Annotated in this window: 47 protein-coding genes and 1 pseudogene (2 of these 48 only partly in view); 22 read left to right on the forward strand and 26 right to left on the reverse strand. The window is 60.8% G+C overall.

Annotated elements, in window-relative coordinates; translation table 11 throughout:
* From SB822_RS20845 to SB822_RS20870, 6 genes and pseudogenes are all read right to left on the reverse strand, one after another.
* Nucleotides 1-622, reverse strand: partial view of a transglutaminase domain-containing protein gene (locus SB822_RS20845; protein WP_410855521.1) — the 5' portion only. It extends 494 nt beyond the left edge of the window; only the first 622 of its 1,116 coding nucleotides appear in the window; its start codon is at nucleotides 620-622; the stop codon falls past the left edge of the window.
* A 454-nt stretch (nucleotides 623-1,076) separates the two neighbouring features.
* Nucleotides 1,077-1,541: a cupin domain-containing protein gene (locus SB822_RS20850; protein ID WP_318225993.1), complete on the reverse strand. Its 465-nt coding sequence runs from the start codon at nucleotides 1,539-1,541 to the stop codon at nucleotides 1,077-1,079.
* Between the two features lie 170 nt (nucleotides 1,542-1,711).
* Nucleotides 1,712-3,367 (reverse strand): annotated as a pseudogene (locus SB822_RS20855) (methyl-accepting chemotaxis protein); the annotation flags it as partial.
* Between the two features lie 708 nt (nucleotides 3,368-4,075).
* On the reverse strand, nucleotides 4,076-4,768 hold the full coding sequence (locus SB822_RS20860; protein ID WP_410855522.1) for a phosphatase PAP2 family protein: 693 nt from the start codon (nucleotides 4,766-4,768) through the stop codon (nucleotides 4,076-4,078).
* A gap of 129 nt (nucleotides 4,769-4,897) precedes the next feature.
* The gene (locus SB822_RS20865; RefSeq protein WP_410855523.1) at nucleotides 4,898-5,161 is read right to left on the reverse strand and encodes a hypothetical protein; all 264 of its coding nucleotides are present in this window, start codon (nucleotides 5,159-5,161) and stop codon (nucleotides 4,898-4,900) included.
* 86 nt (nucleotides 5,162-5,247) lie between these two features.
* Nucleotides 5,248-5,742: a hypothetical protein gene (locus tag SB822_RS20870; protein ID WP_007740620.1), complete on the reverse strand. Its 495-nt coding sequence runs from the start codon at nucleotides 5,740-5,742 to the stop codon at nucleotides 5,248-5,250.
* A 236-nt stretch (nucleotides 5,743-5,978) separates the two neighbouring features.
* On the opposite strand from SB822_RS20870, the gene SB822_RS20875 reads away from it, so the two are divergent.
* Nucleotides 5,979-6,860 (forward strand): class I SAM-dependent methyltransferase, encoded by an 882-nt coding sequence (locus SB822_RS20875; protein WP_410855524.1) that lies wholly within the window; start codon nucleotides 5,979-5,981, stop codon nucleotides 6,858-6,860.
* 33 nt (nucleotides 6,861-6,893) lie between these two features.
* Here the strand turns inward: SB822_RS20875 and SB822_RS20880 are convergent, their stop codons facing one another.
* From SB822_RS20880 to SB822_RS20925, 10 genes are all read right to left on the reverse strand, one after another.
* Nucleotides 6,894-7,427, reverse strand: coding sequence for an NUDIX hydrolase (locus SB822_RS20880; protein ID WP_410855525.1), 534 nt, complete (start codon nucleotides 7,425-7,427; stop codon nucleotides 6,894-6,896).
* 291 nt (nucleotides 7,428-7,718) lie between these two features.
* On the reverse strand, nucleotides 7,719-11,297 hold the full coding sequence (locus SB822_RS20885) for an ImcF-related family protein (protein WP_410855526.1): 3,579 nt from the start codon (nucleotides 11,295-11,297) through the stop codon (nucleotides 7,719-7,721).
* Complete coding sequence (locus SB822_RS20890) at nucleotides 11,294-12,460, reverse strand: hypothetical protein (protein ID WP_410855527.1); 1,167 nt, start codon at nucleotides 12,458-12,460, stop codon at nucleotides 11,294-11,296. Before SB822_RS20890 ends, SB822_RS20885 begins: the two co-directional genes overlap by 4 nt.
* A 160-nt stretch (nucleotides 12,461-12,620) precedes the next feature.
* Nucleotides 12,621-13,022, reverse strand: coding sequence for a hypothetical protein (locus tag SB822_RS20895; RefSeq protein WP_152038161.1), 402 nt, complete (start codon nucleotides 13,020-13,022; stop codon nucleotides 12,621-12,623).
* Between the two features lie 151 nt (nucleotides 13,023-13,173).
* Nucleotides 13,174-13,668, reverse strand: a complete 495-nt coding sequence (locus SB822_RS20900) for a hypothetical protein (RefSeq protein WP_152038160.1) — start codon at nucleotides 13,666-13,668, stop codon at nucleotides 13,174-13,176.
* Nucleotides 13,669-13,863: 195 nt separating this feature from the next.
* Nucleotides 13,864-14,436 (reverse strand): hypothetical protein, encoded by a 573-nt coding sequence (locus SB822_RS20905; protein ID WP_410855528.1) that lies wholly within the window; start codon nucleotides 14,434-14,436, stop codon nucleotides 13,864-13,866.
* Between the two features lie 93 nt (nucleotides 14,437-14,529).
* Nucleotides 14,530-15,066 carry a hypothetical protein gene (locus SB822_RS20910; protein ID WP_410855529.1) on the reverse strand — a complete coding sequence of 179 codons (537 nt, stop codon included), beginning with the start codon at nucleotides 15,064-15,066 and terminating at the stop codon, nucleotides 14,530-14,532.
* Nucleotides 15,067-15,270: 204 nt separating this feature from the next.
* The gene (locus tag SB822_RS20915; RefSeq protein WP_410855530.1) at nucleotides 15,271-15,639 is read right to left on the reverse strand and encodes a lysozyme inhibitor LprI family protein; all 369 of its coding nucleotides are present in this window, start codon (nucleotides 15,637-15,639) and stop codon (nucleotides 15,271-15,273) included.
* A 109-nt stretch (nucleotides 15,640-15,748) separates the two neighbouring features.
* Nucleotides 15,749-18,646: a muramidase gene (locus tag SB822_RS20920; protein WP_410855531.1), complete on the reverse strand. Its 2,898-nt coding sequence runs from the start codon at nucleotides 18,644-18,646 to the stop codon at nucleotides 15,749-15,751.
* 21 nt (nucleotides 18,647-18,667) lie between these two features.
* Entirely contained in the window at nucleotides 18,668-20,989 is a 2,322-nt protein-coding gene (locus tag SB822_RS20925; protein ID WP_410855556.1) for a type VI secretion system Vgr family protein, read from the reverse strand.
* A 256-nt stretch (nucleotides 20,990-21,245) separates the two neighbouring features.
* Here SB822_RS20925 and SB822_RS20930 point away from each other — a divergent pair, with 256 nt between their 5' ends.
* Entirely contained in the window at nucleotides 21,246-21,524 is a 279-nt protein-coding gene (locus SB822_RS20930; RefSeq protein ID WP_410855532.1) for a PAAR domain-containing protein, read from the forward strand.
* Nucleotides 21,525-21,535: 11 nt separating this feature from the next.
* On the opposite strand, the gene SB822_RS20935 is transcribed toward SB822_RS20930, so the two are convergent.
* Both SB822_RS20935 and SB822_RS20940 read right to left on the reverse strand, forming a co-directional pair.
* A complete protein-coding gene (locus SB822_RS20935; protein WP_410855533.1) occupies nucleotides 21,536-23,095 on the reverse strand; it encodes a M81 family metallopeptidase in 1,560 nt (519 codons plus the stop codon).
* Between the two features lie 28 nt (nucleotides 23,096-23,123).
* Complete coding sequence (locus SB822_RS20940; protein ID WP_007733130.1) at nucleotides 23,124-24,452, reverse strand: MFS transporter; 1,329 nt, start codon at nucleotides 24,450-24,452, stop codon at nucleotides 23,124-23,126.
* A gap of 147 nt (nucleotides 24,453-24,599) precedes the next feature.
* On the opposite strand from SB822_RS20940, the gene SB822_RS20945 reads away from it, so the two are divergent.
* Complete coding sequence (locus SB822_RS20945) at nucleotides 24,600-25,532, forward strand: LysR family transcriptional regulator (protein ID WP_410855534.1); 933 nt, start codon at nucleotides 24,600-24,602, stop codon at nucleotides 25,530-25,532.
* A 165-nt stretch (nucleotides 25,533-25,697) separates the two neighbouring features.
* Nucleotides 25,698-27,431: a methyl-accepting chemotaxis protein gene (locus SB822_RS20950; RefSeq protein WP_410855535.1), complete on the forward strand. Its 1,734-nt coding sequence runs from the start codon at nucleotides 25,698-25,700 to the stop codon at nucleotides 27,429-27,431.
* 44 nt (nucleotides 27,432-27,475) lie between these two features.
* Here SB822_RS20950 and SB822_RS20955 read toward each other — a convergent pair whose 3' ends face one another.
* On the reverse strand, nucleotides 27,476-28,852 hold the full coding sequence (locus SB822_RS20955; RefSeq protein ID WP_410855536.1) for a chloride channel protein: 1,377 nt from the start codon (nucleotides 28,850-28,852) through the stop codon (nucleotides 27,476-27,478).
* Between the two features lie 122 nt (nucleotides 28,853-28,974).
* Between SB822_RS20955 and SB822_RS20960 the strand changes: the two genes are divergently transcribed.
* The 3 genes from SB822_RS20960 to SB822_RS20970 all read left to right on the forward strand — a co-directional run bounded on the left by SB822_RS20960 (nucleotide 28,975) and on the right by SB822_RS20970 (nucleotide 32,885).
* Nucleotides 28,975-29,160, forward strand: a complete 186-nt coding sequence (locus tag SB822_RS20960) for a hypothetical protein (RefSeq protein WP_152038159.1) — start codon at nucleotides 28,975-28,977, stop codon at nucleotides 29,158-29,160.
* 305 nt (nucleotides 29,161-29,465) lie between these two features.
* On the forward strand, nucleotides 29,466-31,295 hold the full coding sequence (locus SB822_RS20965; RefSeq protein ID WP_079503253.1) for a phospholipase C: 1,830 nt from the start codon (nucleotides 29,466-29,468) through the stop codon (nucleotides 31,293-31,295).
* A gap of 147 nt (nucleotides 31,296-31,442) precedes the next feature.
* Nucleotides 31,443-32,885 (forward strand): cytochrome-c peroxidase, encoded by a 1,443-nt coding sequence (locus SB822_RS20970; RefSeq protein WP_039901686.1) that lies wholly within the window; start codon nucleotides 31,443-31,445, stop codon nucleotides 32,883-32,885.
* 85 nt (nucleotides 32,886-32,970) lie between these two features.
* Here the strand turns inward: SB822_RS20970 and SB822_RS20975 are convergent, their stop codons facing one another.
* The 3 genes from SB822_RS20975 to SB822_RS20985 all read right to left on the reverse strand — a co-directional run bounded on the left by SB822_RS20975 (nucleotide 32,971) and on the right by SB822_RS20985 (nucleotide 35,781).
* The gene (locus SB822_RS20975) at nucleotides 32,971-33,429 is read right to left on the reverse strand and encodes a DUF3455 domain-containing protein (protein WP_407671919.1); all 459 of its coding nucleotides are present in this window, start codon (nucleotides 33,427-33,429) and stop codon (nucleotides 32,971-32,973) included.
* Between the two features lie 217 nt (nucleotides 33,430-33,646).
* On the reverse strand, nucleotides 33,647-35,053 hold the full coding sequence (locus tag SB822_RS20980) for an ATP-binding protein (RefSeq protein WP_051058253.1): 1,407 nt from the start codon (nucleotides 35,051-35,053) through the stop codon (nucleotides 33,647-33,649).
* Between the two features lie 11 nt (nucleotides 35,054-35,064).
* A complete protein-coding gene (locus SB822_RS20985; protein WP_007589367.1) occupies nucleotides 35,065-35,781 on the reverse strand; it encodes a response regulator in 717 nt (238 codons plus the stop codon).
* Between the two features lie 170 nt (nucleotides 35,782-35,951).
* Here SB822_RS20985 and SB822_RS20990 point away from each other — a divergent pair, with 170 nt between their 5' ends.
* The 4 genes from SB822_RS20990 to SB822_RS21005 all read left to right on the forward strand — a co-directional run bounded on the left by SB822_RS20990 (nucleotide 35,952) and on the right by SB822_RS21005 (nucleotide 40,396).
* Entirely contained in the window at nucleotides 35,952-37,211 is a 1,260-nt protein-coding gene (locus tag SB822_RS20990; protein ID WP_114223042.1) for an ABC transporter substrate-binding protein, read from the forward strand.
* Between the two features lie 11 nt (nucleotides 37,212-37,222).
* On the forward strand, nucleotides 37,223-38,314 hold the full coding sequence (locus SB822_RS20995; protein ID WP_410855537.1) for a FecCD family ABC transporter permease: 1,092 nt from the start codon (nucleotides 37,223-37,225) through the stop codon (nucleotides 38,312-38,314).
* A complete protein-coding gene (locus SB822_RS21000; RefSeq protein WP_410855538.1) occupies nucleotides 38,311-39,123 on the forward strand; it encodes an ABC transporter ATP-binding protein in 813 nt (270 codons plus the stop codon). Before SB822_RS20995 ends, SB822_RS21000 begins: the two co-directional genes overlap by 4 nt.
* Before the next feature lie 133 nt (nucleotides 39,124-39,256).
* Nucleotides 39,257-40,396: a porin gene (locus tag SB822_RS21005; protein ID WP_410855539.1), complete on the forward strand. Its 1,140-nt coding sequence runs from the start codon at nucleotides 39,257-39,259 to the stop codon at nucleotides 40,394-40,396.
* Between the two features lie 50 nt (nucleotides 40,397-40,446).
* Here the strand turns inward: SB822_RS21005 and SB822_RS21010 are convergent, their stop codons facing one another.
* Complete coding sequence (locus SB822_RS21010) at nucleotides 40,447-41,667, reverse strand: porin (RefSeq protein WP_410855557.1); 1,221 nt, start codon at nucleotides 41,665-41,667, stop codon at nucleotides 40,447-40,449.
* Nucleotides 41,668-42,022: 355 nt separating this feature from the next.
* Between SB822_RS21010 and SB822_RS21015 the strand changes: the two genes are divergently transcribed.
* From SB822_RS21015 to SB822_RS21035, 5 genes are all read left to right on the forward strand, one after another.
* Entirely contained in the window at nucleotides 42,023-43,375 is a 1,353-nt protein-coding gene (locus SB822_RS21015; RefSeq protein ID WP_039901689.1) for an MFS transporter, read from the forward strand.
* A 34-nt stretch (nucleotides 43,376-43,409) separates the two neighbouring features.
* Nucleotides 43,410-44,621: an acyl-CoA dehydrogenase family protein gene (locus SB822_RS21020; protein WP_410855540.1), complete on the forward strand. Its 1,212-nt coding sequence runs from the start codon at nucleotides 43,410-43,412 to the stop codon at nucleotides 44,619-44,621.
* Between the two features lie 32 nt (nucleotides 44,622-44,653).
* Nucleotides 44,654-45,190 (forward strand): 4-hydroxyphenylacetate 3-monooxygenase, reductase component, encoded by a 537-nt coding sequence (hpaC, locus tag SB822_RS21025; protein WP_042315162.1) that lies wholly within the window; start codon nucleotides 44,654-44,656, stop codon nucleotides 45,188-45,190.
* Between the two features lie 2 nt (nucleotides 45,191-45,192).
* Entirely contained in the window at nucleotides 45,193-45,882 is a 690-nt protein-coding gene (locus tag SB822_RS21030) for an EthD family reductase (RefSeq protein ID WP_242683988.1), read from the forward strand.
* A 94-nt stretch (nucleotides 45,883-45,976) separates the two neighbouring features.
* Complete coding sequence (locus tag SB822_RS21035; RefSeq protein WP_179142836.1) at nucleotides 45,977-46,900, forward strand: LysR family transcriptional regulator; 924 nt, start codon at nucleotides 45,977-45,979, stop codon at nucleotides 46,898-46,900.
* Here the strand turns inward: SB822_RS21035 and SB822_RS21040 are convergent.
* Nucleotides 46,885-47,070, reverse strand: a complete 186-nt coding sequence (locus tag SB822_RS21040) for a hypothetical protein (RefSeq protein WP_007733088.1) — start codon at nucleotides 47,068-47,070, stop codon at nucleotides 46,885-46,887. The genes SB822_RS21035 and SB822_RS21040 overlap by 16 nt on opposite strands.
* A 34-nt stretch (nucleotides 47,071-47,104) precedes the next feature.
* Nucleotides 47,105-48,289 carry a glycosyltransferase family 4 protein gene (locus SB822_RS21045; RefSeq protein WP_007589386.1) on the reverse strand — a complete coding sequence of 395 codons (1,185 nt, stop codon included), beginning with the start codon at nucleotides 48,287-48,289 and terminating at the stop codon, nucleotides 47,105-47,107.
* Between the two features lie 452 nt (nucleotides 48,290-48,741).
* Here SB822_RS21045 and SB822_RS21050 point away from each other — a divergent pair, with 452 nt between their 5' ends.
* The 5 genes from SB822_RS21050 (at nucleotide 48,742) to SB822_RS21070 (ending at nucleotide 54,769) form a co-directional block, all read left to right on the forward strand.
* Nucleotides 48,742-51,126 (forward strand): PIG-L family deacetylase, encoded by a 2,385-nt coding sequence (locus SB822_RS21050; RefSeq protein ID WP_410855541.1) that lies wholly within the window; start codon nucleotides 48,742-48,744, stop codon nucleotides 51,124-51,126.
* 251 nt (nucleotides 51,127-51,377) lie between these two features.
* Nucleotides 51,378-52,499 (forward strand): glycosyltransferase family 4 protein, encoded by a 1,122-nt coding sequence (locus SB822_RS21055; RefSeq protein ID WP_007589388.1) that lies wholly within the window; start codon nucleotides 51,378-51,380, stop codon nucleotides 52,497-52,499.
* Between the two features lie 63 nt (nucleotides 52,500-52,562).
* Nucleotides 52,563-52,811, forward strand: a complete 249-nt coding sequence (locus SB822_RS21060; RefSeq protein ID WP_007589389.1) for a hypothetical protein — start codon at nucleotides 52,563-52,565, stop codon at nucleotides 52,809-52,811.
* Nucleotides 52,812-53,018: 207 nt separating this feature from the next.
* Complete coding sequence (locus SB822_RS21065) at nucleotides 53,019-54,071, forward strand: helix-turn-helix domain-containing protein (protein WP_410855542.1); 1,053 nt, start codon at nucleotides 53,019-53,021, stop codon at nucleotides 54,069-54,071.
* Between the two features lie 119 nt (nucleotides 54,072-54,190).
* Nucleotides 54,191-54,769, forward strand: a complete 579-nt coding sequence (locus tag SB822_RS21070; RefSeq protein WP_007733076.1) for a DUF4337 domain-containing protein — start codon at nucleotides 54,191-54,193, stop codon at nucleotides 54,767-54,769.
* An 8-nt stretch (nucleotides 54,770-54,777) separates the two neighbouring features.
* Here the strand turns inward: SB822_RS21070 and prpR are convergent, their stop codons facing one another.
* Nucleotides 54,778-56,727, reverse strand: a complete 1,950-nt coding sequence (gene prpR / locus SB822_RS21075) for a propionate catabolism operon regulatory protein PrpR (RefSeq protein ID WP_079503264.1) — start codon at nucleotides 56,725-56,727, stop codon at nucleotides 54,778-54,780.
* 149 nt (nucleotides 56,728-56,876) lie between these two features.
* Between prpR and prpB the strand changes: the two genes are divergently transcribed.
* Nucleotides 56,877-57,671, forward strand: the 5' portion of a protein-coding gene (gene prpB / locus SB822_RS21080; protein WP_179142835.1) for a methylisocitrate lyase. 147 nt of this gene lie beyond the right edge of the window; 795 of the gene's 942 nt are visible here — the first part of the coding sequence; it begins with the start codon at nucleotides 56,877-56,879; its stop codon lies beyond the right edge, outside the window.

The following is a 57,671-nucleotide window of genomic DNA, read 5'->3' on the forward strand; positions in this document are numbered from 1 at the left end:
TGTTGTAGCGCGGCGCGAGCGACACGAGACGCAGCCGCGCGATGTCGAAACCCGCGTCGCGCAGCAGCAGATATTTGGCGACGGCGAAATCCTTGCACACGCCGCTTTCGGCAAAGAACCGTGCCGGCGCGTAGTAGCTGCCGTCGGTTCCGTCGCGGTAGCGGACCTCATTGACGAGCGCGTCGGCGAGCAGCACGGCTGACGCATCGCCGGCCTTCGCGCGCTCTGCCCGCACCTGCGCAACGAGACGGCCCCAGCCGGCGGGTGCGCGCGTCAGGTGGCTGCGCAGCGCTTCGCGCAGGCGCTGCACGCGGCCAATCGCATCCGACGATGGTTCGAGCTGCTTGTCGGCAAGCGGCAGGAGGAACATCAGGTCGCCGACTTGCGCGAGTTCGGGGCGGATCTTGCGGTTGGCTTCCCACCACGTCCCGGCGCGCAGGCGCTCGATACCCGCTTTCAGTGCGTGAGGCGTGGCCGAATCGCTGGGGCCCGCGTCGCGCGTGCCGGATACAAAGCGTTGCGTTGCGGCCGGCAGGTTCGTGGCGCCCGCGACGGCGGGCAAAAGCACCGCGGCCGCTAACGAGCACTGGATAAAGCAGAGGAGCAGTCGAGCGAGCGGCATGTGAAACTCCCGGAAGCCACACCGGGCGCCGATGCGCCCGGTGTTTCGAAGCCTCCCGATGCCGTCTACGCTATTCGACGCAAGGCAACGCTGGCTTGAAACCAACATTGCATGCAACGTGCCAATTCGTCGTATCGCTCTACGCCATTGATTAAACAAGGAATTGTCTTTGCGAGGCTGGGTGCTGCAAATGCCTCATGACGCCCACCGCCCAACAGGCACGCGATATCCGTTGGCGCTACCCGCACACTTTGACGTCGGAGGCCGTGTCCCCCTTCCATCGCTCCTTCGGCCCGCAGGTCAGTTAACGAAGACGCGGGTTTCCTGGCGCCACGTAGCCGCCTGATATGCGCCCGTTCTCGAATGACGGCAATGGCCGATCATTTGCCGTTCAAGGTCCAGCATCCGCTCGCACAGCCATAACCATCAGATAGCGTCGGATATCGACGACACGTCAGGGAACCATCTGCATATCGCCCGGAGCTTGCGGCGGCAGCTTGATAGAAAGGACCTTGAATTCGCCGCTGGTCGGCTCGGCCCCCGCATGTACCGTCCCCTTCGGGATAATGATCAGGTCGCCAGGGTGAATCTGACGCTGTTCGTTACCCAGCCAGAAAGTGCCGCTTCCCGAAATCACGTACTGGATTTCGTCGGAACCTCGATGCGTATGCTTGGGTACGTTACCGCTCTGCACTGCGATGGTCCCGCTCGGCGTGACTACCAGTCCCTTCGAACGCAAGGTACCCATGTTCGGAATCTGTGCGCCAAGATCGGCATCGGTCATGGCCGCCAGGTCGACGATCTGCGCCGTTAGCGGCGCGTTTGACGGCTGGGCTCGCGCCGGCGTGCCAAGATGGGATGCAAACATGCCGGCAACGAAGGCGGCGGGCAACGCCGCAAGATAGAGGTATTGACGCATGTTCTCGTCCTTTTAGATTAAGGGGGGACCATCGGCGTACAGTGCTCTGACGTGCTTTGTCTTTGTTGGATTGTCGCGCTATCGGGCAGGCGGTTCAAAACCAGGGCAACACCGTAGTACGCCACCGCGTTGCCGCAAACGGAGCCTACCTCTCGGGCGCTGTGGCTTTGCGGGCCGTCGGCCGTGCGGATGGCGTGCGTGGGCGCCGGGCGACTGGCTGCGGGGGCCCTTGCGCTCGTTACAGGCGAATCGGCACCGGCATCCAGACGAAAGAACGCAATCGCCTGATTAAGCTGCCGCCCCTGGTCTTCGAGTGATCGGGAGGCCGCCGCCGCTTCCTCTACCAGCGCGGCATTCTGCTGCGTGACTTCGTCCATCTGCGTGATGGCCTGATTGACCTGTTCGATACCCCGGCTTTGTTCGGTCGACGCAGCGGCGATTTCCCCCATGATGTCGGTCACCCGGGCGACGGCCTGTGTGACCTGCGACATCGTCTTTCCCGCCTCGTTCGCGAGCACCGAACCGTCCTGGATTTTCTGCACGGAAGCGTTGATCAGATCCTTGATTTCTTTCGCCGCGCTGGACGAGCGCTGCGCGAGGCTGCGCACTTCGCTTGCGACCACCGCGAACCCGCGGCCCTGTTCACCCGCCCGCGCCGCTTCCACGGCCGCGTTCAGCGCCAGGATATTGGTCTGGAAGGCAATCCCTTCGATGATCCCGGTGATATCCGCGATCTTGGTGGAGCTCGCGCTGATCTCGCCCATCGTGCCGGCGACCTGTCCGACCACCTCATTGCCCTTGAGCGCCACTTCGGATGCATTGGCGGAGAGCGAGCTCGCCTGCTGCGCGTTCTCAGCGTTCTGCCTCACCGTCGAGGTCAGCTCTTCCATGCTCGAGGCGGTTTCCTGCAGTGACGCAGCCTGCTGTTCGGTCCGTGACGAAAGATCGACGTTGCCCGAAGCGATCTGGCTGGAGCCAGTCGCGATACTGTCTGCCGCGGTGCGGACCTGAGCGATCAGACTGACGAGACTTGCCTGCATGTCACCCATCGAGGCGAGCACGCTCCCGGAATGCGCGCTCTTCGCCCCCGCGACCGGGCTCAGATCGCCCGCCGCGATGCGTTGCGTGACCGCACCCAGTTCGGCTGGCTCGGCACCAAGGGCGCGCAGCAAGCCCCGCGTGATGACGAGGCCCGCCACGATCGCCATCGCGACGGCGGCGAGGCAAATCACCGTCAGCAGGTTCCGCTGCGTCGCATAACGATCCTCCGACTCGCGAACCAGATCATCGGCACGACTACGCGTGTACTCCGCGTAGTCGTTCGATGCCTTGACCAGCGCGGCGAGCAGCGGCCGGCAGTCGTCGTTGATCTTCTTGACCGCTTCGTCGCGCCTGTTCGCAACGGCGAGGCCAACGATCGCGTTGGCAACGGGTGTATACGCGGCCTCGATCCGGTTGATTTCGCCCACGAGGCTGCGGGCTTTTTCAGTCGCATCGGACGCGGACGCAACCATCTCGTTGAGCTTCGCGAGGTTCGACTGCACCTCTATCTGGGCCTGCGCTTCGGCGGCCTTTTCCACCTCGAAATCGCCCGGCGTGGTGACCAGCGCCATGTTGCGCGCTGCAATCGCGCGCCGGTCAACCGCGGTTCGAACCTGCGCAGCCATATTGGCGCGGGCGTTGACGCCCGACAGAAAACTTGCGAACCGGTCGTTGGCGTCGTTCAGCGATTTCAGCGATATGCCCGACACGATCAAGACGACGGCGGCAAGAACGCCGAAAGCCCCCGTGAGCTTTGCCTTTACCGACAGAGTGTTGAGATTCATATTTGGACCTTAGTTGTCGCCTGTTGTGCGCGAGCAGGGGTTCGAGCCATTGGGTGTCGTGGAAGACGCGGCCCGGATAGCGCAGGACAACAAACTTCGCGCCTATGCATCTCGCATTACGGCGCGGTTGGGCGTTACTGTAGGGTGAGAAACCCTGCGGCGGGCGACGCAAAGGTTTGCGTGTAATTTAATTTTTATAGGGCCAAGCCGGCATTACTCACTAGATGACTCGTGGCGCTGGAGCACTGTGGAGATTGCCCGCGGCCAGAATCTACAATTGCGGCGAACGTTGGCTGGATCCGGCTCGGGCAGATCGACCGGCGTGGCGACGTCTCTCTGCGTACGCTGCTCGCTCAGGATGCCCGAAGAACGTTCAAGTCGGCGGTGCGTGCCGACCCCGCGCACACGCCGGCAACGACGGATATCTCCGAGCAAAACCGAGATCTGGCGCTGCGCTTACCGGCCACACGCCGCAGCAGTTCGATGGGGCCCGTGCGGCCGCCAATTCACCAGTTACTGCGCGAGTACTATCGGCCATGAGGCGCCGTTCATCTAGACCGTCACATGGACATTCATGCGACTGCTCCGCTTTCTGAGCGGCCGTTTCGATTACAACGACGCGTGTCGCGTCGACGAACCTGGCTTCGATAAAATCACTCGCTCGGGCGGCGCCACCACCGTCACGCTTTCAGCACCGCAACGCGTGGTTCATAGCGTTTTGAGCACACCGCTCGCCAGCTTGCGCAGTTCGTCGAACTGCGTAACGAGTTCGAGGCACAGAATAAAGGCCAGCATCGCTGAAGGCCCCGGGCAGCGTTCGATCCATCGCAGCGCCGGAGTCGCGTAGCGCACGCGGATCGCATCTCGCGTCATGACATAGGTAATTCCGATCCCCACAGCAGCGCCCACCAGCAAATCGGTTGGGTAGTGAAAGCCGAGATAGGCGCGCGGAACGCAAATGAATAGCACGGTATAGAGAATCGCCAGCGCACCGACTCCGCGCCACACGAGGAAGATGCCGGTGGCGACCGCCATCCATAGCATCGCGTGATCGCTTGGGAAGGAACTCCAACTTGTCAGCAGTGCTTCCTTGATATCGCTACCTGCAAACTGCAGATGCAGTTCGGCGCTATAGATGGGGCGCACTCGGAACGGCAACCAATGGGTGAGCAGCCTTCCGACGAAGAGCGCCACGAGGCCACTGAGAAGCGTCGCGAGAACCATTTCTCGCCGCCATTCGCGGCGCTCGTCCTGCTGAAACCACATCCACCACAGGACGGGAATCAGTACGAGGCCTTTGAAGGTGTAAAGGTCGGCGATGGATTCTATGGATCGGGTCGCGAAATGACTGAAGTGTATGTTGGACAGATATGTCTCGATAGACGAATCAAAGCTATTCATTAATTGTCAGAAACTACTTCAGTTATTCACATCGACGTTAGCATAGCCCACTGGATGTGCCGCATCTTTGGTGCTTACTTTCACTGACAACTTTTACTGCGCAATTTCATCGCCAACTTCATTGACGGCTTACGGGGCGAGTATCTTCTTCAGGCTGGGTATGCCGACGAACACCGCGCCGGCCACGTCCATCGGAAAATCTCGGGTGGCTATGGCGACACCCGCTCGATACTCGTCGATCAGTGCGTCGATAGCCGCAGCTGAAATGCCGTCCACTGTCGCTGGGTGACGCAATCGAGCTTCGGCCGAGAATCCTCCGACGACCTCATCCCTCGAATGTCCGCTGCACTCCGAGACGCGCCGCACAGTTTGCAGGATGATGACTGTCTGCATCGGGTCGCCGCCTTCTGCCGTTCGTCGTGCAGTGACTTCTGCCGTAGGAACGGCCGCAGTACGCCCACACGAGAAGGCTGCTTTTGTTACTGTGCGGGCGGCTGCCCCGAGGAAAGTATCGTCCTCAGCTTTGTGCCGCCGATGGATTCGCAATTGGAAGGCTTCGGATCAGTCCATTGCACCGCGACGCCACGGACGACGGGCCGGACCATACGCCAAGGCCAGAAGCCGAAGCGCTGTGATCCGTTGTACTCGACAATTGCGTCTGCTCCTCGTAGTTGGGCGTACTCCGCCATCTTCGGGAGAATGTCCTGAACGCTACCGTACGAGCCCTTGCCGATCTTGATGTTCTTGATGACCTTGTATTTCTGACTGGCGGGCGGGAGGCGCGCGAAGAAACAGAATTCACCGAGGTCGCTGTGAAGATCGCTCGTCGAGGCTTCGTGGCTTTTGGAGATGTCCACTTCAGCGTCGGGCGCGGCATCCGATGCCGGTTCCGCTGAATGGGCGGTATTCGCGGCGAGGCCGATAACGAACAATGATGCGATCAACGGAACTACGAATTGCCGTGCAGGGTTCATGAGTGGTCTCAACGATTCGCGCCGGGTTAGCGTTTTATTGTGGAGACGGGATAGTAAGCGACTGTAAGCCTGCCGACCACTATGAAGTGTTGTGCGTTCGCATCGGTTGCGCGAGGTGGCTTGCTTGTGATTAAGCTGGCAGGCGCACACCGCCGCGCGAGCGGCGAAAATGACCGGGAAGCAGATAGCTCAAGAACCGCGTATCGTATCCCGCATCTCAAACCTGAATCGATTCCATGTACGCTACTCGCCATGACCGCGCACGCGCAGTCACGATTGCCGCCACCTTTCTTATGCTCACACTGACAGGCTGCGCGTCCTCGTCGCTGGATTCGCAAAACTCATCGCGTGATTCGCAATCGCAAGGTTCCGGCGCCACGTCGCTCGATGCCGCCATCAGTGGATCGCAGCGTAGCAGTCAGGCGCGTGCGCGCGACGTCTACCGTCATCCGAAAGAAACGCTGCAGTTCTTTGACCTCGGTCCAACGCAGGCGGTGTTGGAGATCGCCCCGGGAGGAGGATGGTATTCAGACATACTTGCGCCCTACTTGCGCAACGCGGGGCAGCTTTACGAGGCGCAATATCTCAGCACATCCGCCGATCTCGCTGCAGAAGACAGCGCGACCGATGCTGCTTATCGGCGCAAGCTCGCCAACGCTCCATTGGTTTACGGGAACGTCGTCGTCGGCACATTGCACGCAGGCCAGTTCAACGGCTTCGACGCGAATGAGAGATTCGACCGTGTGCTCACGTTTAGAAACATCCACAACTGGATCAAGGACGGGCAATTCGATGCGAACCTGCGCGCGTTCAACGGCGCATTGAAGCATGGCGGCGAACTTGGCGTTGAGGAGCACCGCGCACGGCCAGGAACGACTGTGCAACAAATGATCGATTCCGGTTACGTGACTGAAGCGTTCGTCATCGAGCATGCACAAGCAGCCGGCTTCGTTCTGGTTGCGCGCAGCGAAATCAACGCGAATCCGAGAGATACAAAGGACTATCCGCACGGCGTGTGGTCGCTGCCGCCCAGTTATCAAGGCGGTGACGTCGACAAGTCCCGCTTTGCTGCAATCGGGGAATCGGATCGCATGACGCTCAAGTTCGTCAAGCCTTAGCGATCGTAGGCGTCATGACAGCGGGAGAAAGGGCTACGCAAGATCGCGACAAGCGCTCACGCAACTCTTCCCCTTTCGGGCACTTTCTGCGGGTGCGTTATCGCGGCTGACGACGTGCGCGAATTGAAGCGGGTCCTGCGCGAGCGCGTTACGCAGGAATGCGGGGCGCACGTCGATGCTTGCCAGTTCGTGCCGGTTGAACCACGAGAATTCGAGCTTGCGGCCCTGCTCGTTGCCTGCGTGGCGCATGGAGAAATCGAGGATGCGGGCGTCGGGCGGTACTTCGGTGGCGAAGTACAGGCCGACTTCGTGATGTGGACGACCACCACCCGTGAAGAAGTTTTCGACGATCCAGAGCAAGCGCCCCACTTTCACCTGGATATCCAGTTCCTCGCGCATCTCGCGCGCGACGGCCGTAGCCGCCTCCTCGCCCGCCTCAACGCGGCCGCCTGGCAACGACCAGTATTCGTCGCCTTCCAGCATGTGCAGGAGGACACGGTCGCCTGTCGTGATGACGGCGACGGCGCGGAAGTTGAAGCGGTGGCCGTCGGTGTCGAAGGAGATCATGGGCTTGTATGCATGCGCGGGTGTTGGGGATGCGCTATTTCGCCGGAAATGGCGGCGATGTGCAAGCTCGGGGCGTATGCGTTGCCAGGGGCTGGCTGAGTCGGTCGAGGCAGTGGCGATGGCACATCGGGGATCAGGGACAGAAGATATTGCGACGCTCGGCGACTTCTCCCCATGGGATGAAGTCGCCAAAGCGCGAGCTCAGTACCTGTGAGCGCGTTTGCCAAGTAGTGCGTCAAGACGATTGGAAATTTTCCCTGGCTTATACGTGAAGCTCTTCGTCGGTTGATCTCAGCTTTGCGGCAGTGGTGTTGCTGCGCGTTTGCCTGCTTCGAGTGCCGCCTTCGGCAACGGCGGCGGCCCGTTGTCCTTCGCCAGGTTCGCCGCGCCCGGTGAACGGCTCACGAAGATGCGCGAAGGCAGTACGAAGCCCTTGAGCGCAAGCAGTTCGAGCGGACCCTTGCCCACGTCGGTGCGCATCATGTAGCCCAGCGCGTGCGTGTCGCTGCCCAGAGCGGGCTTGCCGGGCTCCTGCGCGATGAGCGTGTCGATGTCGTAGGCGGCGTCGCTCGCGGACTTCGCAGCCGTGGGCCTGATCTCCCGCACGAACGGCGAGGCCTGCCAGGTCAGCATGTACGTCGCGCTGTCGACGGGTTCTACGCGCGCGCGTTCGAGCATCCGCACAAATGCCCAGCGTCCGTCGAACTCCAGACTGCGGTTCGTGCCCGCCTTCTCCGTCTGCCATTCGAGGCGCGTGCCCGTTCTCTGAGGATCGTTCGACGGCCAGTTCATCGGTTGCCAGGTTTCCTGCTGATTGAAGTAGTGCAGCTTCTGGCCATCGACGGTGAGTAGCGTATCTGTGATGCCCGGCGACGGCACCGGTTTGAAGTCGACGCGATACTGCGGCTCGCCCTGCGCGAGCAGGTGCCCTGCGATGCGTTGCAGCGTGTTGATAGCGGTAAGGAACGAAGGATCGAAGACGAGCGAGGACGTTGCCGTGGTGACGGGCATCCATTGATCGCCCTGCAACTCCAGCACGCCTGCGAGCTGGCTGGCGAGAAACGCGGAGATCAGGCCGCCTTGTGGTCGCAGGAAGCGCGCGAGTTCGGGCAGCGAGGCGTCGTTGGCGGTGCTGGCGAAGGGATAGCGTCCCGCGAACGAGCGGTTCCACGCCGAGACGATGCTCTGCTGCCAGGCTTCGTTCAGGCTCGCCTGGGCGGGCTGGAGCACGGTCTGCAAGGCCTGCGCGACAGGGCGCACGAACAGCGCGTCGCCCATCCCCGCCCATTGCGCGCCGAGGCTCGCGGCGATCATGCGGGCGTAGGACTGCGTGTCGGCGAGTTCGGAACCTTTGCCCTGGAAGAGGGTTTGTGCGACCTGTCTCGCCTGTGCGTCAGCGTCCGGGCTGTCGCCGATCTGCTGTAGCCGCAGCCGCAACGTCGTGACGCGCTCCAGATAGCGTTGCAGGCTCAGGTCGCTGTAGCCGGCTGCCGTTTTGTTGCTTGATGACGGCACGTCGCCGCCAGTCCCCTGCGCGACGAGGCGCAACACGGGACCGAACGACGGTCCGAGCGGTCCCGCGGGATCGGGCCGGGCCGCCCGCGGTTCATCGGTCTTGCTGCCACCGAAGATGTTCTGCGCCTTCGTGACGAGCGTGTCAGACAGCGATGTCCTTTGGGCGCCTGCGCCGCCCTGATACTCGAGCGACTTCATCAGCGCGATCAGTGGCGACTGGCGCGCGTCAGCCATGGCCTTGAGCTGGCCGATGGCGGCGGGCATCGACGGTGCGTTCTCCCACTGGATCGTATTCATGAAGGCCTGCCAGTGTTCGGCGTAGTCGGCGAAGTAGTGGCTGGTGAGTGCGGCCTTCAGGACCTCGGGTGACGATGCGGTCTGCGTTTGCTGTGTGCCGTTTGTTGTGTTGGCGCCGGCGAGCACCCAGTCGCTGGCGGTGCCGTTGTGTTTTGCGGCGTCGTCGATGGCCTGCGCGATCGTGCCTTCCCATGCCTCTCGCGTGAATACGCCGGGAACCGAGGCTGAGGTGCGGAACAGGCCGCGTGTGTCAGTGCCTGCTGTCAGAGAGGCCAGCGTCTGGTCCGGGTACTTCCTGCCGACGGACGCGACGATGTCCTGATAGATCGTGTCTTCGGAGTTCTTTACGCCGATCACGGCGAGCAGTGTCTGACGTGAGCCGCTGATGAGGTCGTCGCGAGCGTCGATGCGCCATTCAGGATGCTGCTTCAGATGATCCGCGTAGAAGCCGAGCAGGCGCTGCGAGAGGTCGAGCTTCTCGCCTGGCGGCAGGTCGGCGGCGATGTTCCAGTAGTGCGGCAGCAACGGCGCCATGAAGGACGGATCGGCGTGTGCGGGCTCCGACATCATCAGATAGGTCTTCAAGGTCCTGTGACCGTCCTGCGCAAGCTGGCTCGTCTGGTTATCGAGCTGGGTGGTCTGCATCTGGTTCAGATCGACCAGTTGCGCTTCGAGGTTCTGCTGTACGGGTGCGATCAGCGTGTCGCGGGCGGCGCGTGAGTAGGGCTTCCAGACGGCTGAGAGTGTTTGTGCATCGTGGTTCAGGCCGAAGCGGGTTTGAAGCGGCGTGTGGTGCTGGATGCGGTCTTCGTACAGTGAGATGCGTTGCTGGAGTGCGAGCAAGTTGCGCAGACGCGCGGCGGAGTCCTGTGCGGTGTCCAGGTTGCGCACGGCTTTGCTGGTGAGGACGAGGTCGTGGGCGTTGGTGGCGGCGGAGAGGAGCAGGCCCGTGGTCCATAGTGCGACTGCGCCAAAGGCGATCGCCGAGAAGACGGTGACGGGGTGCAGGCCGATGCGGTGACCGCCTGTGCGTTGGGCGTCGGCGGCGAGGTGGTGCCAGAGGGCGGCGTCCAGTTCTTTGTTACCTACCGGCGGATGCGTGGTGAAGAACACCCCGCGCACTCCCACTGCGCGACACAGGCGCGAATTGACGCCTGCGATCCAGTTCGACAGCGCCGCGATGCGGCTGTCGAGATACTCGGACATAAGGCCTGTATAGCGGTCGCGGTCGTCGCGGCCGATCTGCGCGATGCCGAGGTTGGTCAGGCGTATGTTCAAACCGCCAAGTGCTGTGCCGATAGCGTGCGCATCGGCCGCGTTAGGTAACTCGCATCCGATAACTGGCGTCGTGTTCGGCGCTCTGGCCGAGAGTTCAGCCTGATCTAGCACGTACACGGGCGCAGACCACTGCAGCGTATTCATGATGCACACGAGATTCATAGCCCACCCCGTTGTGCTGCGCGCGGTATCAGGCAGCGGCGTGGCTCCATCGAGTGCAAGCACCATTGCATCGATTAGGCGGGCACGACGCAGCCGACGAATCTGGCGCAGCCACAATTCATCGGGCTGGCCATCTGTTCCCGCTCCGCCCCATAGCAGCACGACATCGTCCGTGATGAGCCAGCCTCTTTCGGCCACTCCGGGCAGCAACCGGCGAACGGTGGGGGCGTCGCCGGTGACAAGTAGCCAGGTATGGGTGTATGCCCAACGGAACCGCCGCGACTGCTGAAGTTGAAACCGCAGATCCTTTGCCCATCCCACAGCGCGTGTGGCACTCTGCTCTGCCTCTTGAGTGACCTTGTCCGCCGGCACGGGTGGCTCGATCCCCTGCTTCCTTGACGCTTGCTGCACGGTGAGCTGGATCTGTCGGCGTCGCGGCAGGACATACGCGAGTGCGCCCGCGATTAGCACAGTCGTCCAGACGATAATTTGTCGGTATCGCGTAAACCAGGCAGCCAGATCCTTCACGTCAACAGTGAACAGGATCACGCCGGCAAGGATGGCGATGATCGCTCCGGCGACCAGACACCGGCCCAAGATGTGTTTCTTCAATGTCAAGTTTGTATTTCCTCTCGCGGCGAGTGAGGCTGTGCTGACGCGATCATGCACAGGTTCAAAGGCTCATTCTCCGACTCACGCCAGGCGACAAGATGTGGCCCGGTTCCCTGTGTAGCCTCCAGTGCGGTCGCAAGCGCGATCCAGCTGCTCGCGGGCCCTGGTTTGCCCACGACGCTGTCAAGCTGCCGCTCGATCACTGGTATCTTGGGATCGGGCGTCAGCGCAGAAGTGATAGCGACCGACTCGTCATCGCACCTGGTGAACCAGACGTGCGTGGCGGTATCCGGCTGTAGTTGCATGTCGACAACCTGAGCCAGATCTCCTTCGAGCGTATCGCTTGCGACGATCATCGGCCTGAAGATGTAACCCGCCTGCGTGGCAGCCTGATCAATCAGAAGAGCTGCGGCGCTCTCACTGAAGTTGTGCTCCTTCTGACCGTTCGGCCAGATCTGTACGGCGATGATGAGGTGCGGCGCGGCATCGTTGAGATCGACCTGCTTCGCGAGCCACTGTGCGCAGCCCACTGCCCGCTCGACCACGACGGTGAAGTTGCAATTTGGCGCGATCTTGCCGAAAGTAGTTCTGGCGGCCTCTTTCCACGCGTTTGCAAACGCAAGCGAAGCATCGTCAAGCAGAAGCTTGATGGACATCGCCTGTCTGTCCGCGAGCGTTGCCTGTAACCCTCTGGCGATGCGGTCTAGCAGTTCCTGGCGTCGCGGCGCCTCGGTCTTGCCTTTCGTCCATGAGAAGGCTTTCGCGCGCCCTGTGTTCACGGGCAGATCGGCATCGGCATCGCTCAGTTGCGCCGTGAGAGTCGGGATCGGAAGGACCGCCAGTGCCGTGATGACATGAACTCGACGACGGCACCACCCTCGCCATAGCAACGTGATCCGCTCTTGCTCACGCTCGGCCTCTTCGGCAATCGTCTGCTCGCGCTCCCAACGATCGAGCCGAATACCGTACGCAAGGACGCAAGTGACTAGCGGGATACCTACGAGCAGCGCCCAGAATTGAAGGCCCTGCGTTGGCCTGCCATGGCGCCATAGCAGTAGTACGCAGCCGGCCATTCCAATGGCTATTGCTGTGAGCGCCGACAACCACAGACGCAAGGAGATCGGCTTAGGTCGCTCGACTTTTTTGAATGTTGGGATCGGCCAGGGCATGAAGGAGGCGATAAATTCAAAATCTGCACGTTTAGTGATACTAAAAAAGTGGCACAGTTCGCAAAAAATTCCATTTCAGCCTTATTTAATCAAATTGTCGAATGCATGAGGCCCTCTCAGATCGAGTCATTCTGCACTATGCATTCGTGTTCATCACTTTTCAATGACGGTCCAACACTGCGTCACTAGGAGCGTAAAATTCTCCATCATCTGGATTTTTGGTGATATGCCATAGCAGATGATCGTTTTGAATTGCAATTCGCGCCTTTCCATTTTTTGCGCCGAAAAACGAGGAGAAATGGACTGTTGCCGACTGCCCCGTGCGATCAATGACTCCATCGATGTTTGTGTTTCTCTCGTCATCACAATCTGTCCTGTTGCCGTTTTCAGCGACAGCGCAATATTGCCCTTTGAGCACATTTCCATGCGCGTTAAGCTCAATCGAAAACGTTCTAGTGCTCGGCGCGACGCTCCAATTCCAGCTACCTTCAAATGAATGGGCATACGCACGTCCATTAGCACTGATAGCAGTAAGAATACATCCCAAATAAAACGCATTCATTCTCAAAACTCTTACTCGCTGCGGTTTAAGCGGTAGTCGGCCTATTCGCCCATTCATCCAAAAGTTTTTATTTTCGAACTTCGTCCGCGTTGGACTACCAGGAGCATTTCCCCGCGCACGGGCAGTTTCCAAACCTGGTTCTAGGCGAATCTCATGAACATCCAAGCGCGCTACGCTCATCGCATCTCAACTGCTTAATGATTTTCGACATATTATCGATCACTTGCGATTGGCATTTAATCTGCACCACCTCATTTCCATTCTCAGAAACAACTACACCATAGCGTGGAATTGGCCCTTCGGCAGCGTCGTAATCTCTAAACACCGAATACTCGTAGCCCACCGTTACGAAACCGATCCTTGTGTAATCAACGTTTGATCGGAAATAATGATTGAAGAAAAATCCATCTTCGCCCCCTTGCTTCCCAGAATATGAAAACTCGATTCTTCCTGGTCTACCGTATCGGTAAGAGATCGAACGAGTGCGCTTATCTAGACATAACTCGATGGTTTTCAACCTCTCAGTAGAACATGAGAAAACCACCGATTCCGCCGGCGTACATTGGAAAGTCGAGGCTCGGGCTGCGCCGTAAATCGTGGTAACCAACAAAACAAGAAAACGAGTTGCGCTTTTCGCCGATTTCATGCCTCACCAAGCTCCCAATAGATTCGTTGCATCACCGCGCGCTCTCCAGCAACGCGTAGCTGTCTTTCCCAGCTTTCTGATCAGCACTCCCGCGTTCACGGCAGCTGCAATGAAGATGAATTTCTTCTCGCCGCGAACAACTGCCTGGTTTAGAAATGGGATCTCTTCTGCACCGTCACGAGATTGCAATCGGATTCAATTTATATATTCGGTACGATATCCGTTGAATTTATGACCATCAAAGTCAAAGCAAAAAATTCCATTCGTTGTTGCGCGATATACAAGGATGGAACCATCAATGCACACCCTGTTATTACCCCGGGAGAACGTCAATCGTGGTTTTCTAATTGTTTGAGAATTTTTCATATCAATTCGACCGGAAAAATAATCGAACGGCATGGGATAGACAATTCCAGTTTGCGTATCAATCACAACAACACTATCTCCATAAATATCAGATGACTTCCATTCTTTTATTCTCAAAATAATATAATGACCATTAAAATTTACCGAACGGATGGAGATGGCTTGCTTAATTTTCGCAATATGTCGCTCATCACAAAAATTGACTGGGGAGTATAGAAAAGAACATCCGTCATGCGCATAGCCAATTTCAATATGATCGAATGAATGATTTGATATCATTGCCGAAAATTTAGCATCAGAATTACTCAAATGGATGAAAAATAAAATAATTAATGCAAGAATTCGAAAAATGTATCTCATGATCGACCACAACCAAAGAGCAATGCGAACAGCAAACATCATTTAGGCATGTACTCTGAGGAATCGCTCGGAGTCATGTTGTCAATTCAAATCGAAAAATAATAAGATCAAATCACTCGACAGAATAATCGGATCTCACTGGAACTTCTCACAACGGTTGATCGTTTTAGTTATTGATTTAATCTTTTTTCCACCATCGATCAGAGAGAAAATCTTTTCTCGACACTCTTCTTTGAGTGCCCCACTCTGTTCGATATGATACTGCGCTACGAGCATTGCGCTGTCGGCCCGACTTATAAGATCAGTTGTATATACCCGGCCATCAGCGGTCTTCAGAGGGCGCCCGGCCTGGTTTGAGAACATATCGAGAACATCTGATTCAGAACCTTTTTCAAGGTCTGAAAAAGTGTAATATCGACAATCGGCTCCGCAACTATGAATCCCAATGTGATATCTCCCCGCAAAATTTATCACCGGAGCAGACACCATTTTCTCCATGTCATCACGCCAAACATCATCGATTTTCCTATAATAGGTTGGCAACTTTAACTCTCCATGATAAATCTTAGCAGGATAGTCTGAAAATTTCGGCAAAACCATGCCGTCAACCGCATAGGCAAAAGTGTATCCAGCAGTTACAAAAAGCATCACTGCTCGGAATAAATATTTCATCACAGTCTCATTTTAATCAGATCATCGAACCCACCGACCGGCATGGTCAAATTGCTCTTTCCAGATAGTTCATCATTTGGATACGCTGAAAATTCCGCATCTTCGGTGCCCATGTCATCGTGCCTTGTCTATTTTGTCAGCTAATAAAGATTCGGCAGCCGCCTCCGAAATCGCACAGGATTTATCGTTACATTGGAATTCCGGCTATTTTTTCGAAATGGAATTTCCGCCAGTTTCGTCCAATACCATTTCGATCTCGCTCGCCCTGTCATAGACTGACTTCAAAAAGAAATCGAGGCTGGTTGTTCTTGTAGTACCAAATTCGCCCGGGACATGTTCAGCGAGAAAATTGTAATTATCATCTCTCCACGTAATCCACTCACGTTGAACCTTATCGAAATTCAACTTATCTTCTGGATTGAGCATTTTTGCCAACTTCGCGTAACCAGCATTTATTCGTTTCTTTTGATTGATAATTTCGGCACCGACGCAATCTAGCTTTGCATCAACGCTAACCGCCTGCTTACTGCATCGCTCAAATTCTTTTGAATAAGTTCTTTCCTGAGCGTGCACGGCACATGAAAGAAAAAGAGTGAAAAAAACTATTACATTTATGCATTTCATGTCAAAACCTATTTTCTTCTAATTTGTAGAACTTGCGAAATCTCCCAACCGTCACATCTTAAACTCGCGACGAACTATTCTTCGATAATATTCTCAAGATGTCCCGCAACCGGTTTGTCGACGACATCACCGCATGATTTGCAGTCGATTGGTAATAAGACAGCGTTCCATCAGATATCTGCCCGCTCAGGATCTTAAAACCATTAGGCGTAGCAATTGATGCCCATTCTTTGGCCGCGGCATATTGCGCGTCATCCGCTGTTCCAACACCTTTCTTTACAAAATTAGCAAGCGCACCGCCGCCCGCCTTATTTAGCAAATACTCTTTGAAGACTCGTTCCTGCATATCCGCATCGTATTTTTCATTGCCACTTAAACTCAATGCATCTTTTGCCGCTCGCAAAGTGACAATCACCGTTTGATATTTCCCGGTGGCAAAAAGCCGATTGGTATCGGTGCCTGAGAGAGATTCAGTTCCGATTATTTCATTGATCGTTTTCCCCGTGACTGTACCGGCGGGGGGATTCATGTACGAGTGCCCAACTTTCCCGTTAGGAACGTCCTTAGTGCCAGAGTTATACGACTCGTAGCCACCTTCTCCGCCCGATATAATGTCACCGATTTTCTTAACCAGTTCGTCAAGGCTGTTGCTTGATTTGACAAAATTTCCAATCAACCCAATCGGATGGATGTGCCACACATCCGGACCATCCGGAAAGCCCTTCACAGCCTTCGCTGCATCCCACCATTGCAGCTTTCTAATACGCTCAAGCTCCGCCTGCCAGACGTATTTGCCGTCACCCATCAGCTTGGATAACCCGTCCCACTTACCCATATCGCCGCCCCATTCACTCTCATAGCGGACGATCAGACGCGAGACTGCCTCGGCGAGCCAAGGGACCGTCAAGGCGCTCTTCAAATCGGCGGGTGTTACGTTCCCGTTGCCGTCCCCTTGCCGCTTAGCCGCCTTTTCCAGCTTCCCGATCAACGGCCCGGCATTCACTGTTGCCGCAACAACACTGAACTCCTCCTCCTCGCCATCAAGCAACTGCTTGGCCTCGAAGAGGTTGCGCCTGTACATGTCCAGCAGCGGAATGCTAGTCGTATCAACCGTATCGAAGCCCGGCCACGCCCACGGGCTTTCCCACTGCGTACCGGGATGATCCTTCTCGCACACCCAGCCCAGGATCGTCGAACCGTCAGCGTTGCCCGCGGCGATCGACCACCACTGCGCGCCGCCTTTGTCCCGATCATCTGCCGCTTTGCCGTTGTCGGCCGACTGCTCAAGCTGCGCGCGAGAGAGTACCTGTTGGTATCCGACGGCTGGTCCCTGCGCGCCGGCAAGTTGTAGCGGGAAATCCGACCAGCTATGGACGACCGCCCCGGCTACCTTGCCTGCATACTGCCGCTCGACCCAAAGAGGATTACCCACGGGCGTCTTGCTTTCCTGTGGGGCGCGACCGCGCACGCGCCCGACCGACTGAGGCCCAGACCTGATCGGCTGCACCTTGGCCCAGCATCCCTTGCCTGGATCGCCCTTCGCCAGTTCCAGTTTGAGGCCCGCCAACTGAGAGTTGCTCTGCGGATCGGGACATTTGACGAGCTTCGCGCCCTGTTGGATCACGAGCAACGTTTTCCCGCTCTCGGGCAATTTCTTCGCCCGATCCTGACTCTTGCTGATGAAATTCTCGATCTGAGCTCCGCTGAATACCTCTACGTGAAGCAGCGATCGCTTCGGTGTCGGCGGCATCACCTGCGAATGGCTGGAGTTCTGGTACTCGCCCAGATAGCCCACTACGTCGCCTGCTTTGACCGGATACGGCTTGTCGAGCACGACTACCGTATCCAGCGGCTTGGGGTCGACGACCGCATCAAGTACGTCGAGATTGACCCAGCCCGTCGCAGCGCGCGGATCAGGTGTCGCGCCAGTGACGGCGGCGACAGGCGCCCCCTTGAGAATCTTCGCGATTTGCGCCCAGCCGGCCACCGCACTTCCTACAATGCTTAGTTCGCCATCTCGCGGCAGCAGGCCAATCACGGTTCCATCAGCCCGGTCCAGAATGCGGACGCCCTGGACACTCTGCGATGCGTCTACGGCACCGGCAGCATCAGCTGGTGGCAACGCATATCGGACCTTGGTATCAGCATACGGACCGAGTGCACCTAGGCTGTCGGGCGAAGGCCCAGCCGCAATGCTTCCCAGTTGTGCACCGTCGCCGGGAGCGGGGGCATTCGTACCCGCTGAAGCCAGATCGAACCGGAACGGCGTATTGCGCTGGGGAGGTTGCGCCTGCCGATCCCCCGCCTTGCCGCCGACACGGAAACGTCGGTCGCCTTGCCAGAACGGGAGCGGGTGGATAGACAGCGCAGATGAACTGCCGTCATCTGCCTGCGCCGCCTGATAACCTGCCCAATCAAGCTGGTGCATGTATAAGCTGTAGAACTCCAGCACCTCGTCGGCAGGCGGTTGGTAAGTCTGCGTGCTGCTGGCGGTAGTCGCAGATGCACTCGATACGGGTGAAGCCGTCGTTGCTGACGCGCCTGATGTCTCTGGCTCCGGCGGCAGCACGAGCTTGTGACGCATCAGCACAAACCCCGTCGAATACAGCGCGTGGCGAGGAGGCGTGGTCGGATAGGTCAGCTCGGGATATGTAGCGTCCAGCCGATAGGCCACGACCTCGCCATCGGCGATCGCCTGAACACCCTTACCCTGCGTTAGCGCGCCGCCGGTGCCAGCGTCGAAATGTATGCCGCCATGAAACATGCCGTTTGCCCCGAGCGGATAGAATCCGCCATCACCACTGGCCAGTGCCGTGAGCCATGTCTGGGGATTCGCTGGATTGCCATTGATAGGCGCAAACGGGAAGCTCCAGTTCAGGGGTTGCCACTGCGGCGGCTGCGTTGCAGGCGCGGCCGGTTTGGCGGGATGAGTCGAATGATTCAGATGCCTAACCATTTGATCTTGTCCGTGTCGCCGTCAGTTGGAGTAATGGTCCGCGCGACTCTGGGGAATGGAGCCGGCACCTTGAGCCAGTGTCGGATTCTCGTTCATCGATTGCGCTCCTTTTTTCTGGACCGTGATGACCTTCAGAAACAGGTCGAGCGGACCGCCCAAAGTGATGCTTCCGTCCTTGAGCTGGACAAACGCACCGCCGCATTCGAGGATGAGTTCCTTCTTCGCGCTGATACGCACCGTGCCGTTGACACTCGCCACGCTCACGTCCTTGTCAGCCAGTAACGACATCGCATCGCTTTGAGCCTGCACTTCGATCGGACCTTTCGCGGCGATCAGTTTCATCCCGAGCTTCTGCGCGAACATTGAGACGAGTTCACCCGCCGCCACGGTGAAGCGTTTCGCCACGCTGATATCCGCACTTTTCCCGGTCACCACGTTGACGTTGTCCTTTGCGCAGACCTGAACGCCACTGCCCGAGACGATGCCCACGGATGCGGGCGCGCTCGCAAGCACCCCCGGTTTTTTCAGGCCATTGAGTTCGTCATTGACTTGATGCTGCGCGTCAATGTCGGCGGGAACCGCCTTCGCGCTGCGCGCCGAATCCGCCAGTGCCCTTGCAAGCTCCAGCGCGGTTTCAAGCTGCGCGATGGTCTCCTGCATATCCAGTTGCTGCCCACCCGCCGCAGGCCGGTCATAGGCCGTGATGAACTGCCCTTTCCCTGCGCGCGTTGCGCCGTAGCCCGACGTGCGCAATTCAAAGCCTTCGCCTCGCTGCTCAAGCTTCTGGTTGACCAGATAGCCGAGGTTCAGTTGCGACTTGCCCGAATGCTCGGTCGACAGCTTGATGCCTTCCTGACCTTCCCAGTCCTCCATGCGCAGCTTGTTGTTGCTCTGCGTGCGGATCACGTTGCGCGAGAGCCAGCGCCGGTCGCTCGTGACGTGGTCCACGGCCTGGCTGTGGTGATGGAAGGCCGCTATATACGGCTTGTCGGGATCGCCATCCCTGAACTCGATCACGGCCTCCGTGCCGTCCAGCGCAGGAAAGTGGAAGCCCGTCTGCAACGCCCCGGCGAACGGTTTCGCGAGACGCAGCGGCACACTCTCGCCGCCCGCGGGCCATGGTGCAAAATCGGTGTCGAAGCGCACCGTGTAGTAACCGGCGGAAGTCAGATAGGCGTATTTGTATTGATCGGGCGACGTCACCCGGGCCGAGAGCGAACCGGGAATCTTCGCCCACGCCGACTCCTCCAGCTTCAGCCGGAAACGCCGGTCGGACGGAATCGCCTGCCAGGTGTTCGTGTAGGCCGTATCGCGCGCGCCACGATGCGTGACCGCGATCACGACCTGACCATCGGGCGCGTCGGACAACGCCTCGTCGACGCGCAGGATACGCGCCGGCTGCAGCGCCAGCACATTGCTTTCGCCCTCGTAGACGACCTGCCATGCTATCGCCGCTTCGTGACGAAGTTGCGCCTCCCACTTCGCGCTCGCCTGATCGAGGTGATGCGTGCCGTAGATGTACGGCTGGCCGTAGGTGGTGGGATCCTGAGGCGCGACGTTTGCCTCGTCCCTGAAGCGTTCCCACGCCTGTTCGGGGTTATAGTCGGCCACCAGGAACGACTGCGGCACGGTCCGCGCGTGAGTCTCCAGCGCGAACACCGACTCGATCGCCGCTTCAAGTCCCGCATTCTCCCGGTATGGGACATCGAGCTGCGGTTCATAGATGTAGTGGTCGATGTCGTCTCCAAGCACGATCTGGTCGCCGTGCTCGGTCTCGACCGTGTAGCAGTAGATGCCCGCCTTTTGCATCAGCATCTGGACGAAAGCGAGATCGTTCATCCGGTACTGGAAACGGAACAGGTGCTGCGGATACGCCCGACGCAACCGGAAGGCGAACTGATGGCCCTTCAGCCCATGACGTCGCAACACGGCCTCGATGATCTGGGGCGTGGTCTGATGCTGGTAGATCTGGCTCGTGGTGACCGCATCGAGCCGGGCGAAGTGCGACCTGACGATGACTTCGTAGCGGATGAAGTCCTTCGTCGCCTTGAGTGTCGAGAGCGACGCGATGAAGCCGGAGAAGCGGCGTGGCGTGCCGAGGGCGGGATCGATCAGGAATGCCGCGCCCCGGTTCAGATAGTCCTCGCGTGCAAGCTTGCCCGGATGTGTGAGCTGGATACGGACCTCGGTGGGCGCCCCCATGCGTTCAGTGGCTTCGAACGAGACTACGGAAAGTTCCGCCGCACTCGCCGCGCCCGGTACGTCAAGAAAATATGCCTGACGCCCTGTGACCGCCATCAGATCGGCTGCATACGCTCTGCTTTCCTCGAACAGGCTCGCCATCGTTTCCTCTCCGTCGTAACCCAGTGCCACGAAACTGTCTCGTGTGTGACGACACCGCATCCGTTCTAGAAGCAACGCGGCCGCTTTGGGTCAAGAGGTTAAGACGTGCCCGATTTATTGAAAAGCGTAGTTATCCTACTATTTATTCATGTGTTGCTTTTCGTCAACCTTTGCAAACCTTGACAATTTCCATTCGTAGTACGTGCTACATGGTTTTCCAGAACCAATCACCGATGCGAAAATCAGGAGAAACTGGATGACGAGATTGATCGCACTCAAAGGAAACCTGACCACCACGGGAGGCCGAGTGCTGGATGGTGACGCGACGATGCTCGATGATGGACAGCCGCTCGCGCGCCACATGGGGCTCGCGTCCTGCCCACGTTGCGGACAGAACGGCCCGATCTATGGCACCGCACTGAACTGGGGGATGGGAGCCTCGCGTGGCGTATGCGATGGCGACATCGTAATGTGCCGCTGTCCGCGCGGCACGAACCAAGTCATCGCGCGCTCGTCGATTTACGACGGCGGATAAGATGTCGGATCTCAAGCCTGCGCAGCGTTAATGCCGAATAGATCACGCTCAGTTTTGCGCTCACCCGTTTCTCGCACCGCGAATTCCCCAAACGTGAGCCCCATCGGCCGCACCCGCATATCCCCATCCAGCCTTCGCCACGGCAAATCCGCCGGATCAGCGGCCATCGGCCCGGGCGCTTTCGCCACCAGAACCGCATGCGCGCCCGCCTGAAAATCCGCGCGAAAATGCACCGAACTCTTCACCACTAGCACCTTCATCCGCTCAGGCTCAACGCCTCCAACGCGAAAGAAGTTGCGCTCGAAAATCTGCATCTTGATCGTGCTGACCACGATCCGCACACCGTCGATACGCAAACACGCAACCGGTCCGAGATCGCCCTGCATGCCGTTCATCATCGGACCGTCGAAACGAAAACGCCCATCCGACAGATGCTCGACTTCGAAAACACCTTGTAGCGGCGCGTCGCCCGGCACACCCGAGCGGCCCGCCAGCGCGAGTTCGATGCGCGCGCCGACGCCCGCGCGATGCGCCGCTGCCGCCGCCTGCGCGTCCCATATCACACCAACGGCCGCGTCCTGCACGCGATGACGCAGCAACGCGCGCACCATGCCCATCGTGTTCGAATCGCCGCCGACGCCCGGGTTGTCCTGCGTATCGGCGATGATCACGGGCTTTTCCGCATGTTGCGCAAGACGTGACGCTTCATTCACCGCTTCGTCGGGTGAAAGAAAGCGCACATCCCATTGCGCTTCATCGGCGAGCATGCGCGCGTGAAGCGCATCGATAGCCTTCACGAGCGCGTCTTCGTCATACCCATAACCCCAGATCACCGGCCCGCATTCAGGAAAATCCGCAGCGGGAAACCCCGGCGCAAACGACAGCGATGCGACCGTTCCCGCTTCGAGCGAAGCCAGCATGTCGTACACGCCGAGCGCGGGCTCGACGAGCGTGCACATCGCATTCACCGGAATCAGGAACGGAATGCGCCGCGACACGCGTTTCAAAGGGCGTCGATCGTGGGTCAACCTGTCGAGCAACGCAGCGGCGCGCTCGCCCGTTTCGGCCATATCGACATGCGGATAGGTTCGATACGCGACGATCGCATCCGCGAGTTGCAGCATCCTGTCCGTCACGTTCGCGTGAAGATCGAGCGACACGACGAGCGGCATGTCATCACCGACCACGCCCCGAACGCGTGCGAGCAGTTCGCCTTCGCCATCGTCGATATGCTCCGCGACCATCGCGCCATGCAGATCGAGATAGATCGCATCGAAGCCGCCCGCGCGCACGGCATCGACGATCTCGCCGGCAATGCGCTCGTATGCATCTTCCGTCACATGCGCCGACGCGCTCGCACCCGCCCAGATGACGGGGATCAGTTCGTGGCACGCCGCCTCAGTTGCCCTGATGAAGCCGCCAATCGGCACGTTCACATCGCGCAGATTCAGCACGTCGGCGCCGCGCGTCAAAGGCGGAAAGCCTTCGCCCTGAACGAAGCTCTGGTACGACGCCTTGGTCGGCGCAAAGGTGTTGGTCTCGTGCTGGAAACCGGCGATCAGGATCTTCATGATTCGTTCGTCCTCTTGCTCAGCGAACTCAGTTCGATTCAGGGCTAAGCGTCAACTCCGGCGCTTCATGAGCCGACTTGCGCGTCGACCGGTTGGCGAGAATCAGCAAGCCTGCAATCACCGGCATGCACGCCATGAAGATCAACGCGAGTTGCGAATTGCCCGTCGCCGTGCGCGCCCAGCCGATCGCCGCCGGGCCCCAGAAGCCGCCCGACAATCCGATCGTATTGATCAGCGCGATGCCGCCAGCAGCAGCCGGTCCCTTGATGTATTCGGCAGGCATCGCCCAGAACACCGTGTAGGCCATCCACATCATCGCCGTCGCAGCCGTCAGCAGCGCGAGTGTCGCGAACAGATGCCCTTGCGTGAAAATCGAAGCGACCAGCAACAACGCGCCCGTCAGCGCGGGCAACGCGCAGTGATAACGCCGTTCGCCCGTGCGGTCCGAACTCCGGCCCGCGACGTACATGCCGATCCCCGCCGCGACATACGGAATCGCGACATACCAGCCAAGACGCAGCGTATCGCTCACGCCCTGTTCCTTGATCAGCGTCGGCAGCCAGAAGCTGATCGCGTAGATCGGGAAGATGATCGAGAAGTACGCGAACGCCAGCAGATAGACGCGCGGATCGCGCGCCACGGCCTTGAACGAATGGTTGTGCGCGTGCGCCGCGCCCGTTTCGCTTTCGAGCAGCTGTTTCTCGTCGGCGCTCAGCCAGCGCGCGTCGGCGGGACGGTTCGACAGCACGAACAGCGTGACCACGCCAAGCACGATGCAGGGCAGGCCCTCGACGAGAAACATCCATTGCCAGCCTGCCAGCCCATGAACACCCGAGAGCGCTGTAATCAGCCACGCCGACAACGGCCCGCCGACGATCCCGCCCAGCGGCCCGGCCAGAAACACGATCGCGATGGCGCGCGCCATGCGCGTCGGGCCGTACCAGCACGACAGGTAATAGATCATGCCCGGCGCGAAGCCCGCTTCGAAAATGCCGAGCAGAAAGCGCATGCCGTAGAACATCGGCACGTTGCGCACGAACAGCATGCACGCCGACGTGATGCCCCACAGCACGAGAATGCGGCTGAAGGTCTTGCGCGCGCCGATTTTCGGCAGCAGCAGATTGCTCGGCAATTCGAACAGCACATAGCCAAGAAAAAAGATGCCCGCGCCGACACCATACGCTGCATCGGAGAAACCGAGGTCGCTCTGCATCTGGAACTTGGCGAAGCCGACGTTCACGCGGTCCAGATACGCAAACATGTAGCAAGCAAGAAGAAATGGCAGCAACCGCCAGTTGAGCCGGTTGTAGAGGGCGCGAACCGCGTCGCTCTCCCGCAGGGTCTGTATTGCTGTCATGTTCGTCTCCGGTATGTCGGGTTTGAATCCCGTGCTTGCGTTCCAGCATGTTGTCGGGGTAAAAATGCGCGAGCAAGAGCAACTAAGTTCACACTTCGTTGCCTGCAAGGCAACAGCAGTCAACCCAACGCTCTGGAGACGTCCGACATGCGCGAAATCAACCAGCAACGGCTGCGCTACTTTCACGAAGTGCTGTCGCACGGCACCATCCGCGGCGCGGCGGACAGCCTGAACACGTCGCCTTCCGTGATTACGCGCCAGATCAGGCTGCTCGAAGAGGAACTCGATACGACGCTGTTCGAGCGCGAGGCGCGCGGAGTCAAGCCGACCGAAGCAGCCACGCATCTGCTCGAATTCTGGCGCGGCTACCGTTCGCAGCAGGAAAAGCTCGAAGACCAGTTGCATTTGCTGAAGGGGCTTCAGCAAGGCCAGGTGCAACTGGCCGTCAGCGAGGGCTATGTCGATCCGCTGATCGAGGAAGTGATCGCGCCGTTCTGCGCGAAGTATCCGAAGCTGGACATCAATATCGAAAGTCTCGCCGTCGACGATCTGCTCAACCAGGTCGCCGAAAGCCGCGCGCATATCGGGCTTGCGTACAATCCGCCGCCTCATCCACGCATCGAGTACCGCGCGAGTTCGGCGCAGCCCGTCGTGCTGCTGGTGAGGCGCGATCATCCGCTCGCGTTGCGCGGCGGCCCAGCGAGCGTGAAAGACCTGCTCGAATGGCCGCTCGCGCTGATGCCGGCCACCTTCGGCATCGGCCACGCCGCGAAAATGCTGGAGTTCGCGGAGAACATCAAAATCCGCGCGACGCTCACCAGCAATTCGCTGACCGCGCTCAAGCGCTTCGTCGCGCATGGCGACGGCGTGACGCTTATCGGCGAGTTCGCTGCGTATCGCGAACTGGTGGCGGAAGAACTCGCCATCGTGCCTATCGATCATCCATTGTTTCAGGGCGCGAAGGCGCGCTTGCTCGTGAAATCGGGTCGGCCTCTCGCGGCCGCCGCGAATGAACTGCTCGAATGGATCTTGCGCAGAATGTCGATGTTCGCGCCCGGCAATGCGTCGACGGATGGTTGACGGCGGTCAGCAGGAACGTTGCAACCACAACCTTTCATGCACTGCGCCGCCGTAATGCCGTAGTAGCACCGCCGTCGGCCATTAGTCATATTTGAAACTTTATTGCAGAACGCATATCACTTTGTCGTTAAGAGAGCGTATTCGTCACCTGCATAAAAACGGTCCATGGCGTTTCTCAACACTTTCAAGATTGGTCCGCGTCTCGGCGCGGGCTTTGCCCTCGTTCTGGTTCTGCTTTGCGCGGTCGGCGGGGTTGGCTTGCTTCAATCGTCGCGCATCTATGACGGCACGTATCAGATCGGCAATGACTGGCTTCCTAGCGTCGAAACGTTAGGCACGATGCGCGGCCATGCGGACGACGCGCGCCGCCTGTCGCTGCGTGAACTGCTCAGCACCGACGCGAACCAGATTCGCGCCATGCGCGCTCAGCACGCGGATGCTGTGAATGCTTTCGCGCAGTCGCTGAACGCTTATTCGACGCTGATCTCGTCGCCTGAAGAACAGCAGCTTGACGACAACATCAAATCGTCGTGGGCCAGCTATCTCGAAGTCGACGAGAAGATCGAAAAGCTGATCGACGCCGGCGAAGCGAGCGCAGCCGAAGCGCGGCAACTCGCGGCAGGCGACGCGTCCACGCGCTTCACAACGACACTCGATCAGATCGACAGCGACATCAAGCTGAATCACCAGGGCTCGGTCGAAGAAGTCGCGAAAGCGGAAGACGCGTTCCACAGTGCGCGCATCTGGACAGTCGTGCTGTCGGCGCTCGCGTTGCTCGCGGGCGCGTTCATCGCTGTCGTCACCACGCGCTCGATCGTCGGGCCGCTGCGCCGTTCCGTCGACGTGGCCGAGACCGTCGCGCGCGGCGATCTGACTGCGGCGATTCACGTCGAGGGCGCGGACGAACTGAGCCAGTTGCTCGGCGCGCTCCGTCACATGAACGAACGTCTGCAGGATACGGTGAGCCGCGTGCGTTCGAGCAGCGAAAGCATCGCGACAGGCTCGTCGCAGATCGCCGCGGGCAACACCGATTTGAGCCAGCGCACGGAAGAACAGGCCGCATCGCTCGAAGAAACGGCCGCGAGCATGGAAGAACTGACGGCGACCGTCAAGCAGAACGCGGAGAACGCGACCCAGGGCAACGCGCTGGCGGCGCGCGCGTCGGAAACGGCGGCACGCGGCGGCGAGGTCGTGAGCCGCGTGGTCGATACGATGCACGGCATCTCGAGCAGTTCGCAGCAGGTGGCGCAGATCATCTCGGTGATCGAAGGGATCGCGTTCCAGACCAACATCCTCGCGCTGAACGCGGCCGTCGAAGCGGCGCGCGCAGGCGAACAGGGACGCGGCTTCGCGGTCGTCGCAGGCGAGGTCCGCACGCTCGCGCAGCGCAGCGCGGCGGCGGCGAAGGAGATCAAGGATCTGATCGGCGAATCGGTGAGCCGCGTGAACAGCGGCACCGCGCTCGTCGACGAGGCGGGCCGCACGATGGGTGAAATCGTGCAGTCGGTGCGCCAGGTGTCGGATCTGATGGGCGAGATCAGCGCGGCGTCGGGCGAGCAGCATCGCGGCATCGAGCAGGTCAATGTCGCGATCTCGCAGATGGACGAGGTGACGCAGCAGAATGCGGCGCTCGTCGAGCAGGCTTCGGCGGCGACGCAGTCAATGGCGTCGCAGGCGGCGACGCTGCGTGAACTGGTGTCGGTGTTCAGGCTGCCGGGCGGGCAGCAAGCGAATGCGATGAGCGCTGCGTCTGCTCCTGCGAAGGCTGTCGCGCGTGCCGCCGTGACCGTGCCCAGGAAAACGATGACCGCGGCTTCTGCAAAACCGCTCGCCGCTCAGTTGCCGAATGCCGAAAAAACGGCCGCGAGCCGCGCCGAAGCCGATTGGCAGACGTTCTGAATCGCCGCGCATCCCGTTGCTTTACGTGATGCGCCGTTTGATCTTCACTTGTGCGTGACGGGCAACAGCTTCATCCTAGCGGGCCGCTCTTGCGCCGCATTCGCCGTCACGCTTGCCACAACATGCGCCGGCATAGTCGTCGCTGCCGCGCTCGCGCGGCTCGCCAGCATCGCGCACACGCGGCTCGCGCCGATTGAACCCGCGACCGCGAACACCACCGGGAACAGCATGTCGTGCCCAAGGTGCGTGAACTCGGCGACGAGCACGATCGCCGTAATCGGCATGTTCATCGACGAAGCGAGAAACGCCGCTGCGCCGACTAGCGCAAACGCGCCGGTCGGCACGCTCGCGCCGATCAGATTCCACGCGCCGCCGAGCACGACGGCAAGCAATGCGCCCACCGTCAGTCCCGGCGTCAACAGACCGCCATGCGCGCCGACGCGCAGGCTGCTCGCGCTCACGGCAACCTTCAACGCCAGGAGCGCCGCCGCGAGCCCAATGCTCAACTGACCGTCGAAACCGAGTTGGGCGGTGCCCTTGCCGTTGCCGAGCAATTGCGGGAAGTGCACGGCAAGCAAACCGATCACGGCGAAGTTGAGCACGTTGAGCGGAATCATCAGCCAGCCAGCGCCCGGCGCGGCATTGCGCGCGCGATCCATGAAGCGCGTGAACGCATAGGCGGCGATGCCGAACACAGGCCCTGCCGCCACCGACCACGCAACCAGACTGCCGCTCAGCGCGAACGACGGAATCGCGTATTGCGACTCGTCGCCAAGCCCCATCCAAGCGACCACAGCGGCGATCACCGACGTCACAAGCGCGATCGCGACCGTGGTCGCATCGAACGTGACGAGCAGCACTTCGAGCACGAACACCGCGCCGCCGAGCGGCACGTTGTACACGGCGGCGAGGCCGGCGCCCGCGCCGCAGGCGATCATCACGCGCGTTTCGTTCGCTGACAGGCCCGCGACGCGCGCCAGCCAACCTGCCACCAGCGAGCCGACTTCGCGCGGCGCGACCTCGCGCCCCAACGGCGAGCCGAGCGCGACGGTCACGATCTGCAGCAGCGCATGCCCGAGCGTGCTGAGCATCGGCATGCGCGTGTCGGGCGATTTCACCGCCTGCTTGATGCTGACGAGCGGACGGCCGAAACGGCGCACGGCCCACCAGCCGAATCCCGCGATCAGACCGCAAACCGCCATGACGATCACGCGCCGTTCGGGCGATGCGCCATCGACGCCTTTCAGAAAGCTTTCGCCACCGACGATCGCATTCAGGCTGTAGCCGTACGCGATGTGCTGGACGGCGTGCAGCAGCAGCGCGAGCAGCATGCCGCCGAGGCCCGCGCCGACGCCCGTCAGTACGGTGACGACGGCGAGGCGGACCAGTGATTTGCGGTCGAGGGTGATGGGAGACGGCATGACGGCGTTGTGCGATGGGACGGGGAAGCCCCTACTTTAGGGTTTTCCCGTACATTCATCAAACGACTTTATCTACTTAATTGATGATTCGCACGACTTTGTGAAAAGCACTGTCGGAAACGATGGCCCTGCTGAAGGGGCGCGGCAAGTCACTCTCGATGACGGACCAAACTTCGCGCACCACACCTGCCGACGGAATTGAATTAACCGGTTTGTCAGCGAGTCTTGAAGTAGCCGGCGCAAAGAATGCGCTCGGCGTCATGACGTCGTTCCGCCATTTTCCAAATGTTTGCATCACTAAGCATTGAATTGAGAAAACCCGATCATCACGCTTAAGAATGAACTGCAAATAAATCACCGAACCTCGGGATCATCCAACTCCGTAGCGGTATCCGACGAAGCGCTCCATCTCACATCGAATAAGAACGAAAGCAATAGCAATGCAAATGTATGTAATAGGTCGGTAAGGAATGTTTCTCAATTACGCAATATGGGAATGATTCAATCCCGTTGCTTCACCTCCATCTTGAAGTGAGCTTGCAATTCCACCTAAAAAAACCCAGCAACTCCACGCATAACGGAGCGCTGAACGGCAATCTGGAGCCCCCGAGAAATGTTTTACAGGACAATACTACCCAGCGCGATAGCTGTAGCGGCGCTGTTGACCATCGCCGCGTGCGGCAGTTCGCACAACAACACGACGGCGTCGACCCCGCCCGTCGTTTCCGCGCAAGATGCCCTGGCGACCACCACGCCGATCAAACACCTCGTTGTGATCTTCGGCGAGAACGTCTCCTTCGACCATTATTTCGCAACCTATCCGACCGCGAAGAACTTGACGGGCGAGCCGGCGTTCACCGCTGCGACCGGCACGCAAACGGATATCGCCACGCTCGCCGCCGCAGGGCTGACGGGCGCGGCTAACCCGAACGCGCAGGCGACCTCGCCCAACATCGTCGCCGCCACGGTCAACGGCCAGACGACTGCGCCGCCGACGCTGGGCGCCGCGCTGACCACGACCACTGCGCAACCGTTTCGCCTCGACCGTTCCCAGGCGAACACGAAGAGCCAGAACCACAGCTATGGGCCTGAACAGCTCGCCGATGACAATCTGAAGATGGACGCGTTCCCGCTCTTCACGTCGGCCAGCTCGATCATCGCAGGCAGCACAGGCCAGTTTGGTTCATCGGCGCAGGTGCTCGGCTACTTCGACGGCAACACGGTGACCGCGTACTGGAACCTCGCACAGAATTTCGCGATGAACGACAACGCGTGGACCGACACGTTTGGTCCGTCGACGCCGGGTGCCATCGAAGTGATCTCGGGCCAGAATCAGGGCGTGACGCTAACGCCTAATCCGAAAAACCCGTCCGTCACGACAAGCAACAATGCGATTCCTGACGGACAGGGAGGCGTCACGATGATCGGCGACCTGGATCCGACCACCGACACCTGCACGGCCGCCGCACAAACCGCCAGTTCCGGCCCGACGGGCATGATGAACGGCAAGAACATCGGCGATCTGCTCAACGCTTCGAACATCACGTGGGGCGGCTTCATGGGCGGCTTCAACCTGCAGACCGTCAACGCGAACGGTACGACGGGCTGCCTGCGCTCGACGTGGTCGGACGTGCTTGGCAGCGCGCCGGCTGACTATGTCCAGCACCATGCCTGGTTCCAGTACTACGCCTCGACGGCCAATCCGACGCACCAGCGTCCGACCTCGACGGCGATGATCGGCTCCACCGAGCCGACGCTCGACAATACGGCCACGCCAGTTCACCACCAGTACGACTCCGATGACTTCTTCGCGGCTGTGCAGGCGGGTAACTTCCCGTCGGTCAGCTTCCTGAAGGCACCGGCAATCGGCGACGGCCATCCGGGCAATTCAGACCCGCTCGACGAGCAGGCATTCGTCGTGAAGGTCACGAACTTCCTGCAGCAGCAACCTGACTGGAAGAACACGCTCGTCGTGATCGCCTACGACGACTCCGACGGTTGGTACGACCACGTTACGCCGGCAATCACCAGCTCGTCGTTCGATACCACGCTCGTCACCCACGTCGGGGCGGCAACCTTTACGGGCGCCGACCAGTTGTCGGGCCAGGGCCAGTGCACCAGCACCGGGGCGACGCAGCCGCTCGGCATCAACGGTGGCGTGGTCAACGGCCGTTGTGGTCCGGGTACACGGACGCCGTTCCTTGTGGTTTCGCCGTGGGCAAAGCAGAACTTTGTTGACCACACGCAGATCACGCAGGCGTCGGTCGTCAAGTTCATCGAAGACAACTGGCTCAGCGGCAAGCGGCTCGGCGCGGGTTCGTTCGACGCAACGGCCGGCGATATCCGCAGCATGTTGAACCTGGCTGGCGCGGGCAACAACCCGGCCGTCTTCCTCGACCCGACCGTTGGTACGAAGCTCGCAGCTGCGCCGGCGACCAACTAACCCGACGCGCGTCCCGCCCGTTTCACGCATCGCCGGCTAAGGCCGGTGAAATTGGCAGCGGGACGCCAGATAACTCGAAGTGGGTCGAGCCAGCGCGGCAACGTGCTGGCTCGACGTCTTTTCCGGATTATTTTTGCCATCATCGCCATGAGCTCTCCAAACCCCGCATTGCCGCCCTCACTGCCTGCCGGCGATCCCTCGCGCCCAGCGAGCGCCAAACGACAGCTTCTGCGAGCACTCGGCTGGGCCGTTGCCGCCGTTGCGGCCGGCTGCGCCGCCTTTATCGCCTATGCGGCAATCTATCCGGAGCGGATGCCTCTTGCGATCGGCGCCATCGTCGAAGACATCACCGGCGCGAATCCGCAGCCGGTTGCGCTACACGTGCCACCGAGCCAGCCGTTGAGCGCGGTAGCTCTACTTGGCCAGCAGATTTTCAATGACCCGTCGCTCTCAGCGTCGGGCAAGCAATCGTGCGCGTCGTGCCACAGCGCGGAGCATGCCTACGGGCCACCGAATGACCTGTCCGTACAGCTCGGCGGTCCGCATATGACCGACGCGGGCTACCGGCCGCCGCCGTCGCTCGCGTACCTCTACCGCCAGGCGCCGTTCTCGATTGGCCCCGATCAAAACGACATGGACGCCGCGCCCGTCACGCTCGATCAACTGGCCACGGCAGCAAGCGGCACGCAACGCGCGGTGAAAACGGCAGGCGTCGCGCCCGCGGCACCCGCACTCGTCCCGCAGGGCGGCCTGTTCTGGGACGGCCGCGCGAGCACGCTGCAGGATCAGGCGAGCGGCCCGATGCTGAATCCCGTCGAAATGGCCAACAAGAGCACCGGCGAGGTCGTACACAAGCTGCTGAATGCGAAGTATCTCGACCAGTTCAAGCAGCTGTTTGGCGACCGGATCATTAACCAGCCCGATCTGCTCTTCGACGAAGCGATGTTCGCAGTGGGACGCTACCAGTTCGAAGACCCATCCTTCCATCGCTTCACGAGCAAGTACGACTACTGGCTCCAGGGCAAGGCACGTCTGACACAAGCGGAGATGCGCGGCTTGCGCCTGTTCAACGATCCTGACAAGGCAAACTGCGCGGGATGCCATCTGAGCAAGCCGACGGCCGACCATTTGCCGCCGCTATTCACCGACACGCAATACGAGGCACTGGGCGTGCCGCGCAATCGTGACCTGTCCATCAACAAGGACCAGAATTTCTACGATATGGGCGTATGCGGTCCTTTCCGTGACGACGCAGCTACGCTAACGCAATACTGTGGGATGTTTTTGACGCCGACCTTGCGCAACGTCGCCACGCGACACGCGTTTTTCCACAACGGCGTCTACCACGACCTGAAGCACGTGATGGACTTCTATAACCTGCGCAATACGAGTCCCGAAAAGATCTATCCGCTCGACGCAGCAGGCAAGCCGGAAAAGTACGACGATCTTCCCGCGAAGTACCACGCGAATATCGACGTCGCCGACGCGCCGTTTGACCGCAAACTGGGCGAAAAACCTGCGATGACCGACGATGACATCCAGGACATCATTGCGTTCATGAACACGCTGACTGACGGTTACAAGCCTTAATACTCGCATCGCTCGCGAGGGCGACGTCGCGCGTATCTGCATGCTTCATAACAAGTTTGCAGGTGCGCGCGACCTAAGCAGAACGCTACTTCAAGAATATGTATCGCGCGAAATACGGCGAACTGCCCGCCTGATGCTCGCGAACACAAGGCTCAGAAGGTGACACGCCGCCTGCTGTGTCGAGCCGCTGCACAAATCTCACGCCAGACAAACTGCCTTCCGCGGTGCTGTGAGTTTCGAGCAGCAGTTGTGGGATGCTGCTCGGATTCGTACTCGGTGCCTGAGCCACCATGCGACCAACGATCCGGCTGCCATCGCCCGCCTGCCAGGATGGACCCGCACCATGTTGGATCGACGCTTGACCTGCGCCATCATAAAGCGTGGCTTCCGGATGCTGGAACACCCAGCCCAGACGATGAGCACTGTCGAACTCGCAGGAATACATCTGCACGCCTGTTGCCGTCGTAACGGCAAACGGCTGGGCGCCGGAAGGCACCAGCGAAGGTGGCGTTGCATCGGCGGCATTCGCCGCTAAGGGTGACATCAGAACGACGCAACCTAGCGCGGCCCGGTACACGATCTGCTGCACGCCGGTGCACATTGCGCGGATGACGTTGCTGGAGTACGAGCGGAAAGGAAACATGATTGCGATCCGGTTGGAGGAATATCGGTGACGTTTTTGTGATTTTCCTTACCAGAACACCTGGGCGTGGAAGCTTATTCCGTCGAAATCGCGCGTCGGTACGCCGGCGCAATCGGCTTCATACATCACGCGGCAACACAAGCTCCGCTTCAAGTCCACCCGCCGTGCGATTGCGCAACGTCAGCGTCCCGCCATGCGTCGCTGCAATGCTCTGCGCGATCGTCAACCCAAGCCCGGTGCCACTACTCGCACCCGTTCCATCCGTGCGCGCCGCATTCCCCCGAAAATATGGCTCGAACACACGCGCCAGCATCGTTTCATCGGGAATACCGGGGCCGTTGTCACAGATCGCGACACGCACCGCGCGCCCATCATCGACAACATGAATAGAAGCCTCGCCGCCATAGCGAATCGCGTTATCGAGCAGATTCTGCAAACAGCGCTTCAGATTGCGCGGATAACCCGCGACAGGCCGCGCCGCCCGCCCTTCCACCGTGACCGCATGCCCCGCCTCACGCGCATCTTCAGCCAGCCCTTCGAGCATCGAATCGAGATCGATCTCATGCCGCGCTTCCGTCACTTCGATGCCTTGCACGGCATCGAGCGTCGCGCGCACCATCGCCTCCATGTCGTCGAGATCGCCGCGCAGACGCTCGCGCCATTGCGCGTCGGGCAACATCTCCACGCGCAGACGCAGTCTCGTCAGCGGCGAGCGCAAATCGTGCGACACGGCAGTCAAAAACCGCGCTCGCCCGGCAAAGCTCTCCGTCAGTTGACGCTGCATCGAATTGAACGACATCGCCGCGCTGCGCACTTCGAGCGGACCGCTGACGGGCAGCGGCGGCCGATAGATATTGCGGCCGAGCGCATCGGCAGCTCGAGCGAGATCGCGTAGCGGCTGAACCGCAAAGCGCACGGCGACGAACGCCAGCACGCAGATCGCCACGAAGCGAAGCAGATAGATCCTGACGAGATAATCGAACACCAGCGACCCCGGCTCGCTCAACATGCCCGCCTGCCCTTCATTGGCCTGCACGTCGAGCCACCTGCCGTCGGGCAGCTTCATCTGCACGTGAAAGTCGCCCGTCGGCATGCGCGAATCGAAGAGACTCAGGATGCCCTTGTGCTTGTGTTCTTCGTCACGCAGTTCGGCATCGATCAGACGCACGTCGATCGGCTCGCCGAGACGTCTGCGAATCACACCCGTAATCAGATCGCTGACCGTGCGCTTCGCAAGCGAGGTTTGCTGCACGGGCTGCGGCGTGTCGGTCCATTGCAGACGGTAACGTGCATCCGACAGTTGCGTCACGATCGCATCGCGCGCGGCTGCATCGGGCGCGTGCTGCAGCAGCCGGACGGTATCCGCGAGACGGCTCGCGAACAGGCGCGCGGGAATTTCGAGCGTGCGGTTGTCGTGCGTTTCGAACCAGATCGTGCTGGTAAGCAATTGGCCGGCGAACATGCCGACGGCGAGAATCATCACGAGCCGCCCAAACAGCGAATCGGGCCACGCACGCAGTTTCATCGTGCGGCCGCTCATGCTTCGAACGCGACGTCGGCGACGAGCATGTAGCCCTCGTTGCGCACCGTGCGGATCAAGGCGGCGCTGCGCGCAGCGTCTTTCAGCTGATGCCGCAGACGGCTGATGCAAACGTCGATCGAACGGTCGAGCGGTGTGTGCTCCTTGCCGAACACATGGTCGAGCAGGAAATCGCGCGACAGCGGCCGGTTCGGATGATCGAGCAGCGTGCGCAGCGTCCGGTAATCGGAGCCGCCGAGCGACACGACAACGCCTTCGGGCGACAGCATCTGCTTCATCCGCGTATCGAGCTTCCAGCCCGCGAAGCTGACGAACGCGGCGGCATCGGCGGAAAGTGCGCCCGCCGGCGTGCTGCGCGCGCGGCGCAACACCGACTTGATCTTCGCGACCAGCTCGCGCGGATCGAATGGCTTGGGCAGGTAATCGTCGGCACCCATTTCGAGGCCGAGTATGCGGTCGAGCAATCCGCCGCGCGCGCTCAGGATCACGATCGGCATGCCGCGCTCGCGGCGCAGCTCGCGTGTGAGTTCGAGTCCGTCCTCGCCGTCGAGCATCAGGTCGAGCACGACGAGATCGATCTGCGACGCCTGGATGATCTGCTTCATCTGCGCGCCGTTGGTGGCCGTCGTCGCCTGATAGCCCATGCTGCGCAGATAGTCGCCGAGCAGCTGGCGAATGTTCGGGTCGTCATCGACGACAAGTATGTGGTCCATCAAAAGCTCTTCTTCTCTTCTACTCAGCCCGCATTGTCCGTATTGCAACCGGAAAAAATCGGCTCAACACATTCCATTACAAAAGTGCGCCGTTCCAACACATCGCCATTACATCTCGTGGCTAAAGTGGCGCCGGTAAATGCAAATAATTCTCATCCAGTAACTATATCATGTCGATTTCCGTGCTTTCTTCGGCCTGCGGGCGGGCCGTTTCGACGGCGGCGCGCGCCGCCTCCTCCGTGGCCGCCTCAGTCGCTTTCGCTTTCGCGGCTGGCTTTACGCTGACGGCCAGCGCACCGGCGCTCGCCGCGCAACCGGCGAGCGCCGCAGCGCCCGTGAACGCGGCCGCGCCCGCAACCCTCACCGATCTCGCCGGCCGTACGATCCGTGTGCCCGTCGCCGAACCGCAGCGCATCCTGCTCGGCGAAAGCCGCCTGCTATCGGCCGTCGCGCTGCTCGAAGGCCAGAAGCCGCTCGCGCGCATCGTAGGCTGGCAAGGCGATCTGCCGTTGATGGACCCGCAGACCTTCAACGCCTACGCGCAGAAATTCCCCGACATCAAAACGATTCCGCTGATCGGCAAAGCGACGGAAGACAGCATCAGCGATGAAAAAGCCCTGAGCCTCAAGCCCGATCTGGCGATTTTCAGCATCGCCGGACACGGCCCGAGCCGCTACAACGCGCTCGTGAAGCAACTGGAAGCGACGGGCACGACGGTCGTATTCGTCGACTTCCGCCTGCATCCGATGCAGAACACGCTGCCAAGCATCAAGCTGCTCGGCGCGGTGCTGCATCGCGATCAGCAGGCGAATGCGTACATCCAGTTCTATCAGCAGCATCTGGCGCGCGTGCAGAACGTCGTGAACCGTGTGCCCGAAGCGCAGCGTCCGAAGGTATTCGTCGATCTGCTCGCGGGCGTCTGGGATGCGGGCTGCTGCCACACGGCGGGCAACGGCAACTTCGGCGAGTTCGTGCAGGCAGCGGGCGGACGCAATATCGCGCAAGGTCTCGTGCCGGGCGTGCTCGGCGACATCAGCATGGAACAGGTGATCGCCGCGCAGCCCGACGTCTACATCGCGACGGGGAGCCGCACGAAACCGGGCCTCGCATCGCTGCGCGTCGGCGCGTTGACGAGCGAGCACGATGCGCGCGCGAGCCTCGCGCAACTGATCGCGCGTCCCGGCTTCGACACGATCAAGGCGATCCACGACGGCAACGCGCACGGCATCTCGCACAACTATTACGACTCGCCGTACAACATTCTCGCGATCGAAGCGTTTGCGAAGTGGTTCTATCCAGCGCAGTTCAAGGATCTCGACGTACACGCGACGCAGGCTGAACTGTACAAGCGCTTCCTCGCCGTGCCGCCGCAAGGCGCCGAGTGGGTCGACGCGCCGCTCGCGCAGTCGACGGCTGACGCTTCGCACTAACGGCCTCAACGATGTCCGATTCCGTCTCCCTGATTCGTTCCGCGCGCGCGCAGCAAAGCGCCGCGGACGCCAGCCTGCAGCCGTATCTGCGCATCACGCGTCTGCGCGTGCTGTGGCTGTGCGCGGTCGCGTTGCTGATCGTCGGCTCGCTGTTGCTCGATCTGCGCTCGGGCCCGTCCGGTCTCCCCGTTTCGACGCTGCTGCGTGCGGTGTTTCACCATGCATCGGCGGATGCCGCGACGAATGTCATCGTCTGGCAGATCCGCATGCCGTACGCGGTGATGGCGCTGCTGGTCGGCGCGTCGCTCGGTCTGTCGGGTGCGGAAATGCAGACCGTCCTCAACAATCCGCTCGCGAGCCCCTACACGCTAGGCGTATCGGCGGCGGCGGCGTTCGGCGCGTCGCTCGCGATCGTGCTCGACATCACGCTGCCCGGCATCGCGCAAAGCTGGCTCGTGTCGGCCAACGCGTTCCTGTTCGCGTTCATGTCGGCGTTGATGCTCGATGGCGTCGCTCGCTGGCGCGGCATGACCACGTCCGGCGTCGTGCTGCTCGGCATCGCGCTGGTGTTCGCGTTCCATGCGCTCGTCTCGCTGATGCAGTTCATCGCTTCCGCCGACGCACTGCAAGGTCTCGTGTTCTGGACGCTCGGATCGCTCGCGCGTGCCGACTGGCCGAAGATCGCGGTACTCGCCATCGCACTCGCTGTCGCGTTGCCGCTCTCGATGCGCAACGCTTGGACGCTCACCGCGCTGCGGCTCGGCGAAGATCGCGCCGCGAGCTTCGGTATCGACGTGCGCCGTCTGCGGCTCGGCACGCTGCTGCGCGTGTCGGTGCTGTCGGCGCTCGCGGTGTCCTTCGTCGGCACGATCGGCTTCGTCGGATTGATCGCGCCGCATATCGCGCGCACGCTGTTCGGCGAGGACCACCGCTTCTATCTGCCCGGCAGCATGCTGGTCGGCGCGTTGATGCTGTCGCTCGCGTCGATTGCATCGAAGCTCATCGTGCCGGGCGTGCTGATTCCCGTCGGCATCGTGACGGCGCTGGTCGGCATTCCCCTCTTCCTCGCGATCGTCGTGCGCTCGCAAGGAGCCGCGCAATGAACGGCCTGTCGATTCACGGCCTCAGCGTGCAATACGGCAAGCGCGCAGTGCTCAAGTCGCTCGATGCCGGTCCGCTGCCGCGCGGCCAGATCACCGCGCTGCTCGGTCCAAACGGCAGCGGCAAGTCGACGCTGCTGCGCGCGCTCGCGGGCCTTACGCGCGCGCATGCCGGTCAACTGACGCTCGACGGCGCGCCGCTCGAACTGTCCGCCGCGAGCGCGCGCTCGCATAGTGTCGTGTATTTGCCGCAATCGTTGCCCGCAGGCGTGAAGCTGCAAGTGCTCGAGTCCGTGCTGGTCGCGTGTTGCGCGACGCGCGGCGCATTCCGCGCCCACGGCGCCCGCACCGACGACCTCGCGAATGCGCGGGCCGTGCTCGAACGCCTCGGCATCGATGCGCTCGCATCGCGCTCGCTGGACGAGTTGTCGGGCGGCCAAAGACAACTCGTCGGCATCGCGCAGGCGCTCGTACGCGAGCCGCAAGTGCTGCTGCTCGACGAGCCGTTGTCCGCGCTCGATCTGAACTATCAGTTCCACGTGATGCGTGTGCTGCACGACATCACGCGGGAACGCGGCATCGTCACTGTCGTCGTTCTGCACGACATCAACACCGCCATGCGCGCCTGCCATCAGGCGATGCTGCTTCACGCAGGCCGCATCGCGGGCTTCGGACCCAGCGCCGATGTCGTCACGCAAGCGAGCCTTGCAGAAGTATTCGGAGTCACCGCGCGAATCGAGCCTTGTTCGCGCGGCCAGCATCAAGTCCTGATCGACGGTCTGTCGGTTCAGGACGGCATCGCCAGCCGCTAGACATTCGTCGAGCGTCCCAGCCAGCCACCTCACCACGCCGCATTCGTTTCAACGCACGACGCCCGCCTCCCGGTGGGCGCCGCGCTGCGGCGTGGGTCGTCACATCGTTCAAATCAAACAATAGGGGAAAAAGATGAAAAGGACACTCGTGATGGTCGCGATCGCGGCGAGCTACGCGTGCCATGCGCAGGCCCAAAACACGGTCACGCTGTATGGCGTGATCGACGCGGGCCTGTCGTACACGAACAACCAGAAAGGCAGCAGCGCGTGGCAAGCGGGCAGCGGCGACGTGACGGGCAGCCACTGGGGCATGCTCGCGCGCGAAGACCTGGGCGGCGGCACGAAGGCGATCTTCCAGCTCGAAAGCGGCTTCAGCGTGATGAACGGCACCTCGCGCCAGGGCGGCCGTCTGTTCGGTTATCAGGCTTATACGGGACTGTCGAATGACCGGTTCGGCACCTTTACGCTGGGACGTCAGTACGATTCCGTCGTCGACTATCTCGCGCCGCTCAGCTTTACGGGTCATCATCCGGGCGGCAACAATCTGTCCGCGCATCCGTACGACAACGACAATCTGAACAACTCGTTCCGCGTGAACAACTCGGTGAAGTTCGCTAGCAACAGCTACGCGGGAGTGAAGTTCGGCGCGTTGTACGGCTTCTCGAACGAAGCAGGCGGCTTCGACGACAACCGGCTATACAGCTTCGGCACCTCGTACGATGCAGGCCCGCTGCGTCTCGGCGCAGGCTACTTCCAGGCGAACAACGGCGGCAGCAGCAACACCAGCGGCGCATTGACGCTGACCGACCGCACGTTTATCGCAGCGCGTCAGCGCACGTATGGCGCGGGCGGAAACTACTCGATCGGCGCGGCGACGTTTGGCGCGGTCTGGACGCGCACGCAACTCGGCGGGCTCGCGACGATCAACGGCGCGAATAGCCTCGGCCTCGTTGCGAATGGCGAAGGTATGAGCTTCAGCAATTACGAACTGAACGCGAGCTACTCGCTCACGCCGACCATTGCGCTGAACGGCGAATACACGTACACGTCAGGCTCGATGTCGAACGCGACAGGCCAGCATCATCCGAAGTGGCAGGAAGTCTCCGTGCAAACCGATTACTTTCTGTCGAAGCGAACCGATCTTTACGTGCAGGCGAGCTATCAGCATATCTCCAGCGACGGCTCCGGCCTGACTGCCGATATCAGCGGGCAAAGTCCGTCATCGAACGATCAACAGGTTGTCGTTGCTGTTGGGATGCGGCATCGGTTCTAAAGGTGTTAAAGCCGCCGCGTTCACATGAACCGGCGGCTTTAACGCAACAATCAGAACTTGTGCCGGATGCCGACGCGCACGGTGCTTTGCCGGTCGCTCGTAGACGGCGTGAGATTGTTGATGGCCGCGACGGCCGCCGTGCCCGTCGAGTCCGTGCCCGATGCTTTCTGATAAACGCCGATCAGATACACGTCGGTGCGCTTCGACAAGAAGTAATCCGCGCCGAGCGCGCCTTGATAGTAGCGCGCGCCAGGGTTCGTCCCTGTCGACGCATCGACGCTGCCGCCGTGCGTATAGTCGAATGCCGCGCCGAGCAGGAATGCAGGCGTCACCTGGTACTTGAAGTTCACTTCCGCGTTATTGAACGTCGCGTTGCCGCGATAGCCGCGCGGATTCGGACCGGATTCGACCGTGTCGCCGAGATTCCTGAACTGCGTATTCGAATACGTTGCGCCGAACGTCGCCGCGCCGAACGCATAGGCCGCGCCCGCTGCAATCACCTGATACGTTCGCGCCGAAGCATAGCCGCTATACACCGGCGACGAAACGAAGTTCGTGCTTGCTGTCGCTGCCGTGCTCGCACCGTTGTCGCCGAAGAATCCGACATTCGGATTACGCGCATTCAGATAGCCGACTCCAAGCGAAAGCGGACCGTTCGCATAGCCGGCACCAAGCGACCACACCTGATTGCGCGACGCCTCACCCGCCACGCCGCCCAGGCTATACACGCCGCCGAACGTGAGGCCCGCGTAATTGGCGCTCGCGTAATTGGCGCTCGTGTACTTGAGCGCATTGTTCACGCGATACGCGTTGTTGATATTGTCGAGATCGCCCGGATGCGCGGCAATATAGCCGCCCCATTGATCGCCTGCTTCAAAGGGGCCGACATAATCGACAACAGAATCGTATTGGCGTCCAACCAGCACTGAGCCATACGCGCTCGACAGCCCCACATACGCCTGGCGTCCGAACATCAGCCCTTGCGTGCTACCGCGATTCTTCTGCCCCAGCGATCCGCTATTCAGATCGAAACCGTTTTCCAGCACGAAGAGCGCGGCGAGCCCGCCACCGAGATCTTCCTTGCCGCGCAAACCCCAGCGGCTCGCCTGCATCACGCCGCTCGACACGTTGTACAGATTGTGGCCCCCTGAATTCGAGGTCCAGTTGAAACCATCATCGACGATACCGTACATCGTCACCGAACTCTGCGCGTACGCCGCGCCAGCGAATGCACACTCGACCAACGTCAATGCGGCCAATGCGGCTGCCAATTTGACTCTCATAGATTCGTCATCCCGTTCATCCCGACTGCTTCGATTGAATGACGCAGCGAATGATGACTGCGCCGCGGCTGTTACGCGGACCGCAATCTAAGTTCGCCTTTATGCGTGGTCAAATCAGTCAAATAGAACAGGTGCGATAAGCGTGTTTTATTTGCGGCTGCACGCACGCCGACAAAGGCACGAGCGACATGAATGCCATTTATGTCGCGCATTTTTGGCTTGAATTTGACGGTCTTTTCGCACGCTCCTATTGTTCGCCCATGTTTGTCTGATTCGCCAGGTCGCCCTGCCCGTCCCCATCATCGGGAAGCGGAAACTTCAACGTCTTGCTCAGCCCAATGCCATGAATCCTCACGCGACAGCCACGCTTTCCTCTTCCTCTCCCGTACGCAAGACAAGCACCGTCCGCCGCGCGGTGACGACGGCCGTGCTCGGCCAGATACTCGAGTGGTACGACTTCTTTCTCTACGGAACCGCGGCCGCGCTGGTATTCGGCAAGCTGTTCTTTCCCGTCGGCAGCGATCCGTTGACGGGCACGATCGCGGCATTCGGCGGATTCACGGTCGGCTTCATCGCACGGCCGGTCGGCGGCGTGCTGTGCGGCCATATCGGCGACCGCTACGGACGCAAGACGGTGATGATGCTCACGCTCCTGACGATGGGCGTCGCGACCATGTGCATGGGACTGCTGCCGACGTATCAACAGATCGGCATTGCAGCGCCCATCGGTCTCGTGCTGCTGCGGGTTCTTCAGGGGCTCGCAGCGGGCGGCGAATGGAGCGGCAGCATTCTGCTGATTCACGAAAGCGCGCCCGCATCGAGGCGCGGCGCACTGTCCGCCTGGAGCCCGAGCGGCGCGGCATTCGGCTTCGTGCTGTCGACGGCTGCGTTCCTGCTCGCGCAGACGCTGTCGCCCGACGACTTCCTCAGCTGGGGCTGGCGCGTGCCGTTCCTGTGCAGCGTGGTGCTCGTCGTGCTCGGCCTCTGGATGCGCCGCTCGGTCGAAGAAAGCGCCGAATTCGTCGCAGTGAAGGCGACACACCGCGAAAGCCGCATGCCCATCGTCGAAGTATTGCGCCGTTGCCCGCGTCAGGTGCTCACCGTGTTCGGCCTGCGCTTCGGCGAAGGCGGCGCGTCGTACATCTTCTTCGCGTTCTCGATTGCGTATGGTCAGTTTCTCGGCCTGAAGTCGACATGGATTCTCGGTGGGCTCACGCTGTCGATGCTGCTGATGATTCCCGTGTCGCTTCTGATGGGACATCTCACCGACAAGATCGGGCGCAAGCCGGTCTATCTCGTGGGTGCCATTGCAATGGTGCTGGTCGCGTATCCGTATTTCACGCTGCTCGCCTCCGGCGTGCTGTGGAAAGTGATTGCCGCGCTGATTCTCGCCAACAGCATCACGCTCGGCATTCTCGAAGGCGCGCAGCCCGCGTTCATCAGCGAACTGCTGCCCGTTCATCTGCGCTTCTCGGGACTCGGCATTGGACGCGAAATTTCGTCGGTACTCGGCGGCGGCCTTTCGCCGATGATCGCAACCGCGCTGCTCGCTCACTATCGCAGCGCCACACCCGTCGCGATCTATCTCGTCGCACTTGCGCTGGTCACGGTGATCGCGACCTTGATCGCACCCGAAACCTTCCCACGCGCCGCACGGCTGCAGGCAAGACAGAGCGTCGAGCCCGTCACCGCCTGATCGATTGCTCCATTCAACTCAACACGTATTCATCATGCAAAGCCTCCATAGCATTTCGACGTACGCCCACGAGCCGCGCTTCATCGACCAGGGCGAGCCGTATCCCGAGTATGCCGGTCCCATTTCGCTCGATGTTCTGATCGAAGAAATCGAACGCCGCCGCGACGAGTTCGATCAGCTCTCCCATGTGCCGCGCGACATGATCGCGAAGATGAAACGCGCGGGCATCTACCGTGCAAGCACGCCGCGCCGTTTCGGCGGAGACGCACTGCCGCCGCCGCAGTTTCTCGCGATCCTCGAACGCATTGCGATCGCGGATGGCTCGACAGCATGGGTCGCCGCGTTCGGATCGGCGAATACGTACCTCGCGTCGCTGCCCGTCGAAACGCAACAGCAGATCTACGCGAAGGGACCGGACCAGGTTTTTGCGGGCGGTCTCTATCCGCTGCAACCTGCGTTTCAAGTGCCGGGCGGCTACAAGGTCAGCGGCCAGTGGCGGTTCGCGAGCGGCTGCAAAGGCGCGGACTGGATTGGCGTCGGCATTGGCGGCACACCCGCGAATTCGGGCGATGCGGGCGCGGGCAAGCCCTTCACCGCCGTGTTTCCCGCGAGCGAGGTCGAGATCGTCGACAACTGGAACGTGGTCGGCATGCAGGGCACGGGCAGTCACGATCTGCGCTTGCGCGACAAGTTCGTCGATGCGCAATGGACCTTCGTGCGCGGCGGTAACGCGCTGATCGACGAGCCACTGTACCGCTACCCAGCCGTCGCGTATCAGGCGCAGGTGCATGCGGCCGTGAACGTCGGCCTGGCTCGCGCCGCGCTCGATCTCCTGACCGATATGTCCGGCGCGACAAAAACGACGACGGGCGCGCCGCGTCTCGCGGACCGGGGCTACTACCGCTCGGGTCTCGCGAAAGCGGAAGCGCAGTGGCGCAGCGCGCGTGCGTTCTTCTACGAGTCCTCGCAAGCCGCGTGGGACACGATTCTTGCCGGCAATCCCGTCACGCCGGACCAGGCGAATCTGATGCGCCTGAGCGCGACGCATGCGGCCCACGTATGCGCCGAAGTGGTGATGCAGGCGTATCAGATGGCGGGCATCGCCGCGATTTATCGCGAGAGCCGATTGCAGCGTCTGGTGCGCGACTCGATCGTCGTGACGCAGCATGCATTTCTCGGCGAGGGCACGTATGACGCGTCGGGCGCGCTGTTCGTCGGCATTCCGCCCGTCACGCCGTATCCGTGATGCAACGCGCGAACGAACACGAGGAGCAAGCGATGACGAACGAAGAGATGAAGCGGCGCTTTCGCGACGCGATGGCGTGCCTGCCCGCAGCCGTCAATGTCATTACGACCGACGGCCCAAGCGGACGCTGCGGTCTCACCGCGAGCGCCGTCTGCTCGGTGACCGACGAGCCGCCAACGATGCTCGTCTGTATCAACCAGGCCAGCTATATGCACGACGTGCTGCGCGAGAACCGCAGCGTCTGCATCAACGTGCTTGCCGGCGAGTATCAGGACCTCGCGCGCGACTTCGCGGGCATGACATCGTGCCCGATGGACGAGCGCTTCGCACGCCACGCATGGAAGCCAGGCCGCTCGGCCGTCCCCGTGCTTTCGCACGCCATTGCGAACCTCGAAGGCACGATCGTCGAACTCAAGAGCGTCGGGTCGCACTCGGTCATGTTCGTACGTATCGACGATATCTCGGTCAGTTCCGATGGCGATGGACTGATCTATTTCGCGCGGCAGTTTCATCGTCTAGTGCGGCCGGTCGCGGCGGCAGCGTCCGCTTCCACTCAATGCGCGAGGTAAGTGTGGAAGTCTGCTTCTTTCTGATTGGTGAAAGTACTCACGCGCGCGGCGTGTTCGATCGATCGAATATCTCCCGCTTGCAGTCGGCCGCGCATGACGTGGCGGGTTTGCGGCGCTTCGTGTCGCATCTTCCTGCCGTGCGCGACGAGCGCACAGCGTTGGCACCGTTCTGCGTAACGCAATGGTATTTCGACGATCTCGAACGGCTCGAAGCCGCGCTGCAACCGGGCGGTGCAATACAGGCCGCCGCCGACAGCATCGCGACAAGCATGGATGACTGCACGCTGTTACAGCAGGCAATGGCCGTGCGCAAGTTCTCGACGCCGCATCCAATCGATGCACGAGAAGAACGTTGCACCTACCTCGTCAGCTATGAAGGTGAAGCGGACGACTTCAACGCATGGCTCACGCACTATCTGACGCATCATCCTCCGTTGATGACGCAACTGCCCGGCATTCGCGAACTGGAGATCTATACGCGCATCGACTATCGTTCGGCGTTGAAGCACGCGCGTGCGACGGCCATGCAACGCAACAAGGTCGTATTCGATGACGTCGCTTCACTCGACGCCGCGCTCGCGTCGCCCGTACGTGCGCGAATGAAAGCGGACTTCGATTCGTTTCCGCCGTATAGCGGGACCACGCCACATTACCCGATGCACAGCATTTACGGTAATCTGACGCGCGAGTGAAAGCGCCGAACGCGGGCATGCGGGTTCGGTCCAACAGCGAGGCGCGTCCGACCGCATGCGGGTCGCGCGCCGCCACGGCCGGGTTCCGAACGACATGACAAAGACGCCCCCAGGCATCACGGACTTGAATCTTCTGCGCGTGTTTCTGGCCATCGCAGATCTGCGCAGCCTCACGGCGGCGGGCGCGCGGCTTGGGCTCACGCAACCTGCCGTCAGTCACGCGTTGCGCCGCTTGCGCACGCTGTTCGACGATCCCCTGTTCGTTCGCACGCCGACGGGCATGGTCCCCACCGACGCGGCTGTCCGCCTGCACGCGCCGCTCGCGCAGGCGTTCGGCATCATCAACGTCGCGGTTCAGCAACTAGCGAAGTTCGATCCCGCGACGGCACATCGCGTGTTCCGCGTGTCGATGTCGGACATGTCAGAGTTCTATTTTCTGCCGCCGCTGCTCGCGATGATCGACAGCACGGCGCCCGGCATACGCATCGAGGTCGCTAACTTCTCCCTGGATGCCGTGAGCACCGCGATGCGAAGCGGCGAGATCGATCTCGCGCTCGGTTATGTGCCGGGACTGGACGCTGCCTGCATCAGCACGACACTGTTCGTCGACGAGCACGTGTGCGTGGTGCGCGCGGGGCATCCGCTGCGCAAGCGCAATCCGACCAAGGACGACCTTGCCGCGCTGCGTTACGTCTATGCGAGCACGAACGCAACCGGTCACCGGATGGTCGAGCAATGGCTGGAGGAATTGAATCTGCGCCGCGATATCGTGCTGCGGTTGCCGCATTTCGTGGTTGCGCCGGAGATCGTCCAGAACACCGACCTCGCTGTCATCTTTCCGAAAAGCATTGCGCAGCGGTTCAATCGAAACAAGGCATTCCGAATTCTGCCGTTGCCTTTTTCATTGCCACCGATTGAAATTCAGGTACACACGCATATGCAGTTTTCCGCCGACCCCGGCATTGCATGGTTGCGCGATGCGATCTGCAGCATGTTCTCGACTCAAGGCTCGAGATAGCCCTTCACGAGTTCGTGAATCTCAGCGAGCGTGTCGACGGCCGCTCTCAGATCGAGTTCGCTGTTCGCTTGTGCCAACGCCATGACATCCGTGAACGCTTCGTCCTGTTCCTCGGCCATCATGCATAACTGGAACGGCGTGCACGCCCCGAGGCTTTCCGGCTCATTCATGATTCTCTCCCCGCGCGATGCGTGACGATGCGCTTTACTCATGCTCGGCTCGCGAGATGACCTGATCGGAATCGAGCACACAATCGGCAAGTTCCATCAGATTGCTCGCGAACGTGGAGGGTTTCCATTGCTCGACGCTCAGCCGCGCGCGGGCAGATAAGCGTTCGCGCAGCACATCGTCCAATGCCAGTGTTCGCATGCGCGCCGCGAGCATCTCCGCGTTGCCCGGCTCAACGACATAGCCGTTCGTCTCGTTCACAACAAGCTCACGCGCCACGCCGCAGGTATGCGTAACGATCGCCGTGCGCGACGCCGCGAATGCTTCGTTGATGCAGAGTCCCCATTGATCGAACTCGCTGGCGAGCACCACGAAATCGGCAAGGCCGTAAATCGCAGGCATTTCGCCGTTGGGCAGTGCATCGAGAAAGCGCACGCTCTTTTCGAGTTCGAGTCGCGATACGAGTGTTCTCAACATGGGCTCGTCTTGTCCCTGCCCGATCAGAACCAGCTCGATTGCATGGTCCGCGAGATGGGAACGCGCAAACGCATTGATGACGACATCGACGTTCTTGCGCGCCACGAAGCGGCTGACGCAGAGCACATAGCGCTGCGGCAAGCCACGCACACGACGAACGTCGTCGGCAGCGGCATGCGCAGCCGCTGCACGGCGCGAAAACTGGTCGACATCGATCACATCGAAACCGACTCGCGAACGCCAGCGCGGAATGCCGAGAGACTCCGCGTAGTCGCGATGCCTTTCTCCCGCGACCAGCGCGGCATCGAAGCGCCGCACCAGCCGGCGCTTCAGCCATTCCTTGACGCTGCTGCGCGGGCCGTCGTCGGCCTTCGAATCCGACATGTAGATCAGGCCAAACGGTCTCGTGAACCTTCTGACGAAACAGAGCCACAACGAGTACGGTGTGTCATAGCCCAACGTGACGACGACATCCGGCTCGATTTGCCGGATGATCGCAGTAAGACGCGCGAAGACATTCAGCCAGCGTCCGCCAGTATCGCTGACATCATTCTCCAGGGTGGTGACGCACTCGTGACGTTGCTCGAAAAACGACGCGCGCCGGGTTTGCGGAAACGAATAGAAACCCGACCGCCCGAATACTTCGACCAGAGAGACTTCGTCGCCACGCCTCCTCGCAAGCCGCATCAGCGCTTCATAGCGCGGCACGTGGTAGTCACCGAGGTGACCGATAACGAACAGCATCCGCATGACGTCCTCAAAACACCACTATTGGCAGAAACGCACGACGCGCGAACCCGTCGGGATGCCGTTATCGAATTGTTCTTCATTGCTCAGGCTACTGACGAACGCTGCGTCAGCGGCCACTTACTTTATTACGGGTGCGAGCTTACGTTTGTATGGATTGCCACTGACAACTGCAATCTGTCTATTAAAGGCTGTTCGCCGCACTACAATCCGCGTTCGAACCGGGAGAACTACGCTCTATTGAAGGACGGCTCACAAATATAGACTGGTTTTCGTGCTTATCCGGAAGCGGCCACTTTAATATTTTTTCGCGAAAAAGGACGATTATCTTTCAAACAGTAAGAAAACGACTGGTGTAATAGCAAGCGTCAACAAGCCGAGGCTACTTCATCAGTTCGACTACGGCTCTCGGGGACAACACCAAGAAAAAAAGGGACGATCGCAATCATATGAACACGTCGTCATTCGGGCTTTTTCGATTGTCCCGCTATGTCCTGTTTCTTCCTTGCATGTGCTTCATTCTCATCGGGACGGCACGCGCGTCATCCGCCGATTGCAGTGCGGGCACGCTCGTGACAGTTGTCGCACACCTCGATGACGATCTGCTGTTCGTTGAGCCCGCAATCAGCGAGCGACTGCGCGCGGGATGGTGCGTCACCACCGTTCATCTGATTGGCGGCGCCAATGGAGCGAATTTCGCCTACGTGCAAAAGCGTGAGGAAGCCTCGCGACTGGCTTATGCGCGTCTTGCCGGAGTCGGGAATACGTGGGACGAAGCGACAGTGCAAATTGCGGGAAAGCCGGTGTTCCAGCTCACATTGAAAGCGCAACCGCGCGTGCGGCTTCTCGAACTCAGGCTTCCCGGCGGCGCGGTCCGCGGCGGCCGCGTGCCGCTTGCCCTGCTTTGGGATCAGGGCGCAACGCTCACAACCTTTCCGATGGGACATGCAGAACTGCCGGCAACGCGTTACACACGCGATTCGCTTTCCGTCGTCCTCAAAACGATACTGCAGGACGCGACGCGAATCGCCACGCTGAACCCTGACACAGTGCCCTTCATCGAGCATCCCGACCATATCTACGCCGCCCGCATGACGCGCCATGTCGCGCAAACGTTAGGGCGCGCTATTCCCATTGCCTTCTACACAACGTATCCGACAGGAACCTGGCCCGCGACGCTGTTCGGCGAAGAAGCGCAACGCAAGCGCGACATAGCGGCCAGCTACTTCTCGATCGACGGTGGCGATATCGCGCATGTGTTCGGCGAGTACCAATGGGACGGCAACTGGGTTTTGCGCAACTATTTGCGCGACGACACCACGCTTCATACAAAGCCGGATTTCGTCGCCATTCCCTCTGTGCTCTTTAATACCGGTTCCAGTCAATGCCTGACTTCGCGAGGCAATGCGCGCAGCCCTGAACTCGCGGATTGCGATGAGTCGGCCAGCCAGCAATGGAAATGGGAACCGCGCGCTGCGTACGCGGGCAACCAGCACAATGCGGCACTCGTCTCCGTCTCGACGGGGCAATGCGTCGCCGAACACGACGGCAGACTCGCGGAAGAACCATGTGAAGAATGGAATGTGTCGCAACGCTGGACACCGTGGGACTTTGGTCTGATATTCACGCCCTCGCGTCGCTGCCTTGGCGCAGAGAACAACCGCCTTCATATCAGGGGATGCGCGTCCATGACGACGCGCTACCGCTGGTCCACAATGCGTCCGTCATGGTCGACGGACTTGCGTCTCACGGGCGCAATGTACGGCGACGTGACGGGCGACGGTACGCTCTCGGCCGTCTACGTGCAAAGACGTTCCGACGGCCCCGGCTTCGACGTCTATGTTCAGACTTCAATCTTGGGCAAACCTGAAGAGCCCGAGAACTGGTACGCGAATGCCGTGCGCTTCGATAGCCGCGCGACGATGCCGACATGCGGTGCCGATACGTTGTGTTTCGACAGCGCGCGCTTTCTGACTGGCGACTTCGATGGCGACGGCCGGGCAGATCTCATGGTCGTCACGCCGAGAAACGGCGGCTCTGCCTTCTGGTTGTTGCACAGCAATGGCAATCACTTTTCCGCACCCGTTCTCTGGTTTCAGAGCGACAAAAGCCTTCCCGCGGAACGCGTGCAGCAGTACCTTGCCTTTTCGACCAAAGAAACATCGCGCGAAAAGATCCTTGTTGCAGTGCAAAGATCAGACAAAGCTGTCGATCTATGGACGATCAGCGCCGATCAAGCCGGGCAGATCCAGCAGACAAAAGTCAACGGTACGAACTATTTGAAGTCCAACGTCCAACTGCTCACCGTGGGCAGCACTCGCAAAGACACGGCAACGTTCATTGCCATCCAATCTGCCGACGATTACCGTCGCCTGGCCGTCACGGCACTCAGCGTCGAGAAGGAGCGCTGGAGCTTCGGCGCAACATCTCTTCTGCCGTCTCAATTCCAGCGCGACACCACCCGCTTTACGCGCGACGCCAGCGCCGACGCAACGATTGTGATGACCGTGCCGCATTTCCAGGAGCCCGGCGGCGTGGATGTATGGAAGTGGAACGTACAGCATCGCGAGACTGCGCCCGTTTTACTCGCCTATCTGCGCGATCTCCGGTGGCAGGACGCCGCGCCTGCCCTGCTCCGCGATAACAACCGCACTGCACTCGTCTTCTACGAACGAACGGACGCCGTACTCGCCAACACGCTCTTCTCGGCGGGCACTGCCGCCCTGGCGCGATACGCGTTCGACGGAAACAATTTGCAAAGTATTCCGATGGAAGGTTTTCCGTTGCCAGCCGTTTACTCGGAAACGCTCTGGCTCGATCGCCTGGCTCAATAGAGACATTGCAGTCGCACTCGGATGAGGACTGCTCTCACCATCATTTGCTCGACGAAAATGGAAAAGTTCTCTGAACGAGTACCCGTGTCCAGCAACACCTAGTGCTTGACCGAATCGCAATGTGTCGATTGGCTATGGTATATGCACATATGTCGATTGCGACATTGACGATTGACACAGGCAACCGTACGCTGCAGAAAAGACGAGAGACACGGCTCTCCAAGATCACGCCCCATTCGAGACGGTGAAAAGTGCGGATACTACAGGTCGTCTATGCGCCACGTTTGTCTGGTGCGGAGATTCTGGCAAAGGGTCTCGCGATCCAGCACAGGGAGAGTGGCCACGAAGTCTGCATCGCGTCGATGCAGCCGCAAATGGCGGATTTCGATCATAGCCGCAGCGAACTCGCGGCAGCCGACGTACTGTGCGACTTTCCCGCTTCTCCGCAAGGACGTATTGGGCGTCTCATGCATCTATGGCGCTGTATACGGCAATTCCGACCGGACGTGATCATTGCCCACGCGACGCTAGCCGCACTCTATGTGCGTCTTCTTCCCAATGCCGCGCCCGTCGTGTATGTAATGCACTCGGGCTCCAATGACTTCGCGAACCCGAAACTAAGGTGGGCGGAGCGCGTGCTTTCGCATCGCGCGAAGGCCGTGGTCGGCGTCTCGTCGCAGAATACGCTCGACTATCTGCGCGAAGTTGGGCCACATCCACTCGTAACGGTGATTCCCAACGGCGTGGATCTGCCGCGCTTTCAAACTGCAACTTCCGCTTTTGTCGATTGCGGCGCTTCACAGCAGATCGTTCAACTGGGCCGCTACGTCGTCGACAAAGGGCAACTGGAAACCATTCACGCGTTTGAAATCGTGCTGCAACAGGAGCCTGACGCGCGGCTGGTGTTGTATGGCGTCGTCGAAGATCCCGCTTATCACGATATGGCCATGAAACTCGTGCAACGTTTGAACCTGGATGACCGGGTGACGCTGTGCGGTCCCGCGTCGAATGTCGCGGCGATTCTGCAGACCTCGCAAGTCTTTGCGATGCCGTCACTCAGAGAGGCACATAGCATCGGCTTTCTCGAAGCACTGGCGTCGGGTATTCCCGTTGTCGCGAGCCGCATTGCGGCATTCGAATTTGCCCGCGATTTTCCGGGCGTATCGCTCGTCGACACGAAAGATCCTTCCACCTATGCGCGCGCATTGCTGCACGCGTTGCGTGTGCCCCGCGCGTATCGCGCGCTGGACGGCTATACGTTGCACGACACGGCAGAGAACTACCTGAAGATCGCGCAAGCCATTTACAAAGCGAGAGGCATTGCCACGGAGTCGTCGATATCGGCGCTGGAGAGCAACGAATCATCGATGTGAGCGTGGGAACAAGATCTCTCCTTCAAACGTTTTGCTATTAGATACACGCCCCACGGAACCAACATGAGCCTCACATCCAACCAGCAGGACAGCTTCGGCAGCGCGCTCCATATGCTGGTGAGCCAGCAACGCAACACGCTGCGGACCCTACTCGCGCTCTCGGACACAACGCGCCACCACGACGCCGCGTCCGCCCGCGCGGCACTGGCCGAGATCTTTCACGCCGCCGCGCAATGCCATTCGACCTATCAGGCGATGCTCGTCGAGATCATGGCGACGCAGAAGGAAGGCTGTGTTTCGCGCGAAAACTGAAAAGACGTTAGCCAACCGTCAGCGAGTGATCTGCAGATTGCGCGCAAGAGTGTGAATGCGCGATTGACTGTCAATGGGGGAGCACGGCTGTTCTTCGAAAATACATCGCGTTGCGTGCGCTCGCCCACATTCGCTGATCAATTTATCGAGGCAGCATAACCTGTTAGCGAGCGCACTGGAGCCTTCCTCGCATAGGCATCGCGCGGAATGCTTCCCGTATCGGAGTCGGCCCTCGAGGTTCTGGTCCTGTTCATTCAGGTTGGGGAAGAAATGATGTCGACACGTCCGGCTCCAAGACCCGAAACGCAAGCTTCCGACGGCACGGACGTCATTCCCCGGCGACTGCGGCGCGTCGCTGTCGTGCTGTTCGACGGCTTCGACCTGCTGAGCGCCAGTGTCATCGCCAATGCACTCGAAGCCGCGAGTGAGTTGTCGGCGCGCGGTCCCATCCAGTGGCTCTATCAGATCACCACGCTTTCCGACCACGACGGGTATATCGCCAGTTCCGCCGCGTTGCTCGTCAGCGCGGAAGCATTCGATACGCACGCCGGCCACGAATTCGATGCGATCTTTGCGATTGTCGGCGCCGACGCGTGCATCGACTCGCGCTCAGTGCCGCTGATTGCATGGATGAACCGCGCGCGCTCGAAGGCGGCCGACGTGCGGATCGTCGGCGCGCCGCTGCCCGGTCTCGATGGTCACACGTGCAGCGAATCGAATGAACAGGAGCGCGATTCGCAAGCGAGCGCGGCGCGCCATTCCGGGGAATGCAAGACGAGATCGCAAAGCCTTCACGACGCGCTCACAGGCGCGCTGAAGCTGATTCGCCGCGACATGGGCGACGGCATGGCGCGCCGCGTGGCCGAACGTCTGTCGATCTGCTCGCACGACGTGCTCAACGCGATCTTCGAGGACGTGGTCGGCAACACGCCGGCGGAGAAAGTGCGTGTGGCCGCGCACTGGTTGCAGGACAACTGCCGCCGCCAGGTCACGATAGAAGACGCGGCACAGGTCGCCGCGATGAGCGAACGTAGCCTCCTGCGTCACTTCAGAAGCGAACTCGGCATGACGCCATCCGACTATCTGATGCATGCGCGGCTCCAGGTCGTCTGCAATCTGCTGATCGAAACCGACCTGCCCGTCGACAAGGTGGCGAAGCGCGCCGGCCTGACCAGCGGCGACCATCTCGCGCGCAGCTTCCGGCGGCATATGAAAACGTCGCCGACCGAGTATCGTGCGCAGCGCAGGCTCCAATGCTGAATCGCGCGCTATCCCCTGCCCCGTAGCAAATTCGCCAGGATACAACACCTGTTTGTTGCCGCTTTTTTACCGGGCGCACGCTGCGGTATGCTGGCGGCTTTTCGACTTTTCGAATCACGATGTCAGACGAATACGAAGTGCACGGCCTACATGATCATGCGATCGAGCATGCAGGCGGCCACGGTGGCGACAGCAACGCTTCGCGCCTCGCTGTCATGACGGCCATCCTGGCGAGCGTCGGCGCGATTGCCGCGTATCAGAGCGGAGCCAACGAAAACCAGGCGCTCGTCTTTAAGAATGAGGCCTCGATACTCAAGACGGAAGCCGCGAACCAGTGGGCCTACTATCAGGCCAAGGGCGAAAAGCAGAACCTCGCCGAACTGGGCGCCGCGCTGACCGATCCGGCGTCACCTGCGCACGCGAAGTTCGTCACCGACACGCAGCGCTACAAGACCGAGAAGGAACCGATTCGACAGCAGGCGGAGACGCTCGAAAAGCAGGTGACGGAGGACAATGAAGTGAGCGAGTCGTTGCAGCATCAGCATCACCGCTGGGCGCAGGCGACAACGCTGATTCAGGTCTCCATCGCGCTCGCCGCGATCACGCTGCTCACGAAAAAGCGCTGGCTGCAAAAGCTCACGATCGGCATGGCCGTCGTGGCAGTTGGTCTTTTTGCCACCGCGTTGATGGGCTGGTAGCACGCTGCTCATTGAATCGCGTTGAGCTTGCGCCACAACGTGGTCTTGCTGATACCGAGTGCCTTGCACGCGGCGTCGCGGTCGCCGCCGCACGCAGCCAGCATCGCGCGTATTTCGTCCGCCTGGACATGACGGCTGCGCTCGCGCAACGTCAACGCATCCTTCTTTTGCGACACCGAGGACGCGACCAGTTCGGGCGCGACGACATCGAGCATCTCGCGCGTGAACACGTCGGCGGTGTCGCCTTCCGCGTCGGCCAGTTCGACGGCGATCCGCTCGATCACGTTCTGCAACTCGCGCACATTGCCGGGCCACGCATAAAGGCGCAACGGCTCGCCGATCTGCGCGAGCACGCGCGTCGCGGCCTGCAAATCAGGGACGCGCGCCACCAGCCTCGGCTCGCGCGCGGCGGCCTGCAACAGGAGTTCGGCGGCAAGCGGCAATACGTCCGTCGTACGCTCGCGCAACGGCGGCAGTGCAATGCTCAGAATGTTCAACCGATAGTAGAGATCGGCGCGAAACGTCCCTGCCTCGACACCCTCCGTCAGTGCGCGGTGCGTCGCGGCGACGACGCGTATGTCGACACGCGTCGGTTCCGTCGAACCGAGCCGCACCACTTCGCGTTCCTGCAACACGCGTAGCAGCCGGCTTTGCAGCGGCAACGGCATCTCGGCGATTTCATCGAGAAATAGCGTGCCGCGGTGCGCGGCCTCGATCAAACCCGCCTTGCCGCCCTTGCGGGCGCCCGTGAACGCGCCTTCCTCATAGCCGAACAGCTCGCTTTCCAGCAAGGCCTCCGGAAACGCGCCGCAATTGATCGCGACGAAGGCGAAGTCGCGCCGCGCGCTCAGCCGATGCATGCTCTGCGCGACCATTTCCTTGCCGGTGCCGCTTTCGCCGAGGATCAGCACGGTCGCGTCAGATTTTGCGTAGCGCCGCACCAGCGTGCGCACGCGCTCGATCGATGGACATTCGCCGACCAGATCGTCGAGCCGGTAGCGCGCGGTGAACTGCTGCCCGCGCTGCCGCGAACGCAGCGTGCGGTCGAGCCGTTCGACGGCACGCGATTCCTGGAACGTCAGCACCGTGCCCGCCGCGTGACCCGCGCCCGCCAGCGGCCCGCGATGCACGAGATAGCTCGTGCCGCGCACGGACACCAGCGTATCGCCGTCGGCATCGGGCAGCGCGCTGGCGAGATCCGGCGCGAGCTTCTGCAACGGCACGCCCGCGGCCCTCGCGGCGTCGATGCCGAGCACGTCCGCAAGCCGTTGATTGATCGCTTCGACGCGTCCCTGCGCGTCGAGCGCGACGACGCCATCGCGCAGGTGCTGCAACAGGTTATCGAGGCGCTGACGCCGCACGCCCTCGGCGCGCGTAGCCTGCGCGACTTCGAGGGCGGTATCGAATGCGCTGCGCACCGACGTGCGCGAGTACAGAAACACAGCGCCCATGCCCGCGCGCTCCGCGAGATCGGTCACGTGCCCAGGCCCGACCACGGCATCGACGCCACGTTCGTGCAGCTCTCGCACGCAGTTCTCCGCGTCTTCCGTCGAGCGGTATGACGCGAAGATCACGTCGATGCCGTAAGCGGCCGTGAAGCGCTTCACCTCGTCGGGCGTTTCGCCGTGCGTGACGAGCGCCACCGAATCGCCGTCGCGCCGCGCGCGGGCGAGCGCCTGCATCACGTCGAAGCCCGTCGGCGTGATCGCGACGACGGGCACGTTGACGCGCCCTTTCAGATACGCGGCATTCGAGCCGCCTGCGACGATCACGTCGGGACGCTCGGCGCCCGCGGCGTCGATTTCCTGCATGGCGTCGTCGAAGCCGCGCGCGACGACGCGCAGTTCCGCACGGCCCGCGTACTCGCTGGCGATATCCACGAACAGGTCGCGCAAGCGGCTGATGCCCATCGCCCAGATGCGCGGGCGTGGATTTGAAACGATGGAAGGCGTGCTCATCGAAGCGATCGGGCTCAAAAGCGGCGGGACTCTCCATTATGCGCGCCTAATTTCACAACAGAAACCGCCGATTTCATTTTTGAAATTTCTACGAACGTCCGTGCGGATGTCTGCCTCGCAAAATCAGAGACTTAGCGATGCGACGCTGCATGGCACGCCACTTGCAGATAAGGCAGCGCAAACAACGGAGCCTCACAGTGAACTCAGCCAAACAACCCACCAGCGCCGGCGCGGCATTCCGCCTGGCTGTTGCAGAAGGACAACCGCTGCAGGTCGTCGGCGCGATCAACGCGTACGTCGCAAAGATGGCCGAAGCCGTCGGCTTCAAGGCGCTGTATCTGTCGGGCGGCGGCGTCGCCGCAAACTCACTTGGCGTACCCGACCTCGGCATCAGCACGATGGACGACGTATTGACGGACGCCCGACGCATCACCGACGCCACCAACCTGCCGCTGCTCGTCGATATCGACACGGGCTGGGGCGGCGCCTTCAATATCGGACGCACGGTGCGCTCGTTCATCAAGGCGGGCGTCGCAGCCGTGCACCTCGAAGACCAGGTCGGCCAGAAGCGCTGCGGGCATCGCCCGAACAAGGAAGTCGTCGCAACGGAAGAGATGGTGGATCGCGTGAAAGCCGCTGTCGATGCGCGCACCGACGACCAGTTCGTCATCATGGCCCGCACCGACGCGGCCGCTGCCGAAGGCATCGATGCCGCGATCGAGCGCGCCGTCGCGTATGTCGAAGCAGGCGCGGACATGATCTTCCCCGAAGCAATGAAGACCCTCGACGACTACCGCCGCTTCAAGGCCGCCGTGAAGGTGCCGATTCTCGCGAACCTGACCGAGTTCGGCGCAACGCCGTTCTTCACGACGACGGAACTGCGCGAAGCGAACGTCGACATTGCGCTGTACTGCTGCGGCGCGTATCGCGCGATGAACGCGGCG

It is taken from the genome of Paraburkholderia sp. SIMBA_054 (genome assembly GCF_046534875.1).
Lineage (GTDB): Bacteria > Pseudomonadota > Gammaproteobacteria > Burkholderiales > Burkholderiaceae > Paraburkholderia > Paraburkholderia hospita.

Coding starts and splice junctions, on each gene's coding strand:
- SB822_RS20850 (WP_318225993.1), bottom strand. CDS start 1,541: ATGCGTCAATACCTCTATCTTGCGGCGTTGCCCGCCGCCTTCGTTGCC.
- SB822_RS20860 (WP_410855522.1), bottom strand. CDS start 4,768: ATGAATAGCTTTGATTCGTCTATCGAGACATATCTGTCCAACATACAC.
- SB822_RS20865 (WP_410855523.1), bottom strand. CDS start 5,161: ATGCAGACAGTCATCATCCTGCAAACTGTGCGGCGCGTCTCGGAGTGC.
- SB822_RS20870 (WP_007740620.1), bottom strand. CDS start 5,742: ATGAACCCTGCACGGCAATTCGTAGTTCCGTTGATCGCATCATTGTTC.
- SB822_RS20875 (WP_410855524.1), top strand. CDS start 5,979: ATGTACGCTACTCGCCATGACCGCGCACGCGCAGTCACGATTGCCGCC.
- SB822_RS20880 (WP_410855525.1), bottom strand. CDS start 7,427: ATGATCTCCTTCGACACCGACGGCCACCGCTTCAACTTCCGCGCCGTC.
- SB822_RS20890 (WP_410855527.1), bottom strand. CDS start 12,460: ATGCCCTGGCCGATCCCAACATTCAAAAAAGTCGAGCGACCTAAGCCG.
- SB822_RS20895 (WP_152038161.1), bottom strand. CDS start 13,022: ATGAATGCGTTTTATTTGGGATGTATTCTTACTGCTATCAGTGCTAAT.
- SB822_RS20900 (WP_152038160.1), bottom strand. CDS start 13,668: ATGAAATCGGCGAAAAGCGCAACTCGTTTTCTTGTTTTGTTGGTTACC.
- SB822_RS20905 (WP_410855528.1), bottom strand. CDS start 14,436: ATGATGTTTGCTGTTCGCATTGCTCTTTGGTTGTGGTCGATCATGAGA.
- SB822_RS20910 (WP_410855529.1), bottom strand. CDS start 15,066: ATGAAATATTTATTCCGAGCAGTGATGCTTTTTGTAACTGCTGGATAC.
- SB822_RS20920 (WP_410855531.1), bottom strand. CDS start 18,646: ATGGTTAGGCATCTGAATCATTCGACTCATCCCGCCAAACCGGCCGCG.
- SB822_RS20925 (WP_410855556.1), bottom strand. CDS start 20,989: ATGGCGAGCCTGTTCGAGGAAAGCAGAGCGTATGCAGCCGATCTGATG.
- SB822_RS20930 (WP_410855532.1), top strand. CDS start 21,246: ATGACGAGATTGATCGCACTCAAAGGAAACCTGACCACCACGGGAGGC.
- SB822_RS20935 (WP_410855533.1), bottom strand. CDS start 23,095: ATGAAGATCCTGATCGCCGGTTTCCAGCACGAGACCAACACCTTTGCG.
- SB822_RS20940 (WP_007733130.1), bottom strand. CDS start 24,452: ATGACAGCAATACAGACCCTGCGGGAGAGCGACGCGGTTCGCGCCCTC.
- SB822_RS20945 (WP_410855534.1), top strand. CDS start 24,600: ATGCGCGAAATCAACCAGCAACGGCTGCGCTACTTTCACGAAGTGCTG.
- SB822_RS20950 (WP_410855535.1), top strand. CDS start 25,698: ATGGCGTTTCTCAACACTTTCAAGATTGGTCCGCGTCTCGGCGCGGGC.
- SB822_RS20955 (WP_410855536.1), bottom strand. CDS start 28,852: ATGCCGTCTCCCATCACCCTCGACCGCAAATCACTGGTCCGCCTCGCC.
- SB822_RS20960 (WP_152038159.1), top strand. CDS start 28,975: ATGGCCCTGCTGAAGGGGCGCGGCAAGTCACTCTCGATGACGGACCAA.
- SB822_RS20965 (WP_079503253.1), top strand. CDS start 29,466: ATGTTTTACAGGACAATACTACCCAGCGCGATAGCTGTAGCGGCGCTG.
- SB822_RS20970 (WP_039901686.1), top strand. CDS start 31,443: ATGAGCTCTCCAAACCCCGCATTGCCGCCCTCACTGCCTGCCGGCGAT.
- SB822_RS20975 (WP_407671919.1), bottom strand. CDS start 33,429: ATGTCACCCTTAGCGGCGAATGCCGCCGATGCAACGCCACCTTCGCTG.
- SB822_RS20980 (WP_051058253.1), bottom strand. CDS start 35,053: ATGAAACTGCGTGCGTGGCCCGATTCGCTGTTTGGGCGGCTCGTGATG.
- SB822_RS20985 (WP_007589367.1), bottom strand. CDS start 35,781: ATGGACCACATACTTGTCGTCGATGACGACCCGAACATTCGCCAGCTG.
- SB822_RS20990 (WP_114223042.1), top strand. CDS start 35,952: ATGTCGATTTCCGTGCTTTCTTCGGCCTGCGGGCGGGCCGTTTCGACG.
- SB822_RS20995 (WP_410855537.1), top strand. CDS start 37,223: ATGTCCGATTCCGTCTCCCTGATTCGTTCCGCGCGCGCGCAGCAAAGC.
- SB822_RS21000 (WP_410855538.1), top strand. CDS start 38,311: ATGAACGGCCTGTCGATTCACGGCCTCAGCGTGCAATACGGCAAGCGC.
- SB822_RS21005 (WP_410855539.1), top strand. CDS start 39,257: ATGAAAAGGACACTCGTGATGGTCGCGATCGCGGCGAGCTACGCGTGC.
- SB822_RS21015 (WP_039901689.1), top strand. CDS start 42,023: ATGAATCCTCACGCGACAGCCACGCTTTCCTCTTCCTCTCCCGTACGC.
- SB822_RS21020 (WP_410855540.1), top strand. CDS start 43,410: ATGCAAAGCCTCCATAGCATTTCGACGTACGCCCACGAGCCGCGCTTC.
- hpaC (WP_042315162.1), top strand. CDS start 44,654: ATGACGAACGAAGAGATGAAGCGGCGCTTTCGCGACGCGATGGCGTGC.
- SB822_RS21035 (WP_179142836.1), top strand. CDS start 45,977: ATGACAAAGACGCCCCCAGGCATCACGGACTTGAATCTTCTGCGCGTG.
- SB822_RS21040 (WP_007733088.1), bottom strand. CDS start 47,070: ATGAATGAGCCGGAAAGCCTCGGGGCGTGCACGCCGTTCCAGTTATGC.
- SB822_RS21045 (WP_007589386.1), bottom strand. CDS start 48,289: ATGCTGTTCGTTATCGGTCACCTCGGTGACTACCACGTGCCGCGCTAT.
- SB822_RS21050 (WP_410855541.1), top strand. CDS start 48,742: ATGAACACGTCGTCATTCGGGCTTTTTCGATTGTCCCGCTATGTCCTG.
- SB822_RS21060 (WP_007589389.1), top strand. CDS start 52,563: ATGAGCCTCACATCCAACCAGCAGGACAGCTTCGGCAGCGCGCTCCAT.
- SB822_RS21065 (WP_410855542.1), top strand. CDS start 53,019: ATGCTTCCCGTATCGGAGTCGGCCCTCGAGGTTCTGGTCCTGTTCATT.
- SB822_RS21070 (WP_007733076.1), top strand. CDS start 54,191: ATGTCAGACGAATACGAAGTGCACGGCCTACATGATCATGCGATCGAG.
- prpR (WP_079503264.1), bottom strand. CDS start 56,727: ATGAGCACGCCTTCCATCGTTTCAAATCCACGCCCGCGCATCTGGGCG.